This window comes from Alteromonas sp. AO-Serp, from assembly GCF_017849675.1.
Lineage (GTDB): Bacteria > Pseudomonadota > Gammaproteobacteria > Enterobacterales > Alteromonadaceae > Alteromonas > Alteromonas macleodii.
The window spans coordinates 1-56,944 of the sequence record NZ_JAFLMX010000053.1; the positions used below are offsets into that span (position 1 = coordinate 1).

Below are 56,944 nucleotides of genomic sequence, written 5' to 3' on the forward strand. Positions count from 1 at the left end.
CGTTCAATCTGAGCCATGATCAAACTCTTCAATTAAATATATCGAAATATGAATCGTCGTTGTGACACTCTTAACGAGTGCCCACACAGATTGTCTTGTCTAAATTTTTAAAGAACATTTACTAGAAGCCGTTACTTCTTAGTGACTCACCCTGTTCGAGTGAGGTGCGCATTTTACATCGTTTATTTTCGATGTCAACCATGTTTTTAAACTTTTTATTTGTTTGAAAACTTGGTTTCGCACTTGTTGCTGAGTTGGCTTTGTTTTTCTCGAAGCCCCCTCAGAACGTGGAGCGCATTATAGATACCTCTTGTGAAAGATCAACACTTAAATTGGATTTTTTTGCTTTTTAAGCCACTTTTGGTGTTAACCGCTCATTTCTGCATCATTTCTAGCGACTCAATCCATCTTTAGACTAGTTTTTTCACATTTTATTGTTCAATTTGTTACAAATGAGTAAACTATATACAGCCTCCAACACCATAATAAACAATAGAAAGGTAGGTATATGAAAGTAGGCTTTATTCAATGCGCTGTTATTAGCGCTATTTTTGCAATTGCAGGTTACTTGTTATTTTCTTCTGCTAGTTTAAACGTCCATGTTCCACTGACCGTCTCAGCAGCTCTGCTGATCAGCGGTATCGTTACTCCTTGGCTAGCGTCTCTTATTCAAAGTCCATCTTCCTCAGATGCCAGAGCACATTCTAATGACGGATCAGTAGAAACTTTATATGTGGGTAATTTGCCTTATAGAGCAAACGAGAACGCAGTAAAGGAATACTTCAGTAGCTTTATTGAAGTACAGTCGGTTCGCTTAATGAAGGATCGTAAAACTGGAAAAAGAAAAGGATACGGTTTTATCGAAGTTGTAACTGACGACTTAAACAGCGTTATCGATAAAACTAACGACTCAATCTTTCAGGAGCGAACCCTAAAAGTTCGCCCTGCAAAAGACAAAGTCGAACACGCATAATTTTGTGAGTACGGTTTATAGGCTATAAAAAAGCCCGGTTAGCTTTCGCTACCGGGCTTTTATATTAACAAATAGTTAGTTATTCACTTGTCTCAGCAGATTGAGGAAGTCCATTAAGTAACGTTTGATTGAAAGCATGAAACCTATTTATAGCAGATACAAGATCTGGCACTTGCACGTCTTTCATCTCATTAATCAACCCACCTATTAAGGTATTATAGTCTTCGTTACTTCCTAACGTACTTTCGGCATTAGCAAAAGTATCCATCATCTTTTCTAGATATTGCGCTATAGGGCTAACCACATTTCCAAACTTCGAATTATCGCTTTTGTCTTCATTGTAATGTTGGATGTTCTCATACGTCTTTAGCACTTCGGTCTGTGTTGTTCTATTTAACTGTAACGCGTAGCCAACTAACTCTTTATCGTCAAAGCCTAAACTTAACGCTTCTTCAAATGCTTTGTCGATGTCACCACTGTAAAAGGTGTCGGCGAGATCCTGAACTTGACCAACCAAATCAGCTATCGACTCTAACTCATCTTCATCAAGCTCGCCTTTCAATGAAAAGCTAATACCGCTTCGCTCATAGTATTGGTACGAAGTTTGTTGTTGGTATGACGCTGAAAAATTGTTTTCGCCTTGCTCGCCACTACCGCCTGATTGCTCCTGAGATGCCTGTGCTTGGAAATTAAGTTGTTGAGACGCTTGGAACGAGCGAAGACTCTCAAAACTAAAACTCACTTCGTCGCCATCTTTAGTTCGAATCAGCAAGCTTCCGCTTTTCTCATCCGATGCAGCTACCGCGTTTAAGGACGAAAGCGTTATAGCGTTCGGCTGCTGGCGACCAAATATGTCAGTTTCCAGATCGTTTATTCCTGTATCGATTAGATCGCGGCTTTTTGTCATTCCTTGCTCAATCTCTTCATTCATAAAACCAGCGAGGTCTTTTTCAGCCATAGCGAATCCACGGCTTACGCCTTCTCTCGCTTGGCTAAATAAGCCATTAAGCTTTTCTTCGCTGGCACCACCGATTGCCGCACCTCTAATAACGCCACCTACGAACTTAAGTACGTTTCTGGCAACTTTTTCAAAGTCGAACAAACTGTTCGACTTATCTTCAATGCTTTTCTCTTTGGCTTCTTGTGGCTTTTGGCCATCTATAACTAACGCTTGGTTAAGGCTGCTACTCACCACACGTAAGCCGATGCTAGTTTGGCTACTGGAAACAGATACTGATGCCGCTTGTTGTTTAGAAAACTCAGCCGCTTGCTGCAATCCGTCTTGCTGTAACTGCTTTTTCAACATTTCGTTCGGGTGAACTGATGCCTTTTGATCTGCTTTTTGATCGACCTTCTGGTCGCCCATAAAAGCCTTAATTTGACCCACGTTCATAATTTGATCCTCACTATCCTCAATCTTATTATCGGCAAAGAATCAGTATTGTTTAATTTTAATACAGCTTTTTTTACTGGGTCGTTCCTAATAATAATGCAGAAGTAGATAGCGCTTGTTGCAGTTATTTTATAAGGGACTACAATTCGCGACCTCAACATTGAATGGAGAATTTTATGACCGCGACCGAACAACAACGCTATCAAGCTCAGTTGGACGAAAAAGTAGAACGTCTTACTGCGTTACTTTCTCCGTTCAATGCGCCTGACTTAACCGTATTTCCATCGCAACCAACGCACTACCGTATGCGCGCCGAATTTAGAGTATGGCATGAGGGCGATGATTTGTTTCACATCATGTTCAACCAAGAAACAAAAGAAAAGTACCGCGTAGATAGCTTTCCTCCTGCTTGTAAAGTAATAAACGATGCTATGGCGCTGTTGTTAAAAGAAGTAAGACCAAATGAAGCGCTAAGAAAGAAGCTTTTTCAAATCGATTATCTTTCTGCACTATCTGGCGAGCTTGTCATCAGCCTTTTATACCATCGTCAACTAGATGAGAAGTGGCAAGAGGCTGCAAAAGAATTAAAGGCGAAACTCGAGGCTCACTTTCCGAAAGTAAACATCATCGGCCGTGCGAGAAAACAAAAGCTTATTATCGACAACGATTTTGTTATTGAGCGCTTACCCGTTAATGGCAAAGAATTCATATTTAAGCATATCGAAAATAGCTTCACTCAGCCCAATGCCGAAGTGAACTGTAGCATGATTGAATGGGCACTAGATTGCGTAAAGCCGCTCTCTGGCGATTTACTGGAGATGTATTGCGGTGCAGGTAACTTCTCACTGCCGCTAGCGCTTCACTTCGATAATGTTGTGGGGACCGAAATAGCCAAGCCCTCTGTACAAGCTGCGCAGTTTAATATTGAACAAAATCAGCTCAACAATGTGAAGATCGTAAGACTCGCCGCTGAAGAATTTACTCAGGCTATGAAAGGTGAACGTACGTTTAGTCGCTTAGAAGGCATTGATCTAAGTACATATAATTTCACAACTGTATTGGTTGACCCACCAAGAGCTGGGTTAGATGAAGACTCGCTTAGAATGATTCAGGATTACGATAATATCGTGTATATCTCGTGTAACCCTGAAACGTTGGCGCAAAACCTTGAGCTTTTAAGCGAAACTCACGACGTTGCTCAATCGGCATTATTCGATCAATTCCCGTTTACTCATCACATTGAGGCTGGCGTTTTACTTACACGCAAAAGTTAGTTTTGGTACAAATTGACAAGGCCTTTGGAGTCACAAAGGCCTATGAAGACGTATTAAAATAAGGTGGCTTTGATTAGAGCAAACGATGTGGACTTAAACCACTAATTCAATTATACGCTTTTTTGCGTTGCACCTAGTTGAACGAAGCGAAGCTGCGCTTTCACTCTCTCACCGATTTCTCGGCGAAGTTTATCGTCTGCTTCTAATGCCTCTGCCCCAGCACTGAATACGAGCCTTACCATAGCATCAGCTTGAAGCTGCGCGCATGCGTATTCTACGCCCTGCTGTTCAATAATGTAGTCGGTCAACTCGTCGATGAAGTGTTGAATCTCTCTAAATACTGCCAACCGATAAGCCGACGACGTACCAGTATGCTCGCGTAGTAATAAACGAAATACGTTTGTATTTGCCGCAATAAATTCCATGAAGGTTTCAACAGAAGTATGTATTACGCCACCTCCAGAGGCTATACGCCGCCTTGCCTGACGCATAAGCTGCCGCAATGCTAAACCGGCTTCATCCACCAGCGTTAAACCCAATTCGTCCATATCTTTGAAGTGCCGATAAAAAGACGTAGGTGCTATACCTGCCTCTCGGGCAACTTCACGCAAGCTGATTGCCGATAAGCTGCGATTTTCATCGAGCAAAGAAAACGCAGCATGAATGATATTTTGGCGGGTTTTTAATTTCTGTTCTTGTCGACTCACATTCGCACCATAGGTTGATTAGCTCTGAACGGCTTGATGATTTTTAGCGCTTGGGGTTGAAGCCCTTACGTCATCTGTATAGCCATTAACGCAATCAAACTTCGTACATCAAAGACTAGCATGTGTAGTTTATCGCAACACACACCAGTGGGGAAAGAGAAACAGAATCATCTCTTTTATAAACAAGCATTAAGCAGAAAAAGCCACAATTAACGAGCGCTTCAGCGTAGCTTTACTATAATTAAACTTTACACATGTAAGCAGAACTAATCTGGGTTTTGCTTGCCTGAAGCCTCGTAAAACGATAAATTAGCGAACAGTTGTAAGCCAAGTTGTATAAAATGAAAAAACCTCCTCTTATCCTTACTAATGTGCTGGTATTTATTATATCTGGCGCCATTGCGTTTATTGGTGTGCCGCTATGGGTGGCGTATCAAGGCATCGATTGGGCAGAAATCGGTGCGGCTATATTCCTATTTTACTTTACCGGTATGTCTATAACTGCCGGCTATCACCGCTTATGGTCGCATAAAACTTACGACGCCAATGTGGTTGTTCGTGTGATCCTTGCGATTGGTGGCGCTATGGCGCTGCAAAATAGTATTTTGCACTGGTCGTCAGATCATCGCGTTCATCATCGTCATGTTGATGATAACGACAAAGACCCCTACTCTGCCAAGAAAGGGCTTTGGTTTGCGCATATCGGCTGGATGTTGCGTGAGTATCAGGCCAAACGTTACGATGACTACAGTAACTGTAAAGATCTTCAAAAAGATAAAGTGGTGATGTGGCAGCATAACTACTATTTGCCCATCGTGCTGGCGGCCAACTTTGGTATCACAGGTCTTCTGGGCTATTTAAATGGTGACGTATTAGGCATGATCTTGGTAGCCGGTGTACTTCGCCTGGTGCTAGTGCATCACGTAACCTTCTTTATCAATTCTCTTGCTCATTTTTGGGGTAGCCAGCCTTACACCGATAAGAACACAGCACGAGATAACGGTATTCTTGCGTTTTTTACCTTTGGTGAAGGTTATCACAATTACCATCACATCTTTGAGTACGACTATCGTAATGGCATTCGCTGGTATCAGTTTGATCCTACAAAATGGCTTATTAAGGGATTATCACTGGTAGGACTGACATCCAACCTTCGCAAAGTGCCAGAAGAGCGCATCGAGAAAGCGTTAGCAGCAATGCAGCTGCAAAGAGCAAGTGAAAAAGTATCGCTACTGCCTAATGCTGAAGAAATGATGCATACCATTCAAGAAGAATACGACTTGTTAATGCAGCGCATGAGTGAATACTACGCCACGAAAAAACGTGTTATGCGCGTTAAACAACGCACTCTAAAGCGCAGTATCGAAGGGCTTGAGCTTGCATACAAGTACAAAGAGCTGAAACACGCATTTGCTGTACAGAAAGAGAAATGGACACAGTTGCATAGTTTGTCATTGCAAATGGCGTAAATTAACGCCCTCTTTTATACGTTTGAACGCTAAAAACCACATAAGTGTCTGCTTATGTGGTTTTTTTTTATTCTATAGTTGGATAAGGTCGTTATACTAAAACCAGAATCATTCATTTTGTATTACGGCTAACCTAGTGGTGACATCGCATTACAAAAGTAACAACATGGGAAAGTAAGATGGCAACGAAGCAAAAAACCAAAGCCCCGTCGTATCATTACGACGCTATCGTTATTGGCACAGGTCCTGGTGGTGAAGGCGTTGCAATGCAGCTTGCCAAAGCCGGAAAAAAAGTGGCGGTTGTTGAGCGCTACGAGGCAGTGGGAGGAGGTTGTACCCATTGGGGAACCATTCCATCGAAAGCACTTCGTCACTCAGTAAGTCGTCTTATTGAATATAACTCTTCTCCCTTGTTTGCCGACAACCACTTAAGTAAAAGCCTTACGTTTTCAGACATCATGCGCCATGCTAGCGGTGTGGTGAAAAGCCAAACTCGACTTCGCTCTTCTTTCTACGACAGAAATCGTGTGACGCTATTTCACGGCGAAGCCAGTTTCGTAGATGCGCATACGTTAGAGATAACCCGTAAAGATGGCTCTAAAGATACTGTCACTGCAGGCCAAATTGCTATTGCCACAGGGTCGCGTCCTTATTGTCCTAAAGACATCGACTTTAATCACCCGCGTATTTATAACTCAGACACTATCCTATCTTTAGATCACGATCCCAAATCAATAATTATCTATGGCGCTGGGGTCATTGGCTCTGAATATGCCAGTATTTTCAGAGGACTAGGCGTAAAAGTTGACCTCGTAAACATGCGCGATCGCTTACTGTCATTTCTTGATGACGAGATATCGGACGCGCTCAGTTATCACCTGTGGAACAATGGCGTACTCATCCGGCACAATGAGGCCTATTCTTCGGTTGAAGCTACCGATGACTCGGTTATTTTAAACTTAGAGTCGGGCAAGCGTATGCGCGCAGATTGTCTCTTGTTTGCTAACGGAAGAACGGGTAATACAGATACACTTAAACTCGAGAATATTGGTTTAAAAGCCGATGGCAGAGGCCAACTCAAGGTTAACGAAAATTATCAAACTGACGTAGACAATGTATTTGCAGTCGGCGATGTCATTGGCTATCCAAGTTTAGCATCTGCGGCTTATAACCAAGGTCGCTTTGCCGCTGAAGCTATGCTTGGCATAAAAACACATTCGGCATTGGTAGAAGATATTCCGTCAGGCATATACACCATCCCAGAAATAAGTTCTGTTGGTAAAACAGAGCAAGAGCTTACTGCAGCAAAAGTGCCTTATGAAGTGGGAAGAGCTCAGTTCAAACATTTGGCCAGAGCCCAAATCGCGTCAACGCAGACAGGAAGTCTGAAAATCTTGTTTCATCGCGAAACTAAAGAAATCTTGGGCATTCATTGTTTCGGTGAACGTGCCTCCGAGATTGTTCACATCGGCCAAGCGATCATGCAGCAAAAGGGCGAAGGCAATACCATAGATTACTTCGTTAACACTACGTTTAACTATCCAACCATGGCAGAAGCTTATCGAGTTGCTGCTATTAATGGACTTAATAGAATTTTCTAACGGACACAAAAAAGCCGGCGAGATTGTCGCCGGCTTAATATGCGTTAACTAAGAAATTAGTTACGGTTCGCAGCAAGCGCGTTAAGCGAATCTTTATGTGCTACGATGTCGATGTGCATATTTTCTTGATCGAACGTCATTGTTGCAATGGCGTAGTCACCCTGACTATCGCTTGCAATGTCGATCAACTTTGCTTGTGCATCACGGAAACGAATGTTATTGCCGATTTTGTCAGACATACATTGGTTATTCATTTCGAATGTTTTCGCATCCATGCAATCGAAAAGCTGGTTATCACCAGATTCCGCATGCGCAATACCAAAGGCCGCTGATAGAGCTAGGGTTAGTACTACTTTACGCATGTTTCTTCTCCTGTGTTACAGTCTACTACTGTCACTATTAAACATACTGTATATACATAAGATAGTCAAACTGAGATCATAGTTTTGTGACAAAAGTATGACAAAGAGAAATATTTGGAGAAAAATGTGAAAGGCCACGATGCACTGGTGGTTAAAGCGAGAAATTGTAGACTGTGTGCCCCTCACCTACCGCATCAACCCAACCCCATATTTAGCACTGCACCATCAACTAAAGTGCTTATTATTGGGCAAGCACCGGGGTTGAAAGCTCATGAACGCAACATTGCGTTTGATGATCCCAGCGGAGATCGGTTACGCGATTGGTTGTCTGTCTCGAGAGAGACCTTTTATAACCCTAGCTTAATTTCGGTGCTGCCAATGGGCTTCTGCTTTCCAGGTTATAAAAATGGAGCCGATGCTCCGCCAAGAAAAGAATGTGCTCCCGCTTGGCATAATGACTTTCTTCTTCATTTAAAACCTAAAGTAACGCTTTACGTGGGACGTTACTCGCAACAGTATTATTTACCGCAACACAAAACGTTAACTGAAGCTGTACGCAGTCCGACTGAAACACATTTCGTACTGCCCCACCCGTCAGGAAGAAACAACAGGTGGCTCGCTAAAAACCCTTGGTTTGAATTAGATATCCTTCCCAAGTTGCGAGACACTGTCGAATCTGTATTAAAAGTTTAGTCGTGCTCTTCCAGAAACGCTAAAAGCGCATCGAACGGCATAGGCTTCGCGTACAAGTAGCCCTGTGCTTCGTCACATCCAAGCTTTATCATGTAACTCGCCTGCTCTCTTTTTTCTACGCCTTCGGCAATAGTCAATAAGCCTAGCTTGTTACCCAAAGTCACAATGGTCTCAGCAAGCACTGCGCTTGCACCCGGTTTAATGTCTTTGACAAAAGAACGATCGACCTTCAATCGATCTAACGGGAGCTGCTGTAGATAACTCATGGAGGAAAAGCCTGTTCCAAAGTCATCAATGGCTATTTTCACCCCAAATTCTTTTAACGAACGCAATGCATCTATTACAATTTGCGGTTCATCCATCACCACGCTTTCTGTTATTTCTAGCTCTAAAAGGCTTGGGTCGCAGTTGGCGTTAGATAGTGCCTGCTTAACTTTTTCTACAAATAACCTGTCGCGGAACTGCGGAATAGAGATGTTAACGGCAACTCTTAGATGGCCGTAGCCTTTTTCTTTCAATTCCTGAAGACGACGGCATGACTCTTCTAGCACCCATTCACCGATATCAACGATAAGACCTGAATACTCAGCAAGTGGCACAAATACGGCGGGAGAAATATATCCCCCTTCACCATTGGGCCAGCGTAGTAAGCCTTCCATGCCAACAACTTTTTCATTCAGTAAGTCCACTTGCGGCTGAAACCACAGCTCCAGCTTTCTTGCTGCAAAGTCGCTTCGGAGTTGGCGAATCATATCTAGGCGCCAAGTCGTCTGATCTTCAATATCTTTGGCGTAATATTCGAAGTTATCTGTCAGGTTTTTCTTAGCACGGTTTAACGCAATATTCGTGCGCTTTAAAATCTCAATGCCGATGTGGCGTTTATTGTCTAACTTGCACAATCCAAGTGTTATATTCACCGGAAGGGTGTGATCACCTACCTGAAATGAAGATTGGAAAATGTTGTTAATGGACTTGGGGCATACCAAATCGTCAGGACCAATAAGACCAAATACATCAGCACCTATGCGGCCTTTTTTCACTATGCTATCGAAAGAAGATTGAAAGCGATCGCTTATAGCTCGCAACAATTCGTTGCCGACTTCTTGCCCTAAGCCATCATTTATATCGGAAAAGTGATTTACGTCGATAAGGGCTACGCTATAGTTTTCTCCGGCAAACAAATGAGGTTTATCGAGCATATTGATAAACTCATTGCGGTTTGGCAGACGGGTTAACCAGTCTCTGAACGCCGCATTTCTCAATTCATGGAAAAGATTAACGTTTTCGTATCCCACTGAAATACTGGATAGAAAAACCTCAAGCAAGTGCTTGTCTAGCTCACTAATCTCGTGGGTTTGTCGAACAAATACGGCAGCTTCAAAACCTGCGCGGCTGATATACAGCACAGAGCAACTGGGCTCAAAAATGTGCTTTTTAAGACGTAGGCACCGACTAATGTTTTCTTCAATTTCAAGGTTTTTAAGCGTGAACACAGGCTGGTTTATAAATTTCGCATACTCACCCGCAGCGCCAAGCACGTAAACCTCTTCGTCCTCTCGGTCTAGCAAAGAACCCGCTCTTGCGCACAATAAACCTTCGGAATCTAGACCAATAAGCGAACTAATCTGAGTAACTACACCTTCGCAAAACTCTTTCACCGAATGTTCTTCAAACAAGTTGGCTGAAGAGGTGATTATTTTTTCTAAACCAGCACGGCTTTGACTAATCGTTACAATTTGCTGATAAGAGCGTAGTGAGGAAATGATAGTAGTTAGTAATTTGGCGCGAGTAAGTTCTGTTTTGGTTTTATAGTCATTGATATCGTAAACTTTAATGACTTGCTCTTCAGGCGCGTAGCCGGGCTGGCCCGTACGTAAGATAATTCGAGGTTCAACTAACTTCATGTCCTCGCGGATGTATTTAACAACATCAAAACCCGCGTCATCAGTCTCCATAACGACATCAAGTAAAATTATGGCAATGCTGTTGCCATATTCGTGCAGCATTTCTTTGGCTTGTTTTGCTGAATAAGCGTGGATGAAGTTTAATTTGCGATCGTTTACGATGAGATCAGATAGCGCGAGACGCGTTACGGTGTGAATCTCTTCATCGTCATCGACAATAAGAATGTTCCAGTCTTTGCCCAATAAGGTTTGCTCTTCAACTGAACCATCATCATCTAAAAAAATTAATTCGTCGTTATCGTAATCCATTGCCGACATTACCGCTCATTTCCTCGATACAAACAAAACAAGAATGCGCTACTCATTGTATTAAGGCAACGATTACATTGATAAATGGGTTACGCAATGCAATAGTGCTCTCATGTTACATGCCATTTTACATTCGATCATTTAAGCATTTATGAAGATTACATCCCAGCACTTTTCCCCTGAGGTTAAAAAACCACAGGAAACGGAAGAGAAGACTGTAAAGGTGACAGCCGAATCGCCTGCGGCTGAAAAAGCGGCCAGCAACGCAGTGAAAACCGATGCTAGTCGCCAACGCATGCTTTCCTGGTTTGCCAGAGTGGGTATAAGCCCCTCTATGATGTCCCCTGATCCTAAAAAGCAAAAGCATGCACTAGAAAGAAGAAAACAAATATTAGAAACCCAAAAAGCGAGCAATCTTCAAGCTGTATTAAATATAGCATTAAATGTGACGATCAACGAACAAACTAGCGATAATCTTGATCCCGACTGGTTTTTCGCATTTAGTACCATGGCTGAGGAAATTTACAGCCCGCCCATGCAGGAATTATGGGGAAAGATTTTTGCCGTTGAGGTGGCTCGCCCGGGCAGTTTTTCCCTTCGTACATTGCAGCTATTAAAGACGCTAACGCATAGGGATGCACAAGTATTCAATAAGGCTGTGAATGTTGCGAGTAGAAGAAATAACGATGCGGTCCCGCGTATTCTTGTGGGGTATCACAAACGCAAAGGCTTGCTTTCACTATTGAGACGCCCTGTTCCTGAGCAAATTAACTTAGCCAACGTAGGGTTGAGTTACCCTGATCTGTTGTCTTTGCAAGAGATGAAGTTGATTTATACCAGCGAAATTGAAAGCGCCGAATACGATGAAGGTCAGCAAGTAACCTGGCGATGCATAAATGAAAATATTTCATTAACCAGTAAAACGTCGGGGGTTGCTTTGGTGTATTACAAGTTCACTTCGGTCGGCAGTGAGCTGTATAAATTAGTGACTAAGTCGCCTAATGAAGCGTATTTAACCAGCATTAAGTCGGTGTTAGGCGAGGTATTTAACGTAAGTTAAATACCATCACCAAATTCGTGCAATCCACACTCGCGTTTCAAACCAAAGAAGCGCGTGTCTTGCTCACTCATTCCTTCTTGGAGCGACTGCGTGGTATGCCAATCACCGATGGATACATACCCTTGCTCCCAAAGCGGATGATAAGACAAGTCGTTATCTTTCAGGTAGTAATGTAAGTCTTTGTTGCTCCAATCAATGATCGGGTAAAGTTTAAACTGCTGCCCTACTTTTTGTAGAACTGGAAGCTTTCCCCTGGTATCTGATTGGCTTCTACGCAAACCTGCAAACCACGTACCTGCTTTCAGGTCACGTAAGGCGCGCTGCATTGGCTCAACTTTGTTCATCTTATTGTATTTCTCAATACCTTCGATGCCTTGTTCCCAAAGTCTGCCAAAGCGCGCTTCCTGCCACGCAGAAGACATCTCTGCGCTGTACACATGCAAATTTAAATTGAGCTTTTCTACAAGTTCATCAATAAACTTATATGTCTCAGGAAAAAGATAGCCTGTGTCGGTAAGCACAACAGGAATATCCGGTTGTGCTTGGGTAAGCATATGCAGCATAACCGCCGATTGTGCTCCAAAGCTTGAAGACACAATATGAGTATCAGGCAAGTTGTCCAGCGCCCAAGCTACTCGCTCCTGCGCTGTCATTTTCTCTAACGTTTCATTGATATCAGCAAGGGCTTCCTTACTGATATCAAGCGTTAGTGGTTGCTGCTTAATCGCTGTATTATTCGTCATAGAAATCCCGTGCGGAGTCTACTACTGGTTTTACAACACCAGCGCGAACAACATAATCACCAAAGGCTTCACCCGCTTCACGATCTTTGGCCCACTGGCCAAACAGTGAATCTAGTTCTGCCATGATTTCCTGTTCGCTTATGTTTTCTCGATACATACGTGGAATACGTGTACCTTCTCGGTTTCCACCCAAATGCAAATTGTATTTGCCTGGGCCCTTACCTACTAAGCCAACCTCAGACAACATCGCGCGACCACAGCCATTCGGGCAGCCTGTTACACGGAAGATTACGCTGTCTTCTTCCAATCCGTGTTTGGCAAGCAAACCTTCTAATTCCGTAACGGCATCTGGCAAGTAGCGCTCAGCTTCTGCCATGGCTAACGGACAGGTTGGCAATGCAACACAGGCCATTGAGTCAAGTCGCTGGTTAGAAATCGATGGCGCTATTAAGCCATGTTCGCGGGCTAATGCTTCAATTTTGTCTTTGTCTTGCGGCGCTACACCGGCAATAATCAAATTCTGGTTTGCCGTTAAGCGGAAATCACCTTTGTGGATCTTCGCAATTTCGGCACAGCCTGTTTTTAGCGTTTTACCTGGGTAATCTAAAATACGGCCGTTCTCAATAAATACGGTCAGGTGATATTTACCGTCAATACCTTCAACCCAGCCAAAGCGATCGCCACGTCCCGTAAATTCATACGCACGGCTGTCTTGGAAAGTCACGCCTGCGCGTTTTTCAACTTCAGCCTTAAAGTTGTCTACCCCAACACGCTCTAACGTATATTTGGTTTTCGCGTTCTTACGATTAACACGGTTCCCCCAATCACGCTGAGTTGTTACAACCGCTGCGGCAACGTCTAGCGTGTTTTCAAGCGGAATAAATCCGAAATCAGAGGCTTTACGCGGGTACGTGCTCTTGTCGCCGTGAGTCATTGCAAGACCACCACCGACAAGTATGTTAAAGCCAACTAGCTGTCCATTTTCAGCAATCGCAACAAAGTTAAGATCATTCGCGTGAACATCTACATCGTTTTGCGGAGGAATCACCACCGTCGTTTTAAACTTACGCGGTAAATAGTTATCACCCAAAATAGGCTCTACAGGCTTTTCAGTCGTTTCGACTTTTTCACCGTCTAACCAAATTTCAGCATACGCGCGGGTTTTAGGTAGTAAATGTTCACTTATTTTCTTCGCCCATTCAAATGCCTGAAGGTGAAGCTCAGATTCAACCGGATTTGACGTACATAGTACGTTTCGGTTTACATCGCCTGCCGTAGCAATAGAGTCGATGCCTACCTTGTTTAGCATTTGGTGCATGGACTTAATCTTAGGCTTTAACACACCGTGAAACTGAAAAGTTTGACGGGTTGTTAAACGAATGCTGCCGTACATGGTGTGATCGGCTGCAAACTTATCAATCGCTAACCATTGGTCAGGCGTAATAACACCACCAGGTAAACGGGCACGCAACATCACATTGTGAAGCGGCTCAAGTTTCTGCTTTGCACGCTCAGCGCGAATATCACGATCGTCTTGTTGGTACATACCGTGAAAGCGAATAAGCTGAAAGTTATCAGCGGTGAAACCACCAGTAAGATCATCTTTAAGATCGGTAGTGATGGTGCCACGCAAATTATTACTTTCACGCTTTAAACGCTCGTTGTCAGCCAGTTTGCCCTCAACGATAAATGGTGATTTTTCGTTACTCATTAATAGACATCCTTCTGATAACGTTTCGCTTTACGTAACTCTACAACATAGGCTTTTGCATCGGCTTCAGATTTACCGCCATGCTCTTGCACAATACTAATTAGGGCGTTCTCTACATCTTTCGCCATGTGCATTGCATCGCCACACACATAGAAGTGTGCGCCCTGCTCTAGCCATTCATACACCTCTTTACCGTTTTCTAGTAAACGGTGCTGAACATACACTTTTTCCTCTTGGTCACGAGAAAATGCCAGCGTAATTTTGTCTAGCAGGCCTTCTTTAACGTAGCCTTGCCATTCCACTTGATATAGAAAATCTTGCGTGAAATGTGGGTTGCCAAAGAACAACCAGTTTTTGCCTTCTGCGCCTTGTACGTCACGCTCTTGCATGAACGATCTAAATGGTGCAATACCCGTACCCGGGCCGACCATGATCACTGGCGTATTTGGATCAGCGGGCAAACGGAAGTTATCGTTACTTTCTACGAACACTTCTACGTCGCCATTTTCTTCTAGATATTCACACAAAAAGCCAGATGCGCCGCCTTGATGACGATGTCCAAACGCTTCATAGTCAACGTGAGCTACGGTTAAATGTACTTCTTCTTCCACTTCGGCTTGGCTTGATGCTATCGAGTACAAGCGAGGCGTTAGCGGTCGCAAAGCATCTACAAGCTGTTGTTCAGACAACTTACCCGGATGGTCGCGCACAATATCAATAATTTGACGTTCGGCCATGTAGGTACGCAGCTGCGCTTTATCTTCCATCAATGTAGCCAATGATTCAGAGCCTGTCGCCTCTTGATATGACTTAATGAAATTAGGGTAACTTAAGGTTAATTCAAGCTTCGACGTTAATGCTTCGGTGAGTGACATGGTCGCGTCAGCCAGAGACACTTCTGTATTGCCGTTTAATGACAAGATACTAATAAGCTCTGACACTAGAGATGCTGCATTTTTAAACCATACACCAAGCGCATCACCTGGCTTGTAGGTGATTCCGCTATCTTCAAGGCTTATTTCAATATGGCGTATATCTTTAACAGAATCACGACCTGTGATTTTTTGTGCGTCAATTAAGGTCGCTTTAAACGGCGCTTTTTTGGTGTAAGTTTGCGCTGCTACACCCTGCACCGCCGCGCCAGTTTGCGCAGCTACCGCTGCTTGCGGAGCTGCACTAAAATCGTCTTTTAGCGAGTCGATGAGCTTGCTCAGCCATGCTTCGGCTTCCGCTTCATAATCAACGTCGCAGTCCAGACGCTCTACAATAGCTTTACCGCCAAGCTTACCTAAGCGTTCATCAAAGTCTTTACCCGTTTGGCAGAAAAACTCGTAACTACTGTCACCTAAACCCAAAACTGCATATTTGGTATCAGCAAGCTTCGGGGCTTTTTTGCCAGCCAAGAATTCATGTAGCTCAATAGCATCGTCTGGTGCATCACCTTCACCATGGGTACTAACAAATACCGCAACGTGAGTTTCTGCTTTCAAGTTACGTGGCTTGTAATCTGCCATGCTAACCAGCTTGCTATTAAAGCCCGCTTCTTCTGCTTTCGCTTGACACTGCGCTGCAACACCTTTCGCATTACCGGTTTGTGAACCGTACAAAATAGTAAGCGTTGGCGCGTCACCCGCTACTGCAGGAGTGCCTTGCATCATTGGTGCAACCGAACCACCTTGTGCAGCAGCCATGCCCGCAGCATAACCACTTACCCAAGTAAGTTGATCACGATTTAAGCCTGCAATGGCTTGCGTTATTGCATTCCACTGCTGTTCGTTTAATACCGCGCCTGGCGCTGAGTTCGAATTAGAATCTTGTGACATAGTCTTTTAGCCTTTTATCAATGGCGCTAAGGCTAACGGCTTTCTTCAAGAAGAGAAAAGAATAAATGAAACTTTTTTATTACTGAAAGTGCTAATGACTGTGCGAATAGGTAATAACACAATTGAATTTGGGCGAGAAGCAACAAAAAAGGGCGAGGCTGCAATCGCAGCCCCGCCCTTTAAAATCCGTAGTTGAGGCTTAGAAGTGAAGTTCTAGCCCTGCGAATACACCATCGAATTCCATATCAGCGTACACATCATCAAGGTCTTCAATATCTACCGTTACATTTCTGTAACCCACCTGAAGCGTCATATCAACCGCTAAACTTTCAATAAACGAGTACTGAATTACAGCTTGATAATCACTAAGCTCATGGTCGTCGAACGACAAATAGCTTCCTTCAAAGTATGCTGATAAACCAGTAAACGGTAAACCTAGCTGAACCTTTGAGTAGGCCATTGGAACAATACCAGAGAATTCTGCAGATCCGCTTGTGTCACTCGCTCTATCCACAACGAACAGTGCGCCGTCGATGTACTTCGCATTAACACCTAAGTCAAAGCTCACTAGATCGTTATCAAATAACTCGTAGTACAAAATGAAATCTGTAGCATCAAGCTCTACATCTGTATTAACCGTGGTGCTTTCAGTAAACAGTTCGCCGTCAAAAGTGAATTCAGACTGAAGCGTTGTGGTGCCCGAGTTATCTAATGTCGTGTGATTTACTTTTATATTAGGTAAAAACGGTACAGGATGCTCAAAGGCAATGTATAGCGCCGTATTGGTCTCATCATCAAAGTTAAAGTCAGCGGTGTTGTTGCTATCAGCAAAACCGCCCTGCGTGTCGGTTTGCCATACCTGGGCTCCAACATATACGCCTGCGATAGTGTCTGCTTGAGATGAAACTGAAACTAATGCGCATCCCAATGCGGCAGCTATAAGACCCTTTTTCATTAATTATCCTTGATTAAGAAGTTCTGAAAGTTCAATTAAAGCAGCGTTTGCACGAGAAATATAGTTTGCCATTACCAAAGAATGGTTCGCTAACATGCCAAATCCACTACCATTTAAAATCATTGGACTGAATACCGACTGCTGTGTCGCTTCCAGTTCACGAATAATTTGCTGAAGACTAACCAATGCATTCTTATCTTCCAATACGTCGTAAAATTCAATTTCCACGGCTTTTAGAAAGTGAAGTAAAGCCCACGTAGCACCGCGTGCCTCATAGAAATTATCGTCTAGTTTCCACCAACTCGTTTTAACTACACGCTGGCTGGCTACAGGAGAAGACTGCTTTGCATTCGAGTCACCCGCCAGATCAGTGTTCAATCTAGCTGATCCTACGCTGGCACTAAGTCTTTGTGAATAACTGCCCAACCGTTTTTCTACCTGTTTCAACCATTCGCGCAAGTTGTCTGCGCGAGTATAAAACTGACTGTCGGTGTTTCGGGTATTCGCTAGCTCGTCACGGTATTTTTTTAGAAGCTCTATACCGTCAGAGTAACTCGATTCAGAAGAAGGCAACGCCCAGCTTTTGTGATCCATATTAAACTTAGGGTGAGCTTTTGTAAGGTATGGATTTTCAATAGATTGGGACTGAGAGCGGCTGAAGTCTTTACGCATAGAGAGTGCAAGGTCTCGCACCATTTCCAGCGCTCCGAATTCCCATGCGGGCATGTTATCTAAAAAGATGCCAGGAGGCGTGATATCGTTAGAAAGATATCCACCAGGCTTATCAAGTAAGGTTTCCGACACATCAATCATAGTTGTTGTTAATGTGTAACCCGCAATATTAGTTGGATTCTCAACAGGCGAGTTTTGCTTTAAACGTTGTCTAACATCAAACGTGTCTGGGGATAGGCTCCAATACCATCCTATTAGCCAGAAAAGTAAAACTATCACTACAGCGACAATCGCTATCCGTTTTGAGTTAATAGATTGTCTCATATAACACCAACCTTCCTTTTAAATAACAAATAGCCGACGGAGGTCAGCTATTTGTAGTCTTAATACTATGTGAAAAATGCGAAACCTTTGTGACGGTCGTCTTTATATCACCATCTTTTACTACGTTAACACAACTTAAATAAAATTATGATGATTATACATTATGGTGCATATTTCGGTCATTTTGCTGCTTATAAGCGGCAGAGTTTCGATTTTTCAAAGCATATAGCGCTATCGCGATAAGTATAATTGGCCAAAATGCACTTACTCCCACCACTAATAATGCTAAAAATCCTGCGCCTAGCGCTAAAAGAATTGTGCCCATAACGCTTACAGCAACAACAAAACCAACGATAGCGAGGACTACGCCGACTAGCGATAACACTGCTACGTTTTCCCAAGGACTTAGCAATTCATCTGACACGATTAAGTGCATACCCAACCAGCTATCTACTAAGCTGCTTAAACAATTCACCAAAATAATGGCGATGACCAATGCAATCAGAAAGTTCTTCATTACACTAATCTCGGTAATAAGATAACGGCTGCAATATAAGCCACTAGCGTAATAGGCGTAGCGATGAACAAGCCTGCTACAGCTGCCGCTCTAACCCATACTGCATCTATATCAAAATAACGTGCAACTCCTGCACACACACCTGAAATGATTCCAGAATCAAGGTCTCTATAAATTCGTTTTTGTGATGGTACTTTCATCATCTTCTCCAAAAATGCTTACTTCGATATCTACAATGCGGGCTGCGGCTCTCAAGGTCGCCTACGCGACCTTCTTCTTCTTAAGTTCAGCCAATTCCTTTTCGATAGCTTCATCTGCTTCCATTGCATCGAACTCGGCCTGCAGTGAAGTTGCTTCATTCGACTTTGTTAGGTCGTACGCATCAACTTGCGCTTCTAGATGATCAATGCGCTGCTCGTAACTCTCAAAGCGCATCATGGCATCATCAATTTTTCCTTCGTGATCAGCTTGCTTCACTTTTAAGCGTGTTTGCGCTGAATGCTTGCGTTGAACCAGCGTTTTTTGCTTGGCTTTTGCTTCGGCTAACTTACTGTTCAGACGCGCAGTATCGCCTTGGATTTTTTCGATACTTTCTGCAATATGCGCTTCTTGTTCTTCAAGAGAAGCTAGCTTTGCAACATACTTTTGTTTTTCGATTAGTGCGGCTTTAGCCAATGACTCTTTGTCATTATTCATTGCGATCTGTGCTTTGTGCTGCCACCCTTCCACTTCTTTGTTTGCTGATGCCATATGGCGTGCAAGGGTTTTCTGCTGAGCAATAAAGCGCGCTGCATCAGTGCGAACCTCAACTAAGGTTTCTTCCATTTCTTGAATAATCAAACGAATGATTTTTTCAGGATCTTCCGCTTTATCTAACATTGCGTTGATGTTTGCTTGAACAATATCGTTAATGCGCGAAAACATACCCATGATTATTTCTCCGTTAAAAGTAGTGTTGTGGTTTCCAGCACTTATTCTTAGTTACGCTGACCGCTGGTTACCGCTGACTGAGTTCTCCTCAACACTCTAACTATTACAATCACCGTGCCATTTATTTAAGGCACTGTTTTCAAAGGACTTTAATTTGATTCCGGAAATCACCAACTGTTCAACAAGCGACCAAATACAATTTTTTAGCGTATTTAACCAACAAGTTTGTTAAATTGACCACCCCTGTTTTTTGCGTTTTTAATGTTTGAGTCACTGTGCTACACGCACAAAAAAAGCGCCTTTCGGCGCTTTTGCTAGATACCAATATCGAATTAGTCGGCATCTTGTTCTGTAGAACTACCTTCAGACCGGGTAGCAACAACTAAATCAGTCACGCTGACCTTACCACTTCCGCGCACTTCTTGTGGGCTTAGCTCAAAGTGATACGTTGCGTTTGCTACTGCTTGGTACACGTCAGCCTTAATTTCCTGTGATGTGGTAGCCACTGCGTTTGAAACCACATTAGTTAAAAACGTTTGAAGCACTGACTCTTCTGCATTTGCTACGCTGCTTGCCATGCTTGCTGTCAGTAAAGTTGCTGCGATTAGTGAAGTTTTCATAATTTCCCTCTGAAGTTAGTCAGTGCAACAACACGCCGTTGTTGCGATACTTAGAGGATTGCGAGAGCTGTGCCAACTCCTTTTAAAACACTTAAGGCATTGATATATATAAATTTAAATAAAAAAGCTCGCGAGACAGCGAGCTTAAAAGAATTGAACAAATATTAAACTTTGGTCAAAATTACTAAATCGTTAGTCTTTTTGACTATTAAACGCAGCGACATCCTTTTGTGCACTTTCTACAGCGTCTAGCGCATTTAGCAGCAGATTGGGATCTGGATTTTTTCCTGTTCCATTTTGGCTTAAGTATCTACGCCAAATACGTCCACCCGCTTGCCCTTGATAAAGACCCAAAATATGCCGAGCTGCATGCCAGGGTTTGAAATAGGGATCGTCTTGGCGTTCAATATACTGCTGCATTTTCAGCACAATTTCTCGGCGTGACATGCTCTGAGCTTCAGTATCTCCGAAAATCTCTTTATCTACGGTAGCCATAATGTAAGGATTGGCGTAAACCTCACGCCCTACCATAACGCCATCAACAAGTTCTAGCTGTTGCTGGGTTTCTTCTAGCGTTTTAACCCCACCATTTATGCTAATAGATAATTCAGGGCGAGCCTGTTTAAGTCTATGAACCCGCGGATAGTTTAACGGCGGAATTTCGCGATTTTCTTTTGGGCTCAATCCCTGTAGCCACGCTTTCCTTGCGTGAACAATAAAGGTATCGCATCCGGCATCTGCCACGGTATCGATGAAACGAGCGAAGTCTTCATCTTCGTCCATATCATCAATGCCAATACGGCACTTTACCGTAACGGGAATATCTACCGCAGCCTGCATGGCTTTGACACAACTTGCTACCACCTCTGGCTGAGCCATCAAGCAGGCACCGAAGCTACCGTTCTTAACTCGATCACTTGGACAACCTACGTTTATGTTAACTTCATCATAACCGCGCGCTTGTGATAGCTCAGCACACTTGGCCATGTCAGACGGATCGCTTCCGCCCAGTTGAACAGCAACAGGGTGTTCCTCTTGGTTGTAACCCAGATAGTCACCCTTGCCGTAAATGATCGCGCCTGTGGTTACCATTTCTGTATAGAGAAGTGTGTGCTTAGACATTAATCGTAAAAAGTAGCGACAATGGCGGTCTGTCCAATCCAGCATTGGAGCGACAGAGAATTTACGATTTAGTGGAGTGATAGACACGACAGGAACCTCAGACACAGTTATTACTTATATACCTCGCATATGCGCGAGCGGCGTATAGTACCTATGTTCAATAAAAAAACAATGTCGCTTGCCATTATTTGATAGGCCTATTCCAGCCTTAAAAAACAGCTCAAATCGTAGAACGCATAAGTAAATCTTCATAGATTATTCAACTTACTGAAAAGATGGCGTTTTTTGTATAAGGATTTTTGTAGGTATTTGCCACTATTATGCTTTTAGCGTATTTCAAAGTTCACGATTAGCGGCTATTGTATAAAGTAATAACCATAATTATTAGCACAGACAAAAATGTGATTGCAGCTCATTAGCGTGTTCAACGCAAAGAACTGCGCCTTCCGGAGACATTTTATGGCGGACAAGAAGCCGAAGGATCAGCAAGCGCAAGACGTAACTCAAACTGAGGGCGCGCCCAAACCAGCAGACGAACTTGCTCAACTTAGAGAAATTTTGTTTGGTCAAACAAACCGTGCATTCCGTGCAGATCTTTCTGCGTTGGAGTCACGGGTTAACGACAGCTTCTCTAAACTGAATACGCATCTTGATAATCAGTTTAACGATATACGTAAGCTTATTGACCAACAGATCACAGAATTATCGAATCAGTTGGCCAGTGCTAACGACAACCACAGTAACGTGCAAGAGCAACTTCAAAACACCACTGACAAATTGCAAAGTGAATTGGAGATAGCGGAAACTGCTGCAAAGAATGACAACGATGCATTGGAAGCTCATGTGGTTAAAGAACTAGAGTCGCTTGATAATTTATTTAGTAAGCGTCACCAAGAGCTGCTAGAGAAGCTTCAGCAGGTAACCAGTGAGCTTTCAGAAAGTAAAACCGATAGAAAAACGTTGGCAAACTTACTTTCGACTATGGCCACCAACCTCGCTACAGATCATTAATTAATGACTGAAAAAGTGCCGCCGTCGGAGCTATCTGACAACTCTCTAGACAAAGTCAGAGAGCTACTCATTGGAAGGGACGACAAGTTCGTTCAAGAAAAGTTGAATCGCGATGCGAAAGGCATCGTGACAAACGTCGTTTCTGAAGCGCTCTTTGAACGCGAAACGAAGGACGGCTCAGTTAACAAAGTACTTGTTCCTCTTGTAGAGAAGTCGCTTCACCGCTCTATAGATGCTAATAGCGACAAGATTGTTGGTACACTTTATCCCTTGGTTGGCACGCTTGTAAGAAAGGCGGTATCTTCATTTCTTGTTGAGTTTGTCGAGCGCACTAACGCACTTATCGAAAACAGCTTAAGTCCCAAAAGCGTATCTTGGCGATTCAAAGCTTGGCAGTCCGGAGTCAGGTATTCTGAATTTGTCGCATCTCAAATTTACCAATACCAAGTCCAACAGCTGCTGGTCATTCATCGAGAGACCGGCACGTTACTTCACAGCATTTCTTCAGATCCTGATAAAGAAAAAGACGCAGACTTAATTTCGTCAATGCTAGTGGCCATTAATGACTTTGTGGCAGATGCGTTTGGCGTTACCAGTACCGAGTCAGAAAACGAGCTCGGCGAGATAAAAACGGAAGACTTTACGCTGCTAATAAAAATTGGGCCACAAGCGCTGCTTGTTGCTGCGGTTACGGGCAGTATTCCTCCAGAGGTACGCGGAAAACTTCAACAGGCGTTGGAAGACTTTCATCATTTTTATCAACAACCGTTGCTCACTTATGAAGGTGACAATGCGCCCTTCGACGGTTGCGAAACCATTCTTTCAGACTGCTTAATAAGCGAAAGAAAAGAGGGTGAAGGAAAAAAATCAAACCGATTAATAGGTGCACTAGTGCTTCTGGTGATTTTTTCCGCACTTGCAGTGCTGTCTTTTATGCGTTTGTCGCTAAGCATCTTAAAAAGCGACTTGCACGAGCTTCCCCCTCCACCTGGCATCATAGTAACTGATACTTATGTTTCCAATGGGAATGTGCACGCTAAAGTCCTTCGCGACCCAGTCGCTACCAGCATCGAACAATGGTTTAGCGATAATAACATCGATGCAGAAAGAGTTACTGTTATTGAAGAACCCTTTGTTTCTTTAAAACCAAGTGTGGTTGAACGCAAACTTGAAAAGCTCGTGAGCGACTATCCACTCAGCGAATCAGAAAGCCTATTAATTAAAAAAGGTGATGACCATAGCTTTATTATTTCAGGAACCGTATTCACCCCAACCGCAATTAACTTTACTCAGCAAATAAACGCTATTCCTGGTATTTCGACAGTTAACGTTGATACCACCGCGCTAAACGTCAAAGCAGCCTATCAAATTGACAATGCTGAGCTCCAGAAGGCCGCATTGAACCGACTAGTTAATAAGGTTTCCTCACAAAATGTACTTTTTGCTACTAACCAAGAAGCGCTTTCTGAAGTACAGTTAGCAAAATTAGAACCTCTGGCAAACGACATAAAACAATTGTTAACCCTTGCTGACAAGACAAAAACTGTTGTCAGTATTGTTGTAATGGGTGCCAGTGATAATTCAGGCTCAAGCGCACGAAATCGCGCATTGAGTCAAAAACGAGCAGAGAATGTTGTGAATTCATTAATTTCACTTGGCGTAGAAAGTGATATTCTTATACCTGTAAGCTTAGGAGAGCTACCATTGCAGAAAGCATCAATGGGGCGTTCAGTCATGTTAAACGTTTTAATATCCAGTGAGCAGCAGTAGGGAAGCTTTGCAGTGATACAGAAAAAAGTATGTATTTTAGGGCCCACTGGTGTTGGCAAAACAAGCCTGATAAAACAGTTCGTTGAAGGTATTTTCTCCGAAAAATACAAGACCACTATTGGCGTAAAAATAGACAAGAAACAAGTCAATAAAGACGGACGCGGCGTTCAGCTTCTAATTTGGGATTTAGAAGGTATCGACAGATACTGTGGCTTCAACCCTCGCTACCTTCGCGGCGCAAGCGCCTACATTATTGTAGTTGACCAAACTCGGTCTCAATCCTTGCTTGAAGGCATGGAAATTCTAGAACTCGCACGCGAACACTACCCCGATATCCCCGCATTTTTTGTTGTAAATAAAACCGATCTCCCCACAAGTTGGCACTGGAGTGAGGAAGAACTCAATTCTTACGCTCAAAAATTCGCTTCACTAACGAAGACCAGCGCAAAGACCGGCGAAAATGTAGAGAGTTTATTCAGTACAATTGCGTTTTGGTAGGAGATTGCCATGGATATTCATTTATTAAATGCATTGGGCATTACTAACTGCGCGCTATTTAGGTGTAACTCCGAAAGCGACATTGAATGCTTAACGCCAGAACTTCCATGGCTAGGAAATGTTGTTACGATTGACGAAAACAACAAACTGCAAAAGAAGCATATCCCCTCCATTTTTTTAGACGACTTTTTTCTCGATGCCGACGAAGTATGGAAAGGCGAAACGTCATTTACGCTTTCATCTGGCTTTTGGACGGAGCACAATGAGAGCCAAGTACTTCGCTTAGAAGCATTGGCAATTAATAGCGAATCGGGTTCTCGCTATTTGGTCGTTAAAAACGTAGAAGAGCAATTTGACGAAAAACGTAAAACGCTGCAAGCCGCGCGGGAATTATTGCTAAGCCATCACGAAATTGTAGGTCAGCATGAGTATATTAGGCACAAATTAAATGGTGTTTTACGCAAGAACACCCGACTTCAAAAGCTCGTTCCGCCCATTCAGCAAGCTATTCACAACCTGGAAACCGGCGTTGTCATTTTAGACGACAAAGGCGGATTGATATTGGACAACAAAGCGTCTCATAGATTGCTGCTGTGTAATAGCACAACGCCAAGCTCTATTCGCGTCAACGAGCTTCTTACTGATATTGATGCGCCGGCAACGTTTCTTCCCGCACTGGTGCAGCGAAAAGCCCCCTGGCAAGGGGAGCTTTATTGGCAACCTGTTGACGATTATGGTGTGTGGCTTCAGGTTACCATTCACCCTGTATTACAAGGGGATGAGTTAACCCATTGGGTTTACCTACTTACCGATATTACCCATATTCACAATAAAGAAGAGAGCGTATTAACTGCCAGTGGAATGGACTCGTTAACAAAGGTAGCCAATCGCAATTTGTTTACCGATACAGTAAGAAGACTGGTTCAGGAAGAAATCGCATTCAAGTTGTTCATCATAGATATATGCGACTTTAAGAAGATAAATGAATCACTTAGCTATCAGTCGGGTGACGAGATCCTTAAATCGTTCGCACTGCGACTGCAGACCTTTGTCGGCAACAGCGGGTTTATAGCGAGAATAGGCAGCAATGAGTTTGCATTGGTGAAACGTGAAGATACCTTTAACGAACTTACCAGTGCCGAGTATATTGAGCAGCTAGTCAAAAAGCTCACTCAAACCTATACCGTTCTCAATGGCAGCGAGCCGAATTTAGGCATAAATATTGGCGAAGCGAACTTTCCCCGACACTGCCCGTCAACCGAATCACTTCTTCAGTGTGCTGACATCGCCTTGCAGGCCGCTAAATACCAAGGTCGCAATGTGGTACTTACCTACAGTGAAGAACTACACAAACAACATCATGCAATTAGCGAGCTTGAGAGTCAGCTACGTTCTGCCATCGAAAACAATGAACTCAAACTCTTTTTGCAGCCTATTGTCGATTTAGAGACTGGCAAAATTGTTAAATGCGAGGCATTGGCAAGATGGATAACGCCGGAAGGTAAGTTTATTTCCCCAGAAGTGTTCATTCCTCTTGCTGAAAAAAGTGAACTCATTTTCCCTTTCGGCGAGTGGCTTATCAATGAAGCTTGTGATGCTATAGAAGCGTTAAAGGCTTCTAATTTAGACATTAGGTTGGCCATTAATATCTCTGGCCGCCAAGTGTCAGATTTAGCACTACTAAACCAAATTAAAAACGCATTGGAAGATCACCAACTCCCCGGCTCAAACTTATCTATCGAGTTAACCGAAAGCGTGTTTGTGGAAAGCTTGGATACCGTTTCAGTATTACTCAACGAGCTTCGAGCAATGGGGATCACCGTGTCGATTGACGATTTCGGTACAGGTTTTAGTTCACTGGTGTATCTGAAGAAACTGCCTATCGATGAGCTTAAGATTGACCGTTCCTTTGTCAGTGAACTTGAGAAAAACACCGACGACCAAGCTATCGTTCAGGCTATTCTTGGACTGGCGAGCAACTTAAACATTAAGATTATTGCAGAAGGTATTGAAACCCAACAGCAGCAACAGTTTTTGCAAAATCATCGGTGTGCTTATGGTCAGGGTTACTTATATCAGCGCCCCGTTGCCATACCTGAATTTATAACTTTAGCGCAAAAGCTAAAGTAAGCTTAAGCAAAGCTTCATCAGCCATAAACAAAAAAGCCGGAGTACGATCCGGCTTTTTTACAGCTTGTATTTTACGCTTAAATTAGCCCCATGTGTCCTGCATGGAACTCCAAATGTTCTTCAATAAATGATGCAATAAAGAAGTAACTATGATCGTAACCTTCATGCATGTTAAGCGTAAGTTGCGTATCTGACTGTTGCGCAGCATGAACAAGTGACTGAGGTTTCAGCTGCTCGTGCAAGAACTCATCTTTTGTCCCTTGCTCTACTAGCAGAGGTACACTGTGTGTTTTGCTGGCTAATAGCAACGAGGCGTCGTAATCCTGCCATGCTGCCTTGTCATCGCCTAAATATCGACTTAAGGCTTTCTCGCCCCACGGACAATCTGAAGGATTTGAGATAGGGCTAAAGGCCGATACCGATACAAACTTATTAGGATTACGCATGCCAATAACTAAAGCACCGTGTCCGCCCATTGAGTGACCGCTAATAGCGCGCTCTTTGGTTACAGGGAACTCGCTTTCAATAAGCGCAGGTAGCTCGTTCACAATATAGCTATACATTTTGTAATGCTTATCCCACGGCGCCTGCGTAGCGTCAACGTAGAAGCCTGCCCCAAGGCCAAAGTCATAAGATCCTTCTTCGTCATCTGGAACGTTCTCGCCACGGGGAGATGTATCGGGCGCTACAATAGCCATACCTAATTCCGCCGCTAGCTTCATCGCACCGGCTTTTTGCATAAAGTTCTGGTCGGTACATGTCAGCCCTGACAGCCAGTAAAGCACGGGCACTGGCTTTTCTTTCGAGGCGAAAGGGGGAAGAAAAATTGCGAAGGTCATATCGCATTGTGTTATTTCAGCTTTATGGGTATAGCGTAAATGCCGTCCCCCGAATGCTCTATTTTCGCCAATAAGCTCCATTTCAGCTCCTTAAATACGTAAATTTGCACCTTTATTGTGGAATCAGTAAAGGCTCTATCGGATTTTAGATCAAGTTCGTTTACACTAAGCGCCTAATTTTTGAGGTAAGTACAATGGTAAAAGCACTGTTGCATCATATTGTTGGCACTATTTCGGTCATCTGCTATTTCGTCAATACGGTAGTGTGGTCAACGCCTATTTTCATATTGGCTATTTTTAAACTTATACCTATTGCGCCGTGGCGACGATTCATTTCTTATTTACTCGACGCATGCGCGACTGCGTGGATCGGCGTTAATAACCTGAATCAGCGCATCAGCGGACGCACCAAATGGCAAATAAACGGACTAGAAAAACTCACTCGAGATGATTGGTATCTCGTTGTTGCTAACCATCAATCTTGGGTCGATATCTTAGTTCTTCAACGTGTATTTAACCGAAGAATCCCATTTTTGAAATTTTTCCTCAAAAAAGAGCTTATCTATGTTCCTATTTTAGGTCTGGCTTGGTGGGCACTCGATTTTCCATTTATGCGCCGGTATTCCAAATCATTTTTGGCTAAAAACCCGCATTTGAAAGGAAAGGATATGGAAACCACGCGCCAAGCGTGTGAGAAATTTAGGAATAAGCCTGTAAGTATTATGAATTTTGTTGAAGGCACCCGCTTTACGCAAGCCAAGCACGACAAGCAGGCCTCGCCTTTCACTCATTTACTTAAGCCTAAAGCAGGCGGCATAGCATTCGTTTTGTCTGCGATGGGCGATCATTTGCATAAGCTTATTGATGTCACAATTGATTATCCGAACGGCGTACCGTCTTTCTGGGACTTCGTTAGTGGTAAGGTTCGTGATATTCGAGTGAATATCAACGTAATGCCCATCAAAGACATTATGGAAAACGGCATTTTCAGCGACAATTATTTTGATGATCCGCAAGTTCGAGCCCGTTTTCAGACGTGGTTGAATGAACGCTGGCATGCCAAAGATCAACTTTTAGATTCACTAAACGCAACACAGAAACCATTATGATTCGCGCAGTACTCGCTCCTTTTATTTTCGTATTACATACTTCACTACAAATCCTCAATCTTGCGTTGTGGGGAGGCTTAATTATCTTACTGGGTTTGGTAAAACTTATTATGCCTAACGGAAAGATAAGAACAGCATGGAATAAAGTGATGCACGGGCTAATGTTTAGCTTCGGACGGGTCAGCATTCTCATGATACGCTTGTTCAACCGCGTCGATATTGAGTGTTCGGTACACGGCGAACTGTCAAAAGACCGTTGGTATCTGATTATTGCCAATCATTTAAGCTACCTCGACATTATTCTGCTCATTGAATTCGCAACGAACCGCATTCCTGCACCCAAATTTTTCCTTAAGAAAGAGCTTATTTGGCTGCCATTTGTCGGACTCGGTGCCTGGGCGCTTGATATGCCGTTCATGCACAGATACACCCGTGCTTATTTAGAAAAGCACCCAGAGAAAAAAGGAAAAGATCTCGAAACCACCAAAGCGTATTGTGAGAAGTTTAGAACGGTGCCCACAACGGTCATTAACTTTGTAGAGGGAACTCGATTTACTTCATTGAAGCATCTGTCAAAGCAAAGTCCCTATGAAAACCTCCTGCCCCCCAAAGCCGGCGGCGTTTCCTTTACGCTCTCAGCTATGGGCGAATTATTTACCAACGTGTTAGATATCTCGCTGCTTTACCCGGAAAATAAGCGTCATCCTATGATGGCAATGCTTAGCGGTCAGATGACAAAAATCGTGATCGATGTGAACGTTACGCCGGTACCTGAATTACAACAGCATTCAGAACGCACTGAGTCTGAGTTTCGTCTTTATTTCCAAAACTGGTTGAACGGTCTATGGGAAAATAAAGACAACCGTATAAAGAAAATGTTGGAGTCGTAATTAATGGAAGTCAGTGCTTCAGTACGCGATAACTTTATTCACATAGTTAATGATATTTTCCCGAATCTTACTACTGAAGATCCGCTGTATAACGTCATCGCACTAAGTAGTATTTTAGTGGTGTCGGCGGTAATCTATATTATCGCAAGGCTATTGGTGCGCCCCCAGATAGCCAGTTGGGTATACAAATCCAATAACCTCTGGGACAACGCCTTGCAGCAGCACGGATTTTTCCGTCGCTTAATGCACCTGTTTCCTGCCCTGTTTATTTACTTAACCACACCGGTACTTATTAGCGATGAAGCCGTGATGCACGGTATGGTGATAAAGAGCGCTCAGCTATACATGCTATATAGCGGCCTTCTTGCCTTATATGCCATGTTGAGCACAGTGGAAGACGTTTATAACGCCTCAGCGCTTGCTAAACGCGCACCCATCACTGGCTTTATTCAAGTTACCAAATTGGCATTTGCTATTGTCACCATACTATTAAGTATCTCTTTAATTGTAGACAGAAGCCCGCTACTTATTGTGTCTGGCTTAACCGCCATTGCCGCTGTTTTACTATTGATATTCAGAGACACCATTCTGGGCTTTGTTGCCGGCATTCAAATAGCCGCTAACCGCATGTTTAATACGGGCGACTGGATTGCCATGCCTAAGTATGAAGTAGATGGTGAAATACTCGAGATAGGCCTTACCAACGTCAAAGTACAGAACTGGGATAAAACCATTTCTACGCTGCCGACTTACAGCCTTACTACAGAAGCAGTTAAGAACTGGCGCGGTATGCAAGAGTCTGGCGGACGCAGAATTAAGCGCGCCATTTATATTGATGTGCACTCTATTAAGCTTTGTGACAACGATATGCTAGAGCGCTTTTCGAAAATTCGCTATATCAACGAATATATCGATAAGAAGAAAAATGAGCTCCGCGCTTATCACCGAGATTACTCCATTGATGAGTCGGATCTGCTAAACAGCCGTCGCCTTACCAACATCGGCACTTTTAGAGCTTATTTAGAGGCATACTTGCGCAAGCACCCGGATATAAACCAAGAACTGACCCTAATGGTTAGGCAGCTACCGCCTAATGAGCTTGGTTTACCTTTAGAAATTTACTGCTTCAGTGCACAAAAGGAATGGGTGAGGTACGAAAAAGTACAGGCGGATATTTTCGACCACGTTATGGCTATGCTGGATTTGTTCGATTTACGCGCTTATCAACGTGATGGACATTTGTCGCTGCTTGCCCATCGCGAACAAAGCGCTTATAGAAACAGTCCCGAAAGCGACAATGCGCCCGAGGATGCTCTGGAGAAGAGCGAACCTAATCGATAAGGCAGTGATGAATAAAGACTTGTTCAAGACGAAAAAAAACCGGCTGAGATAGCCGGTTTTTTTAATGCTTATCGCTTAAGCCAATGCGTAGGCCATCAGTAAGCAAAGTACTAAACCAGTAACGCCAAAAAAACCGTACTCGATTTTTTCCTGCATACCTTCAGCACCTGCTTTAGCAGTCATAAAGCCCATAACGATGCTGCTTAGCCCTAGCGTAAAGGCAATTAGCGCAACACCAAACATAATTGCATTAATCCAATCAGCCATTGTGATAACCCCTTAAAAATATTGGCGGTATTATGCACCAATAAATAAGATTTAACCATGCTTGGATTGGCTTAAATGTACCGCTATTGGTATTAATTGATCTTAGTCAAAACTACTAATTAGTTGGTAATCTCACTAAATAGTGTATTTAGCAGAGCATAAAGAAATCATCAAATATCACTAACCATTTGAAAGATATAGACTTTAAATATTGGCAAGGCCATTGCTCTACCTTAGGTATAACAGCGAGTATCGTTAGCGTCTATCTGACAGTGACACTACAACGCATTGCAGTTTGCTTCGAGCACTTTCGTTAACGCGTCACACGTAAATTAAGGAATGAACAATGTCTAAGAAACTATTACTTTCAGTTGCCCTTACCAGTGCTTTGATGAGCGGCCACGCATTTGCGCATGACAGCAGCTTTCAAAACAACAGTTGTGACATGGAGCTTGATGGTCATATTCAATATTACCAAGGTGACCTAACGGTACAGATGGACAATGGCTCAGTGATGACGATTGACTCCCATCACAATATGACCATTAACGGCGAACCAGTATCGCTTGACAGCGAACAACAGCGCTGGGTAAGTGAATATTACAACAACATTGATATCGCCATCCCTATGACCTTGAATATCGCCAGTGAAGGGCTGCAAATTGCCAACGTGGCAGTAACTGAAGTATTTACTGAACTGTTAGGCGGCGAGCAAATGGGTGACGATTTTCGTGAACTGTTCGACTCACTTGAAACCAAACTAAACACTTCATTCTATGATGACGCAGGGAATATTCGCGTTGATTCTACTAAATTCGATGAGCCAGGTTGGTTTGACGAAAGCTGGGAGCAAGAATTCGAAGCGCAAATTGAGTCTTTAATCAGTGAGTCTATGGGTAGAATACTTATTGCGGTAGGAACACAAATGTTGTGGGAAGGCGGTGATATGTCTGAGTTTGAGCAAAAGATGGAGCGCTGGGGTGAAGATTTAGAATATCGCTTAGAAAGCCAAGCGGCTGCGCTGGAAGAAAAAGGCGATGCATTGTGTAAGGTACTGAAGAAAGCAGATTATGCCGAAGGCAAAATGCAGGCATCCATATCTGGGCTAGATGACTTGAACCTGCTAGATATTGATCAAGGCAACCACCATGACCACAACGACGAAATGAAAATGTAGTTGGAACATTTAGCGAACTAAACGCGCAAAGCGAAACGACTTGCAACTCTAACCACTCACCTTTGAAAACCGACTGTAACCCAGTCGGTTTTTCATTTTTACAGTTAACGACAACCGCCCTTCAATTAATGTACTCTTAAGCCCTAAACAAAGGGGTATTTAATCGATGACTCAAAATGCAGTAATTAGTGGCTACGGCTGGTTAGCCAGCTATGTGGGCAAAGCACTTTCAGGTAAGGTCAATATTATTGGCACCACTCGAAGCCAACAGAAACGTCTCGCGTTACAAGACCAAGGTATCACCGCAATTGAATATGCCCTGGGCGAAGATACATCAGCGCTTTGTAACCATTTGCCAAACGCTACCTTGTTGCTAAATATTCCCCCTGGCAGGAGAAACACAGATCTCTCGTCATACACCAACAATATGCTGCAGTTGATAGACGCAGCCATCAGCGTAAAGGTGGCGCATATCGTGTTTATCAGCACCACGTCGGTTTACGGCGATGCAACAAATGAGGTAGTGTCCGAAGTCAGCACTACACAGCCGCAAACAGCCTCGGCCAAAGCCCACGTGACTATTGAAGACTATTTATTGTCTAAGCGAGGTCAGGTTGATATCAGTATTGTTCGCCTAGCCGGTTTAGTAGGCCCAGACCGTCACCCCGCTCGCTCACTAAGTGGAAAACAGTTAGATGCAGGAAATAAGCGGATAAACCTTGTTCATGTGTACGACATTGTATCTGCGCTGACGACCATCATTCGTGGCAAGCCGCTTAACGATGTTATTCACCTTTGCAGCTTGTCTCATCCTAAGCGCGGTATTTATTACGTGGATGCAGCGAAGGCGATGGATATTGATGCTCCTCGCTTTTCTGATACTGAAGCAGAACCTGCTGGCAAAGTGATTGACGCCGCACAAAGCTGGGCAAGGCTAAATATTACACCAGAGTATAGCGACCCCTATCGCATGTTTTAGGCTTTACACTTAGTGAAAACACATACTCTGACACAAACAAAAACGGCAAGCTTTAGGCTTGCCGTTTTTAAGTTGAGCTCACTGCTAGCTCACGTCATTTCTTGTAACACCTGACTATCCGAATAGGCTCAACCCGAAGTATTTTACCGCTACCGTGTTTACAAAAATCACGAGTAAAATAAGCGGAATAAAGGTTTTAAGCGAAATATCCACGTACTTTTCAAACCAGCTGCCTTTGTAACCACTGCTGCCCTCTTCCAAAGAAGCATTGAAGTTTGCACTCTTCCAACGATAAATAACAAACAAACAAATTAGCAAGCCGTTTAAAGGCAAAATTGTGTCGTAGAACACATCGTAAATGACATCAAACAGTGATTTATCTGTGCCAGCGTAGTGCATAAACGACGTAAGCATATCAACTTTACCGAATGACAACGCACTTAGGATGGCTAGCAAAATCATAATGCTTCCTAGCGACCCAAGCGCCCATTTACGGCTTACACCTTTTTCATCCATAAGCGCCGCAACAGGTACTTCAAAAATAGACACTAGCGACGTAATTGCCGCAAAGAACACTAATAAGAAGAACAAGCTAGCGACAATCGATGCGCCCATATATCCAATCGAGTCTTGTAACGCTAGAAAGATACTAGGCAGATAAGTAAAAATCATACCCACTGACGATTCACTTAAATCATCAGGGTTAATGTCTGGGTTAAAAGAGAAGATGGCAGGAAGGATCATCAAACCCGCTGTGAACGCCACGGCCGTATCCGTTAACGCCACCAGCTTGGCAGCGCTCGGTACATCTGCACGCTTATCAATGTAGCTACCATAGGTTATAAGAATACCCATACCCAACGATAGAGAGAAAAAGGCCTGCGATAGCGCACCATTCACCACTTCAGCAGTGATTTTTGAAAACTCAGGAACAATGTAGAACTCAACGCCAGCCATCGCATTTTCGCGGGTTAATACAAAGATAACGAGACCGATTAGCATCACGAAAAGCGCAGGCATGAGCAGCTTTGCCGCTTTTTCTATCCCTTCTTTTACACCGCCTTGAAGGATGAGGTAGACCACACCAACAACGGCCGCCATATATAAAAATATGGCTTCTGAGTTAATAAACAGCCCAAAGGTTTCTGGGTTAGCTAACTTGTCTAGATTTCCGCTTACTGCTTCGAACAAATAGCCGAAAAGCCACACAGTAATAACCATGTAGAAAACGGCAATCATGAACGGCGTAGCAATAGCTAGCCACCCCGCGACTTTCCATTTCTTTTCATTACCGCTTATATCACTGTATGCACCAAGCGGGTCTTTTCTAGCATGGCGACCAACTGACATTTCCGCCAGCATTACCGGTAAACAAATGGCAAAAACGAAAATAGCGTACATTAAAAGAAATGCACCACCGCCATTTTTAGCTGCACCGACAGGAAACCCTACCAAATTACCTATGCCTACCGCAGAACCTGCAGCAGCCAAAATAAAACCTATGCGCGATCCGAACTGTTCTCTGGCCCCGCTCATATCCCTTCCTCTTGTTGAGTTATTGTTATAGCAGTTCGCCGTATCACGCCTTGTGATGCACAAACACGTCGTGTGCTCACAATTTATGCTGGTTGTCGGTACTTACTATTCGTAAGAATCAAGCCGAGCGAACTGGTATTATTTATTATCAGGATGGCGTTTGTTGTTATGACTCACGTGTGGCGTCAACGCGTTGTATTGCTACCTCTATGGGCTTATCAATACGCTGCACCATTCCCAAAAATAGCATGGTAACAGCAGTGAAATAAAAAGTCTTGATGTTGGACTTGCTGAAATGATGTTAGACCGTATCACCAAGTTACCACTTCGCCATTCCAGTCGATAAAATGACAAGCTTGGTCTCGATTAAGCGCCGAAAGGTGGTGAATGAGCTGTTTAGCGGTAAACTCAGGCGTGAACAGTTTCTTGGCGGCGACGTTCTTTTGAAAAGGCTTAGAAAGCCCCGTATCAACCGTCCCAGGGTGATAACAAACAAGCATCACGTCTTTCAATCTGCGCTTGTATTCTACCGACGCTGTTTTAACCAACATGTTGAGCGCCGCTTTCGACGCGCGGTAGCCGTACCACCCGCCAAGTCCATTATCTGAAATACTCCCTACTCTCGCGCTTAAGCAAACAAGGGTTGAGCCTTCTTTACTCATAATATTCACCAAATGCTTGAGCCACATTGCGGGAATAATGCTGTTAGTCGAAAAATAAGCCGCTAAGGCCTGCTCGCTGACATCTTCCAAACGTTTCTCAGGATGAATGCCATCGCTTTCGCGGTGTAGAAAGCCTGTTGTGATAATTACCGTAGTTAACACAACCTGCTGTTCAGCCAGCTGCTCAACAAATTCGCTAATGTGCCTATCGTCCTGTTCGGCCAGCTGATGATAGGTAACATCCCCAGAATGATTAGTGTCAGCTAAAGGGGCGCGACTAACCGCAAACACCCTAGCACCTTCACTGCTATATTGCTCAATAAGCGCAGACGCAATGCCGCCCGACGCGCCCACTATGAGTACGTTATTTTTCACTGGCTTCTCCTGGTATGCAGCGATCGCACTGGCGTTTTTTACCTGTTAACAGGTATGAAATAGTGTATCTATGCTTTGCGAATACATTGTAGAAAGCATCGGCTACAAGACGAATAACAGGCCAGCGAAGCGGTGCATATAGCCAACCCATGCCCACGGCTTTCCATGCTTCATGAGTGACATCAAGGCCAGTTATCAACGTCCCGTCTTCACGAAGTCCGTGAATTCTTGCATTGAGTGCATGCCAATCCATGGTTGGATAACGGTTCGAAAAATCGGGGGCCTGAATATCTACCAATGTTAATTTGTTGTGCTTGTCTCTTTTTCTTAAATGACGCATTTCAGCGATACACAACGGACAATACCCGTCATAGAAAATAATCACGACTGAATACCTCTGCCAAATTTTGAACACGTTTATACGCATTCTTACCAGTTGCAAACTGCTTGAAAGAAAGCAGCTAGCCTCACATGTTAAAACCTTTCACTCAGCTCGCACATTATTCTTATTTAATATTCGTTTATACGATAAAAAAACACGCTTGGATGACTTGTGTTGTGACCTACCCGCACCCACACTACAGACAAAGATTAAGAGAGGTTTTTACTATGGCAAATTTACAAGTCGCCACGTTGGCAGGCGGATGCTTTTGGTGTATCGAATCAGCGTTTAATAGCGTTGAAGGCGTGGAAAAAGCAATTTCTGGCTATGCTGGAGGCGAAAAGGCCGATCCAACCTATGAAGAGGTATGCAAAGGAAATACTGGCCATGCTGAAGTGGTACAAGTGACGTTTGATGCCGACAGCATTAGCTACCGAGAGATACTAGAAATTTTCTTTGCGCTGCATAACCCTACACAGCTTAACAGACAGGGCAATGATGTAGGCACACAGTATCGCAGCGCGGTTTTCTATCACGACGATACACAAAAAGCTGAAGCAGAAAAAATTATCGCAGAAATCACAGAAGAAGAGATTTGGCCCGATCCCGTAGTGACTGAAATAGTAGCAGTAAATAACTACTACGACGCCGAAGACTACCACCAAGATTACTTCAAAAATAATCCACAAAACCAATATTGCTCTATGGTGGTGGCGCCTAAACTTGCGAAGTTCAAAAAAACCTTCGCTTCTCGACTTCGCAGCGACGCATAGATAAAACAGCGATATTAATAGCGTTAGCCAACAATAAAAAGGGTTGCTTAAAAGCAACCCTTTTGTTTTTCAATCTATTCGTTTTCTTATTATTCAAACCAAACGCTGTTAATTTCTAGTGGAAATAATAAAGGCGCTAAGTCTTCATAACGCTTCTTATGCGCTTCACACGTCGCGTTTTTAAGGTAGTTTTTCTCCCAAGGATCGTTAATGATCCACAAGGTATTTTCAATGGTCACTAATCCTTCCATCGACGAATTATCCATTGTGTACTGTTCGCAACTCTGATCGCCGGCAACGTCGAAAGTAATAGGGATACGTTTTGTTGGCTTACTGCCACTCACATCAATTACCCACAGTTCATTGTCGTTTCTTGCTGCGCCAAACAAATAGGATGCGCCCGTTGAATGAGTATATAACGCCAGTCCATTGATAGGGTGATTACCTGAAGTAAACGAAGGAAGTTGAAGGTTAGGCTCGCTCACTGTGGCAAAATCATTCGACGAGAAAAAGTCTTCATCAACAGCCAATGTAAAAATTCGTGGCTGTCCTGCTTTATCTTTCTCTAGCGCCAGATATAACGTGCCGTCTTCAGCCATCGTCAACCCTTCAATGCCGTCGTTAGGAAAATTACCTACTTCAAAATCGTTGGGAAACTGAAGAGGTCGCACATCCGACATTTCAACCGAGCCATTATCTTTTCGTGTCAATTTTACCAACAAGGTAGGGTAATCTGTTGACCCTGTTTCCTCGTATTTGGATTCACAGCGAGGGCTTAATGCGCCGGTACGGGTAGCATCTTCGGTAACCGTATAAATTACGTTAGTATCTCTGGGGTCTACGGCTAGCGCTTCTAAATCAGGCTGCTCACTCAAATAGCTATAAAAACAGCTTCGGCGCACGGTGTTGGAAAATGAGAAGCGTTCGCTCGATGCGCTCAGCGTTGCGGTATCTGGTGAAATGCTATGAAGTTTCAACTGTTGAGTGGTATCGGCGCTAGCATCTGCGATAGTGACAAGTTGACCGTCTAGCACCACTAACCCTGAGGTTTGAGGATCAAACATAACGTTGCCTTTTTCATCAAGGATCCATTTACCCACAGTGACTTCTGTTAAGTCTTGAGGTTCAGGAGTAATAACAACGTCTTTCGGCTCGCTACAGGCGCTTATCAGTAAAGTGGTTAGCACAGCACTGGTTAAATATTTTAGCATAGTGTGAAGTCCTCTCTCCGTTTATTAAGACGAGAGCAAAAGGTAAAACTGAAAAAATTGTAAGGGAGTATATCGAGCATACCGTTTATTCACAAAAAAGAGTAAGGTTATGCGATAGACATCAGGTTTGCTGAGTACATATATGATTTGGCAACGTTAAATAGTCGTGCTGTCATCATGTTTTCGATTAATGTGCAGCATATTTAGTTAACACGCTTACGTGTATTAATATTGACGAAAATTAAAGGAGAGCGTCATTTCTACGCAGCACTTGCCCCAAGTTATTGCAGGTCCAATAGTAAGAAAGGTGACATCTACAGAATGTCATATTTGGGTAGTAACCAGTAACGCCGATTCACCTGCGCTAAATCTATCTGCAAATGAAGTCGTCGTCAGCGGCAATTGTCAACGCGAAACCATACGCGTAGGTAAGTACGCATTTATACACTTGCTCTCTTTCACTTCGTCAGAGCCCTTCGAAGATACTGCGCGGATAGGTTACTCGCTATCTTTTAGCGACGATGCTCAGCAGGCTTCATGGGAAAATGAACAACGCGGGCTTCTTTACGATGGGCAGTCTTCCTTATGTTTCCACTACACCGAGACTCCCGAGACCATATTGCACGGCTCATGCCGTAAGCCTCACTTTCACAGTGATGATGCCCTAGCACAAGTAGATGTACTCCATAAAAATGCGTTCAAAAAGCAAAATGATTTTCCCGATCTCCTGTTGATGACGGGCGATCAAATTTACGCTGATGATGTCGCAGGTCCTATGCTTAAAGCCATACACAGCGTGATTGACCGTTTAGGTCTTTATCATGAAGCACTGGAAGGGGCAGTAGTAACCAACACTAATGAACTTGCCACACATGAACATGGGTATTACGAACGAGAGCAGCTTCTGCCACAAATTGCGACCAATACGGTACTGTCTTCAATATTCTTTGGTGCTAAGAAAAAACCGGTATTCACATCAGTAAACGCGCAAAACCATTTGATTGGCAGTGCGGAGATCATCGCTATGTATTTACTGGTGTGGTCCGACACGCTTTGGGCTGATATCAATATAGATAAAGATGGGATCCCCCCAAAATACCACGCTATTTTCGACAAAGAACACGAGGCGCTTAACGGCTTTGTAAAACAGCTACCGCAGGTACGTAGGGCCCTGGCACACATTCCTACCTATATGATTTTTGACGATCACGATGTTACCGACGACTGGAACTTAACCCGGGGCTGGGAACAAGAAGTCTATGGAAACCCTCTATCAAAACGCATGATTGGCAATGCGCTTATCGGCTACTTGCTTTGCCAAGGATGGGGAAATGCACCAAAAAAAGTAGCGCCATTAATTGCTAAAGTACAAGAATCAATGGGAGAAAGCGGTTTAAACTCGCACGATGAAATCATTGATGATCTTTTGGATTTTGATCAGTGGCATTACCGTTTGGATACCACACCACCTATTGAGGTTTTAGACACCCGCACGCAGCGTTGGCGCAGTGAATCTAATATGAATAAGCCCTCGGGGCTAATGGACTGGGAAGCACTGTGTGATTTTCAGCATTCTATAATTGGCAAAGAATCTGTCATCGTTGTCTCTGCCGCTCCCATTTATGGTGTAAAGGTTATCGAAGCCATTCAAAAGGTGTTTACGTTTTTTGGCAAGGCGCTTACTGTTGATGCTGAGAACTGGATGGCCCACAAAGGCACCGCGAACGTTATATTAAACATATTCAGGCATTACAAAACGCCCCCCGATTTCATCATTCTATCTGGCGATGTGCACTATTCCTTTGTATACGATGTACGCCTGCGCTTTAGGCGCAACAGCCCTCACATCACCCAGTTCACCTGCAGTGGATTAAAAAACGCCTTTCCGGATGGATTGATCAAATGGCTAGATAGATTAAACCGCGTGCTTTATCGCTCTAAATCGCCTCTAAACCTTTTCACAAGACGTCGAAATATGTCAGTAAAAGCGAGAGAACCAAGTTTGGGCTATGGCGAATTATTCAACGGTTGCGCCATTGGTGTATTAAAAATTTCACAGAAAAACACCGATGTTCAGTGCAAAGCTTTGTTGAGCAACGGTAAAGAGGTAGAATTCCCAGCTTCTAAAGACGATTAGTTCAAAAGAGGTATCTAATGAGTGATAGCGCACTGTCCATCGGATTATTTTACGGCTCAACAACCTGCTATACAGAAATGGCAGCAGAAAAAATCCAAGCGCAACTCAATAGCCTTTTTGACGAAGATATTGTTGACCTTCACAACATTAAAGACGTTAACCTAACGCGCACGGCCGAATACGACATTATCATTTTTGGTATTTCAACGTGGGACTTTGGCGAGCTCCAGGAAGATTGGGAGTCTCATTGGGAAGAAGTGCACGGTTTGGATTTATCAGGGAAAACCATCGCCTTATTCGGACTTGGCGACCAACTTGGTTACGGTGAATGGTTTCAAGATGCACTAGGCATGCTTCACGATGCAATATTGCCATCAGGATGTAAGATCGTTGGTTATTGGCCAAACGAAGGATACGAGTTTACCGCCTCAAAAGCGTTAACCGAAGACAAAACTCAGTTTGTTGGCCTGTCTCTTGACGATGAAAACCAATACGACAAAACAGACGCACGCATCGAAGCATGGTGCGAACAGTTATTGGGCTCGATGGCTTAACGCCTATTAATTTCGGATGTCAGTGTTGGAAAGTAAAGGCCGTATTCATCAGCAGTTTTATCGCAACGGCCCAAGCCACAGGGACGGCGCTGATGTTTCATTTCAAGATATTCGCAAACTGTTTAATTTCGCTACGATCACTGTGGGTAGATGGGTAACAGCAGAAGAACAACAGATCGCTGCCAACCTCTTTTTCGATGCGCTTTACGATCTGGTCGCGATCTTAAATATCAATGAACAGGTGTTATCGTTAAACGGATCCCTGTCACTGGCTTTTGGCAGTGGCGGTCAAAAACACAGCAGTGCCCACTACAACAGTGCGAAAAGACAGCTTGCGCTAGCAAAAAATGCAGGAGCCGGAGCGCTAGCACACGAATGGTTTCACGCTTTCGATCATTATATTGCGCCGCGCATGTTCGACGGTATTGCTGTCGGTAGCTTTGCCACACAGGCCTGGCTCGACAATGCCCCGATGAATCCTCATCCGTTGAATCAAAAATTGAGCGATTGTTTCTCGCTATTGTTCCTAAATGATCAAAAAAGACCAAATGAGTACTTTGTGCGATCCGTAGAAGCTGATCGCGCGTTAAAAATGTATTATTATGCTATGCCTCAGGAGATGGCTGCCCGCGCATTTGAAGCCTGTATTCAAGATCACGAGATCAAAAACGCATTTTTGGTGCAGGGGACAAAAAAATCAACGGAAGCTAGACTTGGCATTTATCCTCATGGTAACTTGCGTACATCACTCAATCAGGCATTGATGTTGTATTTTTACCAATTAGGTGTCGCTATTTCACATAAACAAACCTAGTTTGTTGTTTTATTACTGTGAAACTGAGTATTTTTTCAACAACAAGTGTTAATGAGCACACTGTTTTTGTACAAAACCCTGTATATTTTTGTAACAAGCAGTATACTAAAGCGCTCGAACGTAACAGAAGAAAGAAGACGAGATGAAAAGAAAGAAGCATACCTCGGCTGAAGACGAGGCTCAGATTGATATGACCCCCATGTTGGACATCGTGTTCATCATGTTGATTTTCTTCATCGTAACGACCTCGTTCGTGAAAGAGAAAGGTTTGGACGTAAACCGTCCTGAAGATAATCAAGCGAAAAACGATAAGCCTTCAAAAGCGCTTTCTATCCGTATTGATGCTGATGGCACAATTATGATGGGCGGCCGCGAAGTTGATATTCGTCGTGTGGTTGCAAACACGCAAACATACCTAGCGGAAAACAACACGGATTCAGCTGCTATCCAGGCTCACGAAGACAGTGAGCACGGTACTGTGGTAGAAGTTATGAACCAAGTTAAAATTGCAGGTATTGATAAAGTATCTGTTTTGGTTAAAAAGAGCAGCTAAAACGCCTTTCTGACCACGCAAATTTAAGAAAGCCACCTTCGGGTGGCTTTTTTCGTATAAGACCTTATACCAAAGTATCTCTTGTGCTATCGCATGAATTTTGTTCAGATCGTACCATTCGGTGTGTCTGGAAAATCCATGTTGAAACTCGGTTCCAGACTCTGATGTCACTGGAGCCATTATGCACAAAAAAATACTCTATACTGCTGTACTTGCAGCGGTTATGTCAGCACCACAAGTGTCTGCCGCCAAAATTGAATTAAGTGAAGCGTTTGAATACAACGCATTCATCTTCGATAGCTTTACCGGCCAATCTTCCGATGTTGAAGGAAGACTAGCTGTCGGTGGCGAAATGAACGTATCCGATTTCAATGTCGGCTTACTGCTATCGCCAGATATGTCTGAGTCTGCTCTTGCCGTAGGCGGTAACCTTCATTTCACGCGCGGTGATGTTCACGGTGGTTCAACTACCGTGTCAGGTATGGTGTTTGGCTCTGAACTCACATTCGATAAAGCGGTTAACGCTCAGCAGACTGTAAATCTCATTAATTCTACGGTGAAGTCTGGCGGTATCTCATCGAAAGGTGATGTCAAACTAGGTAACTCAAATGTTGTATCAGGTGATGTGCACGCCAATACTGTGAAACTTGGTGGGCCTAATAGTGTTTACGACAGTGTGAGTAACCCTACTTTATATGGCTCCCAAGTTGAAAACGGAAACGTATTTGCTGAGTCTAGCGTTGAACTTGATAGCAGCGAAGTTAACGGTACCGTAACGCTTAACGACGTTAACAATTACACCGCTATCAATGGTTCGACAGCAACATCTGTAGAACAGGGTAGCGTGAGTAAGGCTGACGTTAACAATATTGACTTTAATGCTATTGCTGCCGAAGTAACAGCGCAGTCTCAGGAGTTTGCGTCAATGTCGGTGAATGGCACAACAACATTGTCGTGCACTGACGCTAACGATTCGGATCAAGCGGTTGCTTGTACCGACGCTAGCAAGGATGTATTAAATACCATTACCTTCTCTGGCTCTGATGATATCAATATCTACAATATTGACGCTAGTTGGTTCAGCGCTGCTGATAAAGGCATTGTTTACGATTTCTCAACCACCAGCTACAACATCATCAATGTGTACGGTGAATCAGTTGAGTTATTTAACACTGGCTTCTTTAATACGGCCTTTACGCAGGAAAATGAATATTTCAGAGAAAATGGCCAGTACAGAGACAATGACAACAATGTAGGTCAGCGTCATGATGGCCTTTATACCAACAACATCTTGTTTAACTTTGTTGATGCTGATTTTCTTACACTACATAGTGTGGGTGTTAAAGGTAGTGTACTGGCGCCATATGCAGAGCTAAGTTTCTACAATGGTCATGTAGACGGTAATGTCATTGCTAATAGTTTGGTCACTCCGTTGGTGCAACTGATTAATGACGACGGCGAAACCTACAATGCGCCGACAGGCCAAGTAAATAACTATCAGTTCGGCGCTATCAACGTAAGTGAACCTGCATCAATCGCCCTCTTATTTGGCGCTGGATGTTTCATGCTAGCTAGACGTAGAAAAGCGAATTAACGCTTTAAAAAGAGAGTGAATCTTCAGGCAAAAGCGGCTTTATAGTGCAAAGCCGCTTAATCTTGGCGAAGACAGCAAAAGCTCATCGCTTGTTACACCAGCACCTCGCCCTTCTCGCCACCTTATCTGAATACCCGCTTCAAATGCTTGGTACTCAACCGCAAATGCTTTTCCTATATACCCAGCCACAATCCAGTTGTGATTGATTCGATACTGACCTTCAGCCATAAAATTTCCGCTTAAACCCGTATCTGAGCTTTCACCAAAGGTCGCGTTCTCGTCTGCCGTAGGAAATGCACCTCCAATCGGAAAGCGCAGATCATCGTCTTGTTCAACACGTGAAAGCGCAAGTGAACTTCGAAGTTTAACTTGCCAGTTTAGCGCCTCAAGCGTTAACAGCTCTGAATAGCCCCCGATGCTGACAAACTGACTGGGGCTAAAGTAGCCACCATTGCCGACCGTAAAGCCGCTTAGATTTTTATCATAGCTTGTATAGCTCAAGAATGGCCCTACGCGCCAATAATCAAGCATGGGAGATATCATGGTAGCAATATCGTAACTCACATCACTCCGTAGAGAGAGTGCGCTATTATCGGCAACCTGCTCGCCTTCTAAGCGACTAACCTGAGCAGTACCTGCAACAGACCAGTTGTCGGCCACTGCATGCGCTACTAACCCTCTTATGCCACTTTCTATCACGTAGCCCCAAGGTTTCGCGTGATCAGCATTGAAGGTTCCGGTTTGGCTTAATAAGCTGTCTTCTTTTGCCTTTCTAAATAAGGTTGCAGCTACCGTTGTACTGGTAAGAAATTTGGTTGCAGATATCTGCCCCGTTACTTTAGCGCCAACGGGTTGATCGAACATGGCATATTCAAGGTTAGCGTAAAAATTGAAATCAGGTGCCTGATAATGCGCTTCGGCGCGAAGCCCCTTATCTTCAAAGCCGCTTATTCCCGAAAATGCTCCACTCAATTGGTCGTTACCAAACCAGTCACCAACTTGAGGACTACCGCTGTAGAATTGCTTATAGTCGAGTGATACTTGCCACAGCCAGTTTTCATAACCGCTGCCAATACCAATATATTGCGACAGAACATCGAAATTACCGAGTCCCTCGCTCCCGCTTCGACTGCGAGTATTAATACCGTAGACTGCACTTAGGCCATCTTTAGTTTGTGCTGTAACTCCCCGCGCATCGCGATTTTGATAGGCTAGCCAAAACTGTTTTCTGGGCCAGGCGTTACGTGTGGTACGTTCTTGCAATATGCTTTTTACCGCACTGTATCTCAGCGCCAATCGGTTCAGTGTGGCTTCGTCGTCTTGATTAATTGTAACCAATTCATTGGCAATTACCGCATCGGTTGGCGTCTTCGCGAGCACTCGCTCGAACGCTGCGGTGGCGGTTGTGGTGTCTTGTATCTCTTTAGCAGCCCACCCAATTAGTGCTTGCTCATCTACACTTAACGGTCTCAAACGGGCGAGTGCTTCGCCTGACTCAATACTTTGCTTGTAGCGCCGTGTATCGTAAAACTGAGCCTGTCGGCTAGCCAGACCATCAGCACAGCGTCGAATGAAAACCTCAGTATTGACACTACATGCTAGGTCGAACGCGCTTTGCTTGGCCGTGTCGCTGCTTTGCGCGCTAAGTGACAAATACCTGCCTTCATTATCGTTCACCAAACTAAATAGCGCGTCGGCAAAGTCGTAATTTTTCAAGTCGTATTGTTGCCATGCCGCGCCCTGCAGCACTTCTTTCACGTAGCCGCTGTTATCAGATTTGAGAAATTGCTCCAGCGTTGTCGTATCGCGCAAAGACAATGCCTGCTGTAGCTTAATACCAGTGACACTGTTAAGGCCTTGTTGAGCGGATTGTTTATCGATATCACGAACTGCCGATTGTTGGGCCTGAGAGAACTGCTGCGTTGCCATTTCTAACATGCCTTTATCAATGGCGGTCCAACCCATAAGCAAGTAAAAATCAGTACGCTTAATTTGATTGCTCAATGCAATAAGCGTTTCTACTTTTTGCTTCGGCGTATTTGCTCTGGCTTTCGGCGTTAACTGAGCAAATTGTTCGAGCGGGAGGGCTTTAGAAGCGGGCTTATCTGGCTGCTTTTTTAAAGCCTGAAGCGATTCTCTTGGCGCTGAAACTACAGGCTTGATAGTACCTTTTAAGCGGCCGTTTATTCTGTTTAGTTCGGTTTCGACTTCTTGTGGCACCTGCCACGTAGGGTAACGAGCTTTTAAGCGCGTAAACTCTTCATTGGCTTGCTGAATCTGTCGCTCATTAATATGGTACCAAAGCCCTGTTAAATCCGGCTGATCTTGTTGTGCAGGTAATATACCCAGATCTTTTTCTTTGTACGTTGTTTTAGCTTGTCCGTATGCCTGCACCGACACAAGTGACGTGGCCAAAGCGCCTAGTGCCAGATACAAAGACGTGCGATTAAACCGAGTTTTCACGATGCGTTATCCAAAACTGCTAGCATAGAAAGCAGCGTTAAACTTGCCGAATAATAATCCATGTTTCGATTGATCTCAGGCCACTCTGGCCTTTGCTTTTCTTCTGATTTCATCAAGCGGTTTACCGCCATCTGCACTGAACGCATTCCCTTAGACATTTCGTACTCAGCTGTTTCCTCGTTTAACAGGTTGATGGTAGCTGGCGTAGGCGTTATCGCCCACCATGCATAGTAGGGAGAAAGTAGCTTCTCAGTTAATCTAGCGTTTTGGCGAAAACGTGGGGACCATGCTAGCTGAAGCGGTATACGGATCGCATTAAAACCAAACTCAGGCGATATCACATTATCTAAAGTTAACGCACCAATCTTACTGTTATCGGACTCAGCACTATTAGGGGTGAAACGCACCCAATCACTGGGCAATTGGTAGGTAGAAAACTGCATATTCGACAGCAAGATCAAGCCCGACTCGAACAGGCTTTCCCAACGTGACGGAGTATCCGACAGCGAAGACAGGTCAGTTATGGCGGGAAAAACCCAATAGGACAGATTTAGCTGAAGGCTGCTATTTCCTGTTTGGTCAGATGCAAATCCGTATTCCCCTGGCAAGAGCACTACACTGTTATTATTCACCACCAGAAGTTTCTGCTCTACAGCACGTACAATATTCCTGGCGGCCTCCTCATACTTACTAACGCCCCACTTTTCACTTGCACGCAATAATGCCCACGCAATAAGAATCTCACCATCAGAGGCATTATTAGGGTCATCGATACAAGAAGATGAATTATCCACACAAGGTCGGTAGCGCCAGCTAAAGAGCCCGTCTTCGCGCATGAGCGTACCTTGGGTCCAGTGCCATAATGCATCAAAGGTGTCTTTATCGTTGGCGGCGACGGCAAATAGCATACCGTAGCCTTGCCCTTCACTGTGAGACACATCATCATTTCCTGTGTCTACCACGCGCCCGCCGTCAACAAACAATGCCTTATACGCTATGTACTGAGACTTGAATTCGCTATCTTCCTTGGTAGAGCACGACGCCAACAGGAACAAAAAACCTATCACTAGCGTCGCTTTTGTTGCGTAATGCAGCTTTACCATGAGTCTTGCACTTGTTTATTTCTGCGTTTAAGCAACAGGTAAATAAGTAGGCTTACCACAAATACAACCAATATAAAGCCTATTAACCAATACCACGGGTTGTTAGACAGCCATAGTCGTAAATGCAGCCAGCTGTCGTCGGCTTCACCCACTTCATATTTATCGCTTACCTGCATGATGAGTGATGGCGAAAGACCATCTTTCCATGCGAAGAAATCTCCTGCCATCTGCCCCCACATCGACAAACTAACCAGATCCTCGACTCTAGCTTGAAGAAGTTCCGGCGTCTGCGCTGCAACAATGAACAAGGTATCGGTTTGTGATGAAACAGGGTGTGCCTGTGCAGTAAGTACTGCTTGCTCACCTAAGTCACTTTCTTGAACGGTATGACCGTCTATGCGCATTTCTTTGAAAGACTGATCGTCAGTCAGGTTTCTTACGCGATTGTACAGATTGTTCTGTAACCGATAAGACCAGCGTTTCGTTGCCTCAATGGCCGTACTGAATTCAGACTGCTCAATATTCGTTAAGCTTTCAGGGGTACCTAGAACAATCACAGAACCTTCGGTTGTAATGTCGTTTCCAGTTGCTATTTTCACGTTCAATAAAGGCACTTGGGCTACTTGCGCTAATTTCGCTGAAAGAGTTAACGCTGTATCTAAATAGTCATCTGACGGAATAGCAATGGTTGACGATGGTGCTGACTTAAAGCGCGCAAACGGGTAAGCCGTTTCTGAAAGCAAGACGAGATTAGGTTGAACTGCCACGTTTCCTGCATCAGGTAGCTTTATTGCCGAAGAATCATCAAGCTGGAACACGAGGTGGGAACCAGGAATATCATCACAAGGCACACCTGCTAACGGCGCTCTCATGGTTACCGCAAAGTCTAAATTATTCGTCCCGCCTTTGAAGAACCGTGCAGGTATTCTTAGCTGATAGTCTCTGTAGGATTGTCCGTTAATATTATTAAGAGACAAACCGTGTACAAGTTCGTCATTCACGCTTACATTCATAACCGAACCTGGCCCAAAACCTGCGCCATACCCGAAGTCTAAGAGCAAGCTCACGCTCGCGTTTTCAGGTACATAAAAATCTGCAGGCAATCTGAATGACACCCGTTTGGTGAAGTTCCCCTCATCCCTAAACTGAGTGGTCGCCACACCAAAGTCTTGGAATGTGTAGTGATTGTCTGGGTTCAGAATGCGATGACGCTGCAGCGTTTCCGCCTGCATTTGTGACTGTGAAAGTACGGTGACTTGTGAAATAGGGTTAATCGCATCGTCCATTACCGCCAAGGCTTTCGCTGCCTCAAGTACTTCATCTTGCGTAGTTCCGCTGACAATAAGGCGGTAACTAGCCGGTACAATAACGTTGCTGTCCTTAACAAACGCAGGTGTGCGCTGTGCTTTTAGAAACGCGCCATCAATGTCGTTAATCACTTCGTCAGATAATACCGGTGATAACGCGTCGACTGTACCAACTAGAATATGAACAGGCTGTTTTTGCTTGGCTTTGAGATACCAGGCAGCACGCTCGTAGCGAGCAACATTTTGGTCGTTCCAAAAACTATTTTCTGTGTCTTCTAGCTGGGGCAAAACGTAACCATCATCAAAGCTGTCATGCTCGATAATAAGCGGCTGATATTGGTTCCTAAGAGACAGTGCTTGAGCAACAATGGGAAGTGTCTGATATTTAATTTGATCATCAGCTTCTCGCGCCGTGTAAAGCTGAACGTTTCGCTGTCCGCCAATTCCTGGATTAAAGAATCCGCTCAGCTCATCTAACGTGAAGCGCTTTTCATTCACCGACGTCGCAATTTTTAGCGTTGAGTTGTATGCATTAATTTCGCTCCACAATTCAGGCGCACTGCCGTCAACACATTGCTCGGCATAGTGCTGACTTACCGCTAGTGTCAGAGAGTTAAACCCGGCTCGCCACAATGAAGTAGGGATCGCAATTTCAGATACAAGAGAAGGTCTGTCTGGGTCGAACGCAATCTGTCCAATGGTCGCATTATTGAATCTCACATACAGCTGAGAACGTTTTTTGATTAACGCCTGCGAGCTGACCACTTCTAATGTAAGTAGCGCGCTGTCCACATCAGTGACTGAACTAAGGGGAATTGGAATATCAATGGAGGCAGATTTTCCCTGCAAGCGCACGGTACTTTCACCGCCAAAAAAGTCGGTTAATCGATACGTGTCAGTTTGCGCCGCTAGGGTAAAAGGCATGCACAAACATACGATGAACATAAGGTATTTTTTTATCATTGATTTTCCTTTGCCGGTTTAGCAAGCAAACCTAATTTCCCGGCGAACTTCCCCATTAATACAAGCATATGCAATAAAACAGGCTTTAACCCAACTTTCAACACATGTTTTGCGCCGAACCAGTATGAGATAGCCCTTGTTCTTCTTCGTTGAAACGACATCCAGCGCAGACTATCACACAGTGAATAGGCGACGACTTCGTTTTCTTGTTCTTCGGTTTGAGGCATAAAGCGTACTCGAAGAATTTTTGACCTATTGTCGTAATGCAGAACGCTAATTGGCAAATGAACGTTCTTATTCAGTGCGTGACTCCACGATGTGAGCGTGGCATTTTCAGGTACTAACGCTCCCTCACCTTTCAAGCGTAACCGAGCTCCACCAAGCGAAAGATCGACCAAATCTCCAACCCAAGCTTCATCGCTTGTAGTCTTAATAACGACACTATTGGTAGCTGGGAGACGTGCCTGACTACGCACCTGTTTCCGCTCTAATAACACACTAAGAACAGACAACAATAGAATCAAATTAAATACATTCCACAACATGACCACCACAGTAAGTTCGCGTGTAAGAGGCTCTGTTATGAACTTATAGACACCGCTCCCTAATGCGAATGTGATTACCAATATTAGCCAGTAAAACACGCTCGATAGTGGCGATACAAAGGTTCTGTCAAGACTCTCTCCTTTTGGTGTTACAACAAATGAAGGTGCCCGCGGCTTTAAGAAAACCTTGATTAATGCATTTAGCGTAAATGCGCACTGTAGTATTTCATATAACTCTGACACTAAGGGCCATCGGGTTCGCCCAAAGAGCATGGTGGATATCATGTAAGTGGCAATAACGTGAGGCAGGGTGAAGGCAAAAATTTCCAGCATCGATGCATGGTAAACCTGAAGCCCAAAGACCAAATACGCCAGTGGCATAAGCAAAAAGATGATGCGAGCAAATGGGAACAGCCAAAACATGATTGAACTCATGTAGCCCACTCGCTGATACCATTTTAGTCCTTGCGCTTTAAAAGGCTTTTTGAGTAGTAAAATTTGCGTCATGCCTTGTGCCCAGCGCATACGCTGCTGAATAAACGCATCAAAAGTTTCTGGCGCAAGGCCGCTTACCATAGGTCTGTCCACATATACAGACTCGTAGCCCATTTTGTGAAGATCTAACGCGGTTTCTGCATCTTCAGTGATAGAGTCGCCGGAAATGCCCCCCACCAAATCGAGGTGCTTTCTTCTCATCAATGCGGCTGATCCACAGAAGAAGGAACTCCCCCAGTAGTCTAAGCCTTTCTGTATAGTGCCGTAAAACATGTCGTTTTCTGAAGGCATGCGAGTAAACGCAGAGAAGTAGTTACGCTCAACAGGATCTGGGTTAGCCATAAAATGAGGGGTTTGAACGAGAAAGACCTTCTCGTTTTTAAGCATCCACGGCACGGTTCTATCAAGAAAATCCGAAGTAGGAACATGATCAGCATCCAAGATAACAATCAAATCACCCGTGGTATTTTGTATTGCACTGTTCACATTACCCGCCTTGGCAAACTCATTTTTTGCTCGAGTGTGATAGGTAATATCCAAGCGTTTGCACAGTGCTTGCAAATCTTGTCGCCGCTGTTTTGCAGTGGCCGCTGACGCAGGGTTTTCAGCGTTAATTTTCTGGTCGGTTCCGCCATCGTCAAGCAAATGAATACGAAGCTTTTCTTTAGGGTAATCGAGCATTTTTGCAGCGCGGATAGTAACTTCTAATATCCCTTCATCTTCGTTATAACTCGGGATCATGACGTCTACGCTGGGCAGAGTTGATTTATCTACCCCTTCCAGGGACAAAAGCGGTCGACTGAGCGGAAACGCGTTAACGATCGCCCCTAACACTGAAGTGATCCCCGCATAAATTTCAGCGCCAAATAATAGCCAGACGGCAATCATTGAAAGAAAATCTGAGTAGGTTAGCGTGTAAATACCACGCCACAGCAAATACCTGACGCTAAGCGCAATGGCTAGCACCAGAGCTAAAATGCGAAATAAATGCTGGTATTTTTGCGTGTGTCGCGCTTCTTTGCTGCACAAGGATATTGCAATGAGGATAACGATTGAAGAGAGAAGCTGGCCCAATGCATCCATGGGTGCCAGCAGTAGCACCCCAAGAATAAAGGATGCTACTAACAGAACAATAATGAACTGAGAGGTGTAGTGTTGTCTACGAGTTTGCGAATAGTCCAAGTTTGCGATCCAATACGTGTATTTGCGTTACACTTGCATAGTTCGCCCTGTTAATTAACGTAATTTTACCGTCCGACATTTCAATCTCGTGATTACTTTTATAAAACAAACGAGAAATGTCATCTCTCTGCTTTTTATTGCTTTTAGACGCTAACAACCACGCCGGATACGTTGCCATTCCAAATGCAGCTACAACAATAAGGCCATAGAACAATACTGGCGACATTGTTGGCGCTATGTACAGGGAAAATAAAAACATAGCCATACTTGCAACGGTAAATATACCAGTAATTTTGCGAAAACGTATAACTTTCATAAGTTTATTTTCTGCATCAAGCAGCATCGAAAGACGCTTCTTCCACAGCTGCTCTGTCTCTAAACTCGTGCGTTCTTCAACCAGTTGAGGTTTTTTAAAAGCAGGGTTGGTATTTTTAAACTGTTGAGCAAGCTCAAACACGTTTACCGCAGCGCCTTCATTAATAGCGCTCTGAAACGATTGTTCAAGCGTAGGTGATTGGTCAAATTGTTGTGAGTTATCTACTAATTTCACTGCGCACACTCCCCTCATTACTACACACTGAGTCTACTTCCGTACATTCAGAGGAAAAATTGCTGAAACCATACTTACTGATTAATAATGATACGCTTACATACGCAAATTGATATTGAACTTTAGCTCATTGAACTTTGGTATAAGTCATGTAGGGCAAGGCCTACAAGGGTGTGAAGACTATATGAAAAGCCATATAGCAGGTAGCCTAAGTCGCAGAAAAGCAGCCCGACTAAACGGGATTAACGTGGGCAAATTAAACTAATTGATAAGGTGAGTTTTATTGCTAAAGCGTTAGGGCTTGCGCAGCTTACTTAAAATACTGATCAAGTTACTTACATTAAATACCGTTCCAAAAATACTGCCCACGGAAATGGCATATAACAGCCCCAAAGTTTCAGCAATAAGAAAAACCTTTCTAATAGTGTGCGTATTGCGGATAACCAAAGATCCCACTGTAAAAATAAGTGAAGACGCATAGGCAATGAAGATTATCCAGCTGTGCTCTAGCACAAACCACTCATAAGCGAGGAAGCCTAGATTCACCGCAACAAAGAAAAATAAAATGGCATTGCTTCTATGTTTAATGGCAATAAAGTTACGAACGCTGGCAAGCAGTGTTCCAATGCCTGCGGCCATGGCATCTAGCATAAAAAAATGCACGCTAAGTGCACTTAAGGCAAACGCAGAAATAAGCAAATACTTGTCTACGTTAGTTTGGCGATACCCAATAAAATTTAAAACAACGGCTATTGCGCCAAAGCCTTCTGCAACTATGTTCATTAATATAAGCTCATTAAAATTTAAGGTAGAAAGGCTGACAAAGGGCTTTGTATTCACTGGTATATTCGCCCTTTTGATCCCTAATTATCAGCTCATTTTTGATTGCATTTTTCGCTATTAAGCTCGGCCATTCCCGATGTGCAGTAACGTTTTTAAGATTATCACTTGCGCCCTCCATTACTTTTTTAAAGTGGAACGCGCAAAGATAAGGCGATTTGTTAGATGTATGCTTTACATAAAGAATATCTGCCAGCGATAGGCCATAACCTTCAGCCGTTTCGATAACCGAGGCTTGCATCGACGCTGGGTACACACAGTACATTTGCCCTTGTTCTATTAACAACTTGCTGCTTGCACTAAAAAGTTCATCTGGGCCCAATGCAGACGTTTGCCTTGCCACCGAGCGAGATTGGCTTTGCTTGCTGTACGCATTTGAAAGTGTAGCTGGCGTGTCAAAGTAAGGTGGATTAGAAATCACTAGGTCATACAAGTGGGGGGAGGTGTAGCCAGTTACATCACAGCAGTAAATAAACAGCTGTTTGGCCCATTTTGCATTTTTAAAGTTGGTAGCGGCCTGCGCTGCGGCTTGCTCATCTATTTCTATCGCGTCAATTCTGGCTGCGCCATTATCGAACGAGCTGATGTCAATTGAACTGCTTTGAACATTCTGCTCTTCACCGTTCGGATTGCAAAAGTGCGCTGCTTTTTGGGCCATCATCAACGCTAAAATGCCACTGCCGGTGCCGATATCCAAGATACGTGGGGCATGGCTGAGGTTTGCGCGAAACTGTGCCCAACTTCCTAAAATCAGACTGTCGGTATTCACTTTCATCGCGCATTTGTCCTGTGCTACGGTGAATTGTTTACAGCGGAACATAAGGAAGTCGTATTACCTAGTGCGTTAAAAGGCGCGCATTCTATATCAAGTCGGGTTGTGCTTCACGTTAAGGTTGTGACATTTACTGTGAGCGCTTATTTCCAGCGCTGCAGCGACATCATATTTCTGGCAACGTCAACGGCATGAACGGGTCGGTATTTCTTTAACGGGCCTTTCATTATGCTTTGCCATATGGGCGCCGTTTTCTGCGCTATATCTTCTAGCGTCCGCGACTCGTCGCGATTGCCTAACAATAACGAAGGGCGTACGGCAGAGGCATGGGGTAACTGAGGCATTCGCATAATCGCGTTTTCTAGCTCGCCTTTTACTCGTAAATAAAAGTTACTGCTTTTAGCATCAGCGCCTACCGATGATATCCATACAAAACTGTCCGCGCGCTGAGCTCGGGTCAGCTGTGCTGCAACATGAACATATTCAAAATCAACGCGGCGAAACGCTTGTTTAGACCCCGCCTTTTTAAGCGTGGTACCCAGACAACAGTACACATGATTTACGCTAAAGTAGCCTTGATAGTCCTGTAAATTGTCGAAGTCGATAACTACAGGTTTTAGGCGATTGTGAGGGTCGTTAAACATACTGGAGGAGAGCGGTTTTCTGACTAAGCAGGTTACCTCATTGTACCGTCTATCCTGTAACAGCATATTTACAAGCGTTCGTCCCACTAAACCTGTCGCTCCTAGCACCATTGCGGATTTCATATGTCGCACCTTGTATCATAAATTGATATAACTACAATCAAACCTTCGACAGTCAAATATGCAGATAAAAATGAAAAAAGCCCTTTTAATTGGAGCCGCTATGCTCTCTACTGCTTTAAACGCTGAAACGCTCACTATTGAGCGTATTTTCTCTTCTCCTTCACTCGATGGCAACGCACCCCGTTCGTTAAAAGTATCACCTGACGGTCAACGGGTAACATTTCTTAAAGGTAAGCAAACCGACTACGAGCGCCTAGATCTATGGGAATACCATATTGAAAGTGGCCAAACTCGCATGCTTTTCGACTCAAACGACCTACAAAGCGGCGAAGAAGTGCTTTCTGATGAAGAGAAAGCGCGACGCGAGCGTATGCGTTTATCTGGCAGCGGTATTGTAAGCTACCAGTGGTCGGACGATGGTAAAGCATTACTTTTCCCATTAGGTGGCGATGTGTTTTATCACAAGCTGGGCGAAAAAGGGGCGAAGCAACTTTTAGATACTGACGCTTTTGAAACTGATATTAAATTATCACCAAAAGGTAACTACATTTCCTTCATTCGCGACCAGAACCTTTATGTAAAACACATTGAATCAGGTAAAGAAACGGCAATTACCAAAGAAGGTGGCGACAACATTAAATTTGGTATGGCCGAATTTGTGGCGCAAGAAGAAATGGGCCGTATGACCGGATACTGGTGGTCGCCAGATGAGACTAAAATTGCCTTTACCAAGGTTGATGAAAGCCCGGTAGATGTGATCACGCGTTCTGAAATCTATGCTGACGACATCAAGCTTATCGAACAAAAATACCCGAAAGCGGGCACGCCAAACGTCTTGGTGGAACTTGCTATTCAAGACATCAACTCTGGCGAGCGCACTTGGGTGGATTTAGGTGAAGATAACGACATTTATTTTGCTCGCGGTAAGTGGATGCCTAACAACACCACCTTTACCTACCAGTGGCAAACGCGTGATCAGCAAACGTTAGAGCTGCGCGCGTTCGACCTTAACAGCAAAAAAGAAAACGTGCTGCTTACAGAATCAAGCAACACGTGGGTAAACCTGCACAACGACCTTTACTTCCTAAAAGACAAAGGCCAATTTATTTGGGCGTCTGAGCGCGACGGCTTTAAACACCTTTACCTTTTCGACAATAAAGGCAAGTTGGTTAAGCAATTAACCAAAGGTGATTGGGTTGTAGACAGTGTTGAAGCTATTGATACAGCGAACAACCGTTTGTACTTCTCTGGCCGCAAAGACACCCCACTAGAAAGCCATGTTTACAGCGTGCCTTTAGATGGCGGCGAGATTTCGCGTATCACTGAACTAGGCGCGTATCACAGCGCGGCATTTAGCAAAGATGCCTCTATCTTTATTGACCGTTTCTCAACCATTAACTCTCCTGCACAAGTTAGCCTAAATAGTGCTACCGGCGAGCGAATTACCTGGCTTGAAGAAAATAAAGTTGAAGAAGGCCACCCTCTGCACGCTTACATGGATAGCTGGACGGCACCTGAGTTTGGTGACATCACCACAAAGGATGGCGCAACCCTTAAATATCGAATTTACACGCCTGATAGTGCCAAGCAAAACCCTAAACAGAAGCACCCTGTTATTGTTTACCTTTACGGCGGCCCGCACGCACAGGTTGTAACAAACAGCTGGGCGGGTAACCGTGGCTTGCTATTCCAACACTGGGTTGATCAAGGCTATGTGGTATTTACGCTAGATAACCGCGGCTCTAACTATCGCGGTAAAGGCTTTGAAGATCCTATTTATAAAAAAATGGGCTTTATTGAAGTGGACGATCAGGTTGCAGGCGTAGAGTTCTTGCGTACGCTTGACTACGTTGACGCTGAGCGTATTGGTGTTCATGGCCACAGCTATGGCGGCTACATGACGCTGATGACCATGTTCAAAGCGGGCGATTACTTTGCAGCGGGTGTGTCAGGTGCGCCGGTAACCGACTGGCGCCTATATGATACCCACTATACTGAACGCTATATGGGCAACCCCAATACGGATGACGATGCTTACACCGCGTCTTCAGTATTCCCTTACGCGAAAGACCTGAAAGGCGACCTTTTAATTTACCACGGCATGGCAGATGACAATGTGCTGTTTACCCATTCAACGATGCTATACAAGCACCTTCAAGACTTGGCAATTCCATTTGAAACTATGGATTACCC

Annotated in this window: 50 protein-coding genes; 22 read left to right on the forward strand and 28 right to left on the reverse strand. The window is 44.0% G+C overall.

Features of this window, described 5'->3' with window-relative positions:
* Positions 1-508 precede the first annotated feature (508 nt).
* Entirely contained in the window at positions 509-973 is a 465-nt protein-coding gene (locus QVA83_RS04555; protein WP_014950707.1) for an RNA recognition motif domain-containing protein, read from the forward strand.
* Positions 974-1,052: 79 nt separating this feature from the next.
* On the opposite strand, the gene QVA83_RS04560 is transcribed toward QVA83_RS04555, so the two are convergent.
* Positions 1,053-2,366 (reverse strand): DUF5610 domain-containing protein, encoded by a 1,314-nt coding sequence (locus QVA83_RS04560; protein ID WP_287498162.1) that lies wholly within the window; start codon positions 2,364-2,366, stop codon positions 1,053-1,055.
* A 176-nt stretch (positions 2,367-2,542) separates the two neighbouring features.
* Here QVA83_RS04560 and trmA point away from each other — a divergent pair, with 176 nt between their 5' ends.
* Positions 2,543-3,640 (forward strand): tRNA (uridine(54)-C5)-methyltransferase TrmA, encoded by a 1,098-nt coding sequence (trmA, locus tag QVA83_RS04565; RefSeq protein ID WP_287498163.1) that lies wholly within the window; start codon positions 2,543-2,545, stop codon positions 3,638-3,640.
* A gap of 110 nt (positions 3,641-3,750) precedes the next feature.
* Here the strand turns inward: trmA and fabR are convergent, their stop codons facing one another.
* Entirely contained in the window at positions 3,751-4,347 is a 597-nt protein-coding gene (gene fabR, locus QVA83_RS04570) for an HTH-type transcriptional repressor FabR (RefSeq protein WP_014950710.1), read from the reverse strand.
* 341 nt (positions 4,348-4,688) lie between these two features.
* On the opposite strand from fabR, the gene QVA83_RS04575 reads away from it, so the two are divergent.
* Both QVA83_RS04575 and sthA read left to right on the forward strand, forming a co-directional pair.
* Positions 4,689-5,816 carry an acyl-CoA desaturase gene (locus tag QVA83_RS04575; RefSeq protein ID WP_014950711.1) on the forward strand — a complete coding sequence of 376 codons (1,128 nt, stop codon included), beginning with the start codon at positions 4,689-4,691 and terminating at the stop codon, positions 5,814-5,816.
* Positions 5,817-5,995: 179 nt separating this feature from the next.
* Positions 5,996-7,417, forward strand: coding sequence for a Si-specific NAD(P)(+) transhydrogenase (gene sthA, locus QVA83_RS04580; protein WP_014950712.1), 1,422 nt, complete (start codon positions 5,996-5,998; stop codon positions 7,415-7,417).
* Positions 7,418-7,473: 56 nt separating this feature from the next.
* On the opposite strand, the gene QVA83_RS04585 is transcribed toward sthA, so the two are convergent.
* Entirely contained in the window at positions 7,474-7,779 is a 306-nt protein-coding gene (locus QVA83_RS04585; RefSeq protein WP_014950713.1) for a hypothetical protein, read from the reverse strand.
* A gap of 114 nt (positions 7,780-7,893) precedes the next feature.
* Here QVA83_RS04585 and QVA83_RS04590 point away from each other — a divergent pair, with 114 nt between their 5' ends.
* Complete coding sequence (locus QVA83_RS04590; RefSeq protein WP_239302153.1) at positions 7,894-8,472, forward strand: uracil-DNA glycosylase family protein; 579 nt, start codon at positions 7,894-7,896, stop codon at positions 8,470-8,472.
* Here QVA83_RS04590 and QVA83_RS04595 read toward each other — a convergent pair.
* Positions 8,469-10,694 (reverse strand): bifunctional diguanylate cyclase/phosphodiesterase, encoded by a 2,226-nt coding sequence (locus tag QVA83_RS04595; protein ID WP_014950715.1) that lies wholly within the window; start codon positions 10,692-10,694, stop codon positions 8,469-8,471. The genes QVA83_RS04590 and QVA83_RS04595 overlap by 4 nt on opposite strands.
* A gap of 214 nt (positions 10,695-10,908) precedes the next feature.
* Between QVA83_RS04595 and QVA83_RS04600 the strand changes: the two genes are divergently transcribed.
* Entirely contained in the window at positions 10,909-11,745 is an 837-nt protein-coding gene (locus QVA83_RS04600; RefSeq protein ID WP_287498164.1) for a TIGR03899 family protein, read from the forward strand.
* On the opposite strand, the gene QVA83_RS04605 is transcribed toward QVA83_RS04600, so the two are convergent.
* From QVA83_RS04605 to dusA, 10 genes are all read right to left on the reverse strand, one after another.
* Entirely contained in the window at positions 11,742-12,488 is a 747-nt protein-coding gene (locus QVA83_RS04605) for a phosphoadenylyl-sulfate reductase (protein WP_014950717.1), read from the reverse strand. The genes QVA83_RS04600 and QVA83_RS04605 overlap by 4 nt on opposite strands.
* Complete coding sequence (gene cysI, locus QVA83_RS04610; RefSeq protein WP_287498165.1) at positions 12,478-14,199, reverse strand: assimilatory sulfite reductase (NADPH) hemoprotein subunit; 1,722 nt, start codon at positions 14,197-14,199, stop codon at positions 12,478-12,480. Before cysI ends, QVA83_RS04605 begins: the two co-directional genes overlap by 11 nt.
* A complete protein-coding gene (locus tag QVA83_RS04615) occupies positions 14,199-16,022 on the reverse strand; it encodes an assimilatory sulfite reductase (NADPH) flavoprotein subunit (protein WP_287498166.1) in 1,824 nt (607 codons plus the stop codon). Before QVA83_RS04615 ends, cysI begins: the two co-directional genes overlap by 1 nt.
* Positions 16,023-16,221: 199 nt before the next feature.
* Positions 16,222-16,977, reverse strand: a complete 756-nt coding sequence (locus tag QVA83_RS04620; RefSeq protein ID WP_287498167.1) for a TIGR04219 family outer membrane beta-barrel protein — start codon at positions 16,975-16,977, stop codon at positions 16,222-16,224.
* 3 nt (positions 16,978-16,980) lie between these two features.
* Positions 16,981-17,973: a DUF2333 family protein gene (locus tag QVA83_RS04625; RefSeq protein WP_014950721.1), complete on the reverse strand. Its 993-nt coding sequence runs from the start codon at positions 17,971-17,973 to the stop codon at positions 16,981-16,983.
* Positions 17,974-18,127: 154 nt separating this feature from the next.
* Positions 18,128-18,490: a hypothetical protein gene (locus QVA83_RS04630; RefSeq protein ID WP_287498168.1), complete on the reverse strand. Its 363-nt coding sequence runs from the start codon at positions 18,488-18,490 to the stop codon at positions 18,128-18,130.
* Positions 18,490-18,690 carry a PspC domain-containing protein gene (locus QVA83_RS04635; RefSeq protein ID WP_014950723.1) on the reverse strand — a complete coding sequence of 67 codons (201 nt, stop codon included), beginning with the start codon at positions 18,688-18,690 and terminating at the stop codon, positions 18,490-18,492. The genes QVA83_RS04630 and QVA83_RS04635 overlap by 1 nt, the downstream gene beginning before the upstream one ends.
* Positions 18,691-18,751: 61 nt before the next feature.
* Complete coding sequence (pspA, locus tag QVA83_RS04640) at positions 18,752-19,420, reverse strand: phage shock protein PspA (protein ID WP_014950724.1); 669 nt, start codon at positions 19,418-19,420, stop codon at positions 18,752-18,754.
* 332 nt (positions 19,421-19,752) lie between these two features.
* Positions 19,753-20,040, reverse strand: a complete 288-nt coding sequence (locus QVA83_RS04645) for a hypothetical protein (RefSeq protein ID WP_287498169.1) — start codon at positions 20,038-20,040, stop codon at positions 19,753-19,755.
* 192 nt (positions 20,041-20,232) lie between these two features.
* Entirely contained in the window at positions 20,233-21,207 is a 975-nt protein-coding gene (gene dusA / locus QVA83_RS04650; RefSeq protein WP_240491616.1) for a tRNA dihydrouridine(20/20a) synthase DusA, read from the reverse strand.
* A 414-nt stretch (positions 21,208-21,621) separates the two neighbouring features.
* Between dusA and QVA83_RS04655 the strand changes: the two genes are divergently transcribed.
* Genes QVA83_RS04655 through QVA83_RS04670 form a run of 4 tightly spaced genes read left to right on the forward strand, consistent with a single transcriptional unit; the run spans position 21,622 to position 26,571 of the window.
* Complete coding sequence (locus tag QVA83_RS04655) at positions 21,622-22,173, forward strand: hypothetical protein (RefSeq protein WP_014950727.1); 552 nt, start codon at positions 21,622-21,624, stop codon at positions 22,171-22,173.
* 3 nt (positions 22,174-22,176) lie between these two features.
* Entirely contained in the window at positions 22,177-23,943 is a 1,767-nt protein-coding gene (locus tag QVA83_RS04660) for an OmpA family protein (protein WP_287498170.1), read from the forward strand.
* A gap of 12 nt (positions 23,944-23,955) precedes the next feature.
* Positions 23,956-24,441 (forward strand): Rab family GTPase, encoded by a 486-nt coding sequence (locus tag QVA83_RS04665; protein ID WP_014977419.1) that lies wholly within the window; start codon positions 23,956-23,958, stop codon positions 24,439-24,441.
* Positions 24,442-24,450: 9 nt separating this feature from the next.
* Positions 24,451-26,571, forward strand: a complete 2,121-nt coding sequence (locus QVA83_RS04670) for a putative bifunctional diguanylate cyclase/phosphodiesterase (RefSeq protein ID WP_014977420.1) — start codon at positions 24,451-24,453, stop codon at positions 26,569-26,571.
* Between the two features lie 77 nt (positions 26,572-26,648).
* Here QVA83_RS04670 and fghA read toward each other — a convergent pair whose 3' ends face one another.
* Complete coding sequence (gene fghA / locus QVA83_RS04675) at positions 26,649-27,491, reverse strand: S-formylglutathione hydrolase (RefSeq protein WP_287498171.1); 843 nt, start codon at positions 27,489-27,491, stop codon at positions 26,649-26,651.
* A 113-nt stretch (positions 27,492-27,604) separates the two neighbouring features.
* On the opposite strand from fghA, the gene yihG (QVA83_RS04680) reads away from it, so the two are divergent.
* Genes yihG (QVA83_RS04680) through QVA83_RS04690 form a run of 3 tightly spaced genes read left to right on the forward strand, consistent with a single transcriptional unit; the run spans position 27,605 to position 30,750 of the window.
* Positions 27,605-28,519 carry a 1-acylglycerol-3-phosphate O-acyltransferase, YihG family gene (gene yihG, locus QVA83_RS04680; RefSeq protein WP_039231212.1) on the forward strand — a complete coding sequence of 305 codons (915 nt, stop codon included), beginning with the start codon at positions 27,605-27,607 and terminating at the stop codon, positions 28,517-28,519.
* Positions 28,516-29,409 carry a 1-acylglycerol-3-phosphate O-acyltransferase, YihG family gene (gene yihG, locus QVA83_RS04685; RefSeq protein ID WP_287498172.1) on the forward strand — a complete coding sequence of 298 codons (894 nt, stop codon included), beginning with the start codon at positions 28,516-28,518 and terminating at the stop codon, positions 29,407-29,409. Before yihG (QVA83_RS04680) ends, yihG (QVA83_RS04685) begins: the two co-directional genes overlap by 4 nt.
* A 3-nt stretch (positions 29,410-29,412) precedes the next feature.
* Entirely contained in the window at positions 29,413-30,750 is a 1,338-nt protein-coding gene (locus tag QVA83_RS04690) for a mechanosensitive ion channel family protein (RefSeq protein ID WP_039231214.1), read from the forward strand.
* Between the two features lie 75 nt (positions 30,751-30,825).
* On the opposite strand, the gene QVA83_RS04695 is transcribed toward QVA83_RS04690, so the two are convergent.
* The gene (locus tag QVA83_RS04695) at positions 30,826-31,017 is read right to left on the reverse strand and encodes a hypothetical protein (RefSeq protein ID WP_014950735.1); all 192 of its coding nucleotides are present in this window, start codon (positions 31,015-31,017) and stop codon (positions 30,826-30,828) included.
* Between the two features lie 346 nt (positions 31,018-31,363).
* Here QVA83_RS04695 and QVA83_RS04700 point away from each other — a divergent pair, with 346 nt between their 5' ends.
* A complete protein-coding gene (locus QVA83_RS04700) occupies positions 31,364-32,194 on the forward strand; it encodes a DUF2884 family protein (protein ID WP_287498173.1) in 831 nt (276 codons plus the stop codon).
* 166 nt (positions 32,195-32,360) lie between these two features.
* Positions 32,361-33,173, forward strand: coding sequence for an NAD-dependent epimerase/dehydratase family protein (locus QVA83_RS04705; RefSeq protein WP_287498174.1), 813 nt, complete (start codon positions 32,361-32,363; stop codon positions 33,171-33,173).
* Positions 33,174-33,287: 114 nt separating this feature from the next.
* On the opposite strand, the gene QVA83_RS04710 is transcribed toward QVA83_RS04705, so the two are convergent.
* The 3 genes from QVA83_RS04710 to QVA83_RS04720 all read right to left on the reverse strand — a co-directional run bounded on the left by QVA83_RS04710 (position 33,288) and on the right by QVA83_RS04720 (position 36,131).
* Positions 33,288-34,709 carry a sodium-dependent transporter gene (locus tag QVA83_RS04710; RefSeq protein ID WP_287498175.1) on the reverse strand — a complete coding sequence of 474 codons (1,422 nt, stop codon included), beginning with the start codon at positions 34,707-34,709 and terminating at the stop codon, positions 33,288-33,290.
* Between the two features lie 311 nt (positions 34,710-35,020).
* Positions 35,021-35,746, reverse strand: coding sequence for an SDR family NAD(P)-dependent oxidoreductase (locus QVA83_RS04715; RefSeq protein ID WP_287498176.1), 726 nt, complete (start codon positions 35,744-35,746; stop codon positions 35,021-35,023).
* Complete coding sequence (locus QVA83_RS04720; protein ID WP_287498177.1) at positions 35,736-36,131, reverse strand: thiol-disulfide oxidoreductase DCC family protein; 396 nt, start codon at positions 36,129-36,131, stop codon at positions 35,736-35,738. Before QVA83_RS04720 ends, QVA83_RS04715 begins: the two co-directional genes overlap by 11 nt.
* Positions 36,132-36,355: 224 nt before the next feature.
* Here QVA83_RS04720 and msrA point away from each other — a divergent pair, with 224 nt between their 5' ends.
* Positions 36,356-36,901, forward strand: a complete 546-nt coding sequence (gene msrA / locus QVA83_RS04725; RefSeq protein WP_014950741.1) for a peptide-methionine (S)-S-oxide reductase MsrA — start codon at positions 36,356-36,358, stop codon at positions 36,899-36,901.
* An 89-nt stretch (positions 36,902-36,990) separates the two neighbouring features.
* Here msrA and QVA83_RS04730 read toward each other — a convergent pair whose 3' ends face one another.
* Positions 36,991-38,112: a hypothetical protein gene (locus QVA83_RS04730; RefSeq protein ID WP_069944973.1), complete on the reverse strand. Its 1,122-nt coding sequence runs from the start codon at positions 38,110-38,112 to the stop codon at positions 36,991-36,993.
* Positions 38,113-38,383: 271 nt separating this feature from the next.
* Between QVA83_RS04730 and QVA83_RS04735 the strand changes: the two genes are divergently transcribed.
* The 5 genes from QVA83_RS04735 to QVA83_RS04755 all read left to right on the forward strand — a co-directional run bounded on the left by QVA83_RS04735 (position 38,384) and on the right by QVA83_RS04755 (position 43,764).
* Positions 38,384-40,249 (forward strand): metallophosphoesterase family protein, encoded by a 1,866-nt coding sequence (locus QVA83_RS04735; protein ID WP_283645044.1) that lies wholly within the window; start codon positions 38,384-38,386, stop codon positions 40,247-40,249.
* 17 nt (positions 40,250-40,266) lie between these two features.
* Positions 40,267-40,803, forward strand: a complete 537-nt coding sequence (gene fldB, locus QVA83_RS04740; RefSeq protein ID WP_287498178.1) for a flavodoxin FldB — start codon at positions 40,267-40,269, stop codon at positions 40,801-40,803.
* Between the two features lie 25 nt (positions 40,804-40,828).
* A complete protein-coding gene (locus QVA83_RS04745; RefSeq protein WP_014977431.1) occupies positions 40,829-41,617 on the forward strand; it encodes a CLCA_X family protein in 789 nt (262 codons plus the stop codon).
* A 142-nt stretch (positions 41,618-41,759) separates the two neighbouring features.
* Complete coding sequence (locus tag QVA83_RS04750; RefSeq protein WP_014950746.1) at positions 41,760-42,170, forward strand: ExbD/TolR family protein; 411 nt, start codon at positions 41,760-41,762, stop codon at positions 42,168-42,170.
* Between the two features lie 181 nt (positions 42,171-42,351).
* Complete coding sequence (locus QVA83_RS04755; RefSeq protein ID WP_287498179.1) at positions 42,352-43,764, forward strand: collagen-binding domain-containing protein; 1,413 nt, start codon at positions 42,352-42,354, stop codon at positions 43,762-43,764.
* Positions 43,765-43,803: 39 nt separating this feature from the next.
* Here the strand turns inward: QVA83_RS04755 and QVA83_RS04760 are convergent, their stop codons facing one another.
* From QVA83_RS04760 to QVA83_RS04795, 8 genes are all read right to left on the reverse strand, one after another.
* Positions 43,804-46,227: a cellulose synthase subunit BcsC-related outer membrane protein gene (locus tag QVA83_RS04760; RefSeq protein WP_287498180.1), complete on the reverse strand. Its 2,424-nt coding sequence runs from the start codon at positions 46,225-46,227 to the stop codon at positions 43,804-43,806.
* Positions 46,224-47,330: a family 8 glycosyl hydrolase gene (locus QVA83_RS04765; RefSeq protein WP_287498181.1), complete on the reverse strand. Its 1,107-nt coding sequence runs from the start codon at positions 47,328-47,330 to the stop codon at positions 46,224-46,226. The genes QVA83_RS04760 and QVA83_RS04765 overlap by 4 nt, the downstream gene beginning before the upstream one ends.
* Positions 47,324-49,600: a cellulose biosynthesis cyclic di-GMP-binding regulatory protein BcsB gene (locus QVA83_RS04770; RefSeq protein WP_049588724.1), complete on the reverse strand. Its 2,277-nt coding sequence runs from the start codon at positions 49,598-49,600 to the stop codon at positions 47,324-47,326. The genes QVA83_RS04765 and QVA83_RS04770 overlap by 7 nt, the downstream gene beginning before the upstream one ends.
* Entirely contained in the window at positions 49,597-51,822 is a 2,226-nt protein-coding gene (gene bcsA, locus QVA83_RS04775; protein WP_075177902.1) for a UDP-forming cellulose synthase catalytic subunit, read from the reverse strand. Before bcsA ends, QVA83_RS04770 begins: the two co-directional genes overlap by 4 nt.
* The gene (locus QVA83_RS04780) at positions 51,800-52,372 is read right to left on the reverse strand and encodes a hypothetical protein (protein ID WP_014950752.1); all 573 of its coding nucleotides are present in this window, start codon (positions 52,370-52,372) and stop codon (positions 51,800-51,802) included. Before QVA83_RS04780 ends, bcsA begins: the two co-directional genes overlap by 23 nt.
* Before the next feature lie 294 nt (positions 52,373-52,666).
* Positions 52,667-53,155: a YgjV family protein gene (locus QVA83_RS04785; RefSeq protein ID WP_287498182.1), complete on the reverse strand. Its 489-nt coding sequence runs from the start codon at positions 53,153-53,155 to the stop codon at positions 52,667-52,669.
* 13 nt (positions 53,156-53,168) lie between these two features.
* Positions 53,169-53,987 (reverse strand): tRNA1(Val) (adenine(37)-N6)-methyltransferase, encoded by an 819-nt coding sequence (locus tag QVA83_RS04790; RefSeq protein WP_069944980.1) that lies wholly within the window; start codon positions 53,985-53,987, stop codon positions 53,169-53,171.
* Between the two features lie 140 nt (positions 53,988-54,127).
* Positions 54,128-54,751 (reverse strand): NAD(P)H-binding protein, encoded by a 624-nt coding sequence (locus tag QVA83_RS04795; RefSeq protein ID WP_014950755.1) that lies wholly within the window; start codon positions 54,749-54,751, stop codon positions 54,128-54,130.
* A gap of 70 nt (positions 54,752-54,821) precedes the next feature.
* Here QVA83_RS04795 and QVA83_RS04800 point away from each other — a divergent pair.
* Positions 54,822-56,944 (forward strand): S9 family peptidase (locus QVA83_RS04800; protein WP_287498183.1); only part of this gene is annotated, 2,123 nt, incomplete at its 3' end.

Bases quoted from the DNA above. Each gene is read 5' to 3' on its own strand.
- QVA83_RS04555 (WP_014950707.1), top strand. From the start codon at position 509: ATGAAAGTAGGCTTTATTCAATGCGCTGTTATTAGCGCTATTTTTGCA.
- QVA83_RS04560 (WP_287498162.1), bottom strand. From the start codon at position 2,366: ATGAACGTGGGTCAAATTAAGGCTTTTATGGGCGACCAGAAGGTCGAT.
- trmA (WP_287498163.1), top strand. From the start codon at position 2,543: ATGACCGCGACCGAACAACAACGCTATCAAGCTCAGTTGGACGAAAAA.
- QVA83_RS04575 (WP_014950711.1), top strand. From the start codon at position 4,689: ATGAAAAAACCTCCTCTTATCCTTACTAATGTGCTGGTATTTATTATA.
- sthA (WP_014950712.1), top strand. From the start codon at position 5,996: ATGGCAACGAAGCAAAAAACCAAAGCCCCGTCGTATCATTACGACGCT.
- QVA83_RS04585 (WP_014950713.1), bottom strand. From the start codon at position 7,779: ATGCGTAAAGTAGTACTAACCCTAGCTCTATCAGCGGCCTTTGGTATT.
- QVA83_RS04595 (WP_014950715.1), bottom strand. From the start codon at position 10,694: ATGTCGGCAATGGATTACGATAACGACGAATTAATTTTTTTAGATGAT.
- QVA83_RS04605 (WP_014950717.1), bottom strand. From the start codon at position 12,488: ATGACGAATAATACAGCGATTAAGCAGCAACCACTAACGCTTGATATC.
- cysI (WP_287498165.1), bottom strand. From the start codon at position 14,199: ATGAGTAACGAAAAATCACCATTTATCGTTGAGGGCAAACTGGCTGAC.
- QVA83_RS04615 (WP_287498166.1), bottom strand. From the start codon at position 16,022: ATGTCACAAGATTCTAATTCGAACTCAGCGCCAGGCGCGGTATTAAAC.
- QVA83_RS04620 (WP_287498167.1), bottom strand. From the start codon at position 16,977: ATGAAAAAGGGTCTTATAGCTGCCGCATTGGGATGCGCATTAGTTTCA.
- QVA83_RS04625 (WP_014950721.1), bottom strand. From the start codon at position 17,973: ATGAGACAATCTATTAACTCAAAACGGATAGCGATTGTCGCTGTAGTG.
- QVA83_RS04630 (WP_287498168.1), bottom strand. From the start codon at position 18,490: ATGAAGAACTTTCTGATTGCATTGGTCATCGCCATTATTTTGGTGAAT.
- QVA83_RS04635 (WP_014950723.1), bottom strand. From the start codon at position 18,690: ATGAAAGTACCATCACAAAAACGAATTTATAGAGACCTTGATTCTGGA.
- pspA (WP_014950724.1), bottom strand. From the start codon at position 19,420: ATGGGTATGTTTTCGCGCATTAACGATATTGTTCAAGCAAACATCAAC.
- QVA83_RS04645 (WP_287498169.1), bottom strand. From the start codon at position 20,040: ATGAAAACTTCACTAATCGCAGCAACTTTACTGACAGCAAGCATGGCA.
- dusA (WP_240491616.1), bottom strand. From the start codon at position 21,207: ATGCTGGATTGGACAGACCGCCATTGTCGCTACTTTTTACGATTAATG.
- QVA83_RS04655 (WP_014950727.1), top strand. From the start codon at position 21,622: ATGGCGGACAAGAAGCCGAAGGATCAGCAAGCGCAAGACGTAACTCAA.
- QVA83_RS04660 (WP_287498170.1), top strand. From the start codon at position 22,177: ATGACTGAAAAAGTGCCGCCGTCGGAGCTATCTGACAACTCTCTAGAC.
- QVA83_RS04670 (WP_014977420.1), top strand. From the start codon at position 24,451: ATGGATATTCATTTATTAAATGCATTGGGCATTACTAACTGCGCGCTA.
- fghA (WP_287498171.1), bottom strand. From the start codon at position 27,491: ATGGAGCTTATTGGCGAAAATAGAGCATTCGGGGGACGGCATTTACGC.
- yihG (WP_039231212.1), top strand. From the start codon at position 27,605: ATGGTAAAAGCACTGTTGCATCATATTGTTGGCACTATTTCGGTCATC.
- yihG (WP_287498172.1), top strand. From the start codon at position 28,516: ATGATTCGCGCAGTACTCGCTCCTTTTATTTTCGTATTACATACTTCA.
- QVA83_RS04690 (WP_039231214.1), top strand. From the start codon at position 29,413: ATGGAAGTCAGTGCTTCAGTACGCGATAACTTTATTCACATAGTTAAT.
- QVA83_RS04695 (WP_014950735.1), bottom strand. From the start codon at position 31,017: ATGGCTGATTGGATTAATGCAATTATGTTTGGTGTTGCGCTAATTGCC.
- QVA83_RS04700 (WP_287498173.1), top strand. From the start codon at position 31,364: ATGTCTAAGAAACTATTACTTTCAGTTGCCCTTACCAGTGCTTTGATG.
- QVA83_RS04705 (WP_287498174.1), top strand. From the start codon at position 32,361: ATGACTCAAAATGCAGTAATTAGTGGCTACGGCTGGTTAGCCAGCTAT.
- QVA83_RS04710 (WP_287498175.1), bottom strand. From the start codon at position 34,709: ATGAGCGGGGCCAGAGAACAGTTCGGATCGCGCATAGGTTTTATTTTG.
- msrA (WP_014950741.1), top strand. From the start codon at position 36,356: ATGGCAAATTTACAAGTCGCCACGTTGGCAGGCGGATGCTTTTGGTGT.
- QVA83_RS04730 (WP_069944973.1), bottom strand. From the start codon at position 38,112: ATGCTAAAATATTTAACCAGTGCTGTGCTAACCACTTTACTGATAAGC.
- fldB (WP_287498178.1), top strand. From the start codon at position 40,267: ATGAGTGATAGCGCACTGTCCATCGGATTATTTTACGGCTCAACAACC.
- QVA83_RS04750 (WP_014950746.1), top strand. From the start codon at position 41,760: ATGAAAAGAAAGAAGCATACCTCGGCTGAAGACGAGGCTCAGATTGAT.
- QVA83_RS04755 (WP_287498179.1), top strand. From the start codon at position 42,352: ATGCACAAAAAAATACTCTATACTGCTGTACTTGCAGCGGTTATGTCA.
- QVA83_RS04765 (WP_287498181.1), bottom strand. From the start codon at position 47,330: ATGGTAAAGCTGCATTACGCAACAAAAGCGACGCTAGTGATAGGTTTT.
- QVA83_RS04770 (WP_049588724.1), bottom strand. From the start codon at position 49,600: ATGATAAAAAAATACCTTATGTTCATCGTATGTTTGTGCATGCCTTTT.
- QVA83_RS04785 (WP_287498182.1), bottom strand. From the start codon at position 53,155: ATGAACATAGTTGCAGAAGGCTTTGGCGCAATAGCCGTTGTTTTAAAT.
- QVA83_RS04790 (WP_069944980.1), bottom strand. From the start codon at position 53,987: ATGAAAGTGAATACCGACAGTCTGATTTTAGGAAGTTGGGCACAGTTT.
- QVA83_RS04795 (WP_014950755.1), bottom strand. From the start codon at position 54,751: ATGAAATCCGCAATGGTGCTAGGAGCGACAGGTTTAGTGGGACGAACG.